Source organism: Allobosea robiniae (assembly GCF_900102525.1).
Lineage (GTDB): Bacteria > Pseudomonadota > Alphaproteobacteria > Rhizobiales > Beijerinckiaceae > Allobosea > Allobosea robiniae.
Window position 1 is genome coordinate 500598 of the sequence record NZ_FNBZ01000004.1, and the last position, 56231, is coordinate 556828.

Here is a 56231-nt window from a genome sequence, read left to right on the forward strand (position 1 = left end):
CAAAGCCCGCCACCTCAGTGTGGCGGGCGCCTTGCCTTTGCGCCTCCCGGGACAACGAGCAAACAGATGCTGAGGCCGATCTCGACATACCGGATAGTTCGGGCCGCTGTTGCCGTGGTGGCCGTCCTCGCGGTGGCTGGCAACGCTCGGGCCCTGACGGCCGACGAGATCAATCGAGCTGATATGCCGACGTCCAGCAATGCCAGGAAAGCAAAGCCAGCCGCCGCCCTCGTCAAGATGCAGACGCTGCTGGCGCGTCAGGGCATTTCCCCCGGCGAGATCGATGGGATGGACGGCGAGAACTATCGCAAGGCCATCGCGCAATACCGCCGCCGCGAGAATCTCGGCTCCGGCGATGTCGTCGACGAAGCGACATGGCGCGCCCTCGGCGGCGACAGAAGCCAGGATATCGTCATCTCCTACTCGGTGGCGAAGGCGGATGCGCGCTACGTCTTCTCGAAACCCATCCCGCGCGATTATGCCCGACAGGCCCGGATGCGGCGCCTTGCCTATAGCAGCGCCCCGGAAATGTTCGCCGAGCGCTTCAGGATGGGAAAGGGCTTGTTTCGCGCTCTCAATCCGCGTGCGCATTACCGCGTTGCGGGTACGGCGCTTCAGGTCATCGCAGCCGAGCGCGCCGTGCCCGGCGCGGAAGCGACATTGATCAAAGCCGACAAGCGAACGGGCATCGTCGCCGCCTATGGATCGCAGGGCGAGATGATCGCGAGCTACCCGGCCACCATCGGGAGCAGCGATACGCCATCGCCCGAAGGCGAGTACCAGGTTGCTCGCATCGTCCGGCAGCCCACCTATCACTACGATCCGGTCAAGAATTTCCAGCAGGGCCGTAATACCCGCAGGCTCGTGCTTCCCCGCGGCCCGAACAATCCTGTTGGCAGCATCTGGATCGGGCTCTCCAAGCCGACATTCGGCATCCATGGGACGCCGGAGCCATCCCGGATTGGGAAAGCTTCGTCGCATGGCTGCGTGCGGCTGACGAACTGGGATGCGGAGGACCTCGCCAGGATGGTGAAGCCCGGCACTGTCGTCCGCTTCACCGAGTAGCGTCCGGCTACCTCGTGGCTGGCCATTGGCTGCACCTTTGGATCCGCCCAGCACGGAGGCTTGTGCTCGGGAGCGCCGCCGTCGTCGCTCCAGATTGATTGCCGCGAAATCCTCGTCGAACGGCTGCCAAATCGCCGCCCTCCACTCGCCAAAGAGCCGCACTCCCGGTCCGCTATTGCCATCCAGCGTGCCGTCGGCGGAGGTGCAGAACCGTATGCTCTGGCTGAGCTTCATAGCCGGACCATACCGCAGTCGGATGGCCGGCGACAGGGTGGTCTGGTGGCCTGTTCAGCCGGGTTATGCTGCAATACGAAAACCGGATCGTGGCTTTTCGGCCCGCAGACAAGGTCCGCTTCCTGGCATCGTCTCAACGCCCGCAAATGTGAAGGGTTTCGGACGCCGGCCCGTGCCGGCAGGTTCGGACCGGGCTGAGGGGCGGCGTCCGAAAGCATCCCGTGGAAACCGCGGCCCGACGCTGTGCGCTATGGAGATTTTGCCGCGCGGCCTGGTCGGCGGAATCGTGCAAGGCGTGGATCGGAGGCGCGATGCGCCAACCGAAATGCCAGGGAGCCGGTGGTCGGATGCTCATGGGACGTATCCGGGCCCGTCACAATCTCCATTTCCGCGATCGGGCCGAACGGGATCGCCCGCTCTCTGGCCGACGACGGCGCTGGCCAATCTGGATATCGCCGTGGCGCCGTCTTCATGATGTATCAATCCTGAAGACGGCGAGGACGGTGCCTGGCGCGAAGCGCTCGACGAGAATCATGCGGCCGCCGCAGCTTGGGCTAGTTGGTCTCCGCTCATCGACCTGATCGGATTGATCGGCTGAGATCTCGGCTTCACGATCTGCCGCCGTGGCAACCGGTAGCGCGTGCAATCCCGCCCTCTTGGGCGGGATCCGTTGATCCGAGATCCCGCAGTGACGCGACGCAATGGCGGAAATGTCCATGTCTTTGTCATACCTGCCGACCGCTCTCGTCAGTAGGCTAAGTGAACGAGACCTCGAGCTGGCGAGCGGCTTTTTTGCGTGCCGATGTCGAATCCGGCGGAGCTCATTCGTCGTCGTTACACGGGGCCTTTGGCGCCTGACCAACGCGGAGAGGCAAGAGCACATGCAACCTCGGGACCGCTACCAACTCCGACAATTCGTCTTCTTCAGCCTTCTCGGGTTGCTAGGCTGCCACGCCCCAGCCTTGGCTGAGGTGCCCGCGGAATGGCAGGGCAAATGGTCGAGCCATTCTGGACGATGCGAGCCGGTCAGTGGCGAGGTCGAAGTGCTGACGATCACAGCGGCCGATCTCGGATTTTACGAGGTCGGTTGCGAGCTGGGCAAGGCGACCCGCTCGGGAAAGAGCCTGAGGTTCGACGCGCGGTGCTACAAGGGCGGTAGCCCCGTCACGCCAGGCAAAGTCGTTCTGCGACGGCATGCCGCCAAAGAGATTGACCTCACGCTGGAGGGTTTCTCCTGGATCGCAGCGAAACCGCAGCGTTTTCAGCGATGCTGACCGGAGCCGCTCTCAGCAACCGGAGGAGGAGATGATGCCGCGCTTCGCAATCGGGATGATCTGGGCGCTTGGGTTGGCTGCCGTGGCTTTGCCGCTGCTGGACTTCGACGATCAGGTCCGCGCAGCGCCCGAAGCCGACCTTACCGCCCTCTGCGCCCGTCTAGGCAATGACGACAGCATTCGGGACTACGATCCCGCACTTCGCGCGCGCACGGCCTCGGCATTCAGGAAGCTGTTTCCCAACGCCAAAAGTGGGCCGGATGGAGATTCCTGGCAAACGCAGGCCCAGTACCGCTGCATGAACGGCAAGGTCATGGTCTGCTTCGTGGGCGCGAACCTGCCCTGCACCAAAATGAACGCGCAGCGCGACAATCCCGGCGCCGACATGTTCTGCCGGGACAATCCCGACGCAGGGAGCGTTCCAGCCTATGCGATCGGCCATGACAGCATCCACGCCTATCGGTGTCGCAACGGGAAGACAGAGGTGACGGGCACCACGCGGCAACTCGACCAGAGGGGCTTCGCCAAGGATCTTTGGACCGAATTGCCGGCTCGGTAGGCCGATAGCCGCCGGCATGTTGATGAGGAGAAGGCGATGACCGAGATCGTTTCCGAGATCATGCTGTCGATCGATGGCGCGGCGCGGGGCGAGAAGTCGCCGGCCTATTACGGATACACGGGGCCGGAATTCATGGCATGGCTGGCGCAGAAGAGCGCGCAGCCGAATCGCACCCTGATCGGCCGCAAGACCCTTGATGCCTTGAGCGGCGTCCCCGAGGCTTATCAGGACGACGATTATCGCAAGATGACCAAAAACCCCGGTTGGGTCGTCTCCTCCACGCTCGGCAGCGCGGGCTGGCCGGGGCTGATCGTGCTGGGTTCCGGCTTTCTCGATACGATCCGCGCAGAGCGCGCCGGCCAAGATGCTGAAATCCGGACGATGGGAAGCCTGTCCATCGTCCGTCAGCTTCTTGCGGCGAACCTGCTGGACCGGTTGCGCCTGATCTATTGCCCGCTGATCCTACCGCAGTCCGGCGTCGAGCCCTTTTTCAAGGGGATGCTGGACCAGAAGTTCAAGCTCGAGGATCACCGGATTCTTGATGGCGAGGTTGTTGTGCTCGACTACCGGCCCGATGGCGCGCCGCATTATGCGTAATGGCGCGGAGTCCGCGGTGATGACTTGATGGCCGTTTGCCCCGGCCGGATCGGACCGTCTGCAGGCCGCTCATGCCGCCGTTATCGCCGCTGCCGCAGCCCCTGAAAGGAGGCAAGACAATGCCCAAGTTCGTCACGATCGGATATGGCGACCGAGCCGGCTACGACCGCACGCCCCAGTCGCTCAGAGACGCCGCGCACGTCCAGGACGCAAAACTGCGGTCCGAAGGCGCCGTGATGGGGATCGCCGGCACGCCGGTTCAGGTCCGCAATCCCGAGGCGCGCAACGTAGAAACTCGTGATGGACCCTTCATGTCGTCAGCGTTGCCGATCGCGGGATTCGCCATCATCGAGGCCACCGACCTGGCCGGCGCCATCGAGAAGGTTTCACTCGTGCCATGCGCAGTTGCGTACGGCGTCGTCGAAGTCTGGCCGTTGAAAGAGACGCCGTGATCCGCACCAGCGGGGGTCGCTGATGCCTGGTTTCGCGGCGTCTCCCGATCGCGGCGACCGCTCATTCTTCGGATGTCCACACAGGAGCGAACGAGACACCGCGAAGGCCGGAGCCGCGGACCTGCTCAACGAAACGACCGGTGACATAGACGGCTGAGGCCCGCCGCGGCAGCTTGAAGATCTCGGCGGTTCCGATGACGTCCCTTTTGAAGACATGCCGCTCGATATCGAGGATGTCTCCGTCATCGAAATAGACGATGCCGGATTTCTCCCTGTCGAGGACATCGAGGACGGTGGTGACGTTGAACAGCCAGACGTTTTCGCCCTTCAGCGGCAGAAGCTGTCCATATTGAGCCAAGACCGGTGCCAGAGCATCCACGGCGGGCTTTTTCAGGATCGGCGCATGCTCGCCCAGCCAGGGGAAATCGGAGTAGCTCGGTTCCTCAGCCCCTTGCTCCGCCTCGACCATCCGCATCACAGGGGAAGCCCAATCCTGGATGGCACGCCCATCCATCGCAAAGAAGGTTTCGAAATCCGCGCCGTCGACGGGAAAAATCCATTCCTGATCTTCCAAGACGGCGAACTTGTAAATCGTCATCGGCATGGCTTGATCCTTCCGGTCAGAACGCCGCATGCATCTCGCGAAACAGTCGCGGCGCGATGCCGAAGCGGCGCTCGAAGGCTTCGGAAAACCGGGCTGCAGGGGACAGGCCGACCTCGGCCGCAACCGACTTCAGAGAAATCCCGCGGCATAGCAGCATGCGGGCGGCATCGAGGCGCGCCGTCTCGACGAAGCGGGCCGGCGTTTCGCCGGTGGCCGCGACAAATCGGCGATGGAACGTCCGCTCGCTGAGACCGGCGCGATCCGCAAGGGCCGGGACTTCCAGGGGGGCGGCGAGGTTTGCCAGGATCCAGGCGATCAGATCGGCGAAGGGACTGTCAGCCTTCACCTGCGCCTGAAGCAGCGGGCTGAACTGCGATTGGTAGCCGGGCCGGCGCGCATAGAGCACGAGCCGCTTGGCGACCTCGCCGGCGATGTCGGCGGAGAGATCCTGCGCGACCATGGCGAGCGCCATGTCGATGCCGGTGGTCACCCCGGCCGAGGTCCAGAGCCGGCCGTCGACCACGTAAAGCGAGTCCGGATCGACGCTGACGGGCGGAAAGGCGGCAGCAAGCGGCGTGCAGGCATCCCAATGGGTGGCGACACGATGCCCATCGAGCAGCCCGAGCCTTGCAAGGATGATCGCGCCGGAACAGACCGAGCCGAACCGACGCGCCTTGCCCGTCAGCTTCGGAAGCCATGCTGCCCAGGCGGGATCGGCAAGGATTGGCAGCAGGTTCTCGCTCTCTGCGCCGGCGACGAGGAGTGTATCGACCGCCTCGTGCGCGCGGTCTTCCAGGCTTTGCGTGTGGACGGCGATGCCACTGCTGCTCGTCACCGGCCCGCCCGACACCGATACGAGGTCGATGGCGTAGAACGCAGGCTTCTCACTCAACCCCAAAGCTCGATTGGCACTGGTGAAGACCGAGACCGGCCCGGACATGTCGAGAAGCTCGAAGCCGGGATAAACGACGAAGGCGACACGATGCATTGGCAGAAAATGCCATGTTTATGTCATTCCCGCCAGAGCCCTCTTTCGCTATCCTAACGGCGGAAACGATGAGGATCGGTATGTTCCTGGCTCTCTCTATCCTTGGTTTGCTGCTGGTAGCGGTGACGATGGGGCTCTCGCTGGCGCATGCACTGGAATTCCCCGGAAAGCTGCGTCTTGACGAGACCACCTACCGCGCAGTTCAGGCGATCTATTTTCCCGGCTTCACCATCGGCGGGCTCGTGGGGGAGGTCGGTGGCATGGTCGTGCTTGCCATCCTCCTGTTCTTCACTCCGACCGGCACGGAGCGCTTCTGGTGGACGACAGGTGCGTTGGGACTGCTGATCGCAGTTCATGCGACCTACTGGCTCGTGACCCACCCGGTGAACAGCGCCTGGCTGAAAGATTCGGAGCTTGGCGGTACGAGCCAACTCTTTTTCGGCCTGTTCTCGTCACCCGATTCTGATTGGCGACACATGCGCAACGTCTGGGAGTGGTCCCACGTACTGCGTGCGTGTTTCGCAACGCTTGGCCTTCTGTCGATGTCAGTTGCGATTGCGCAGTAGGACAACCCTAGTGGCGTGTCGCCATGTAGGTCGATCAGAAGCGGCGCGGTCGTCGCGAGCGTGGGGGCGAGGCCCGGTAGTCACCATCGCTTCGCTTTGGCAGAAAATACACTGCTTCATTTCCGCCAGCGCACGCTCGATACCCTGACGATGGAAGCAACGCTCGATCGGAGCGCTCGATGTCCATACGCTACCTCATTTGGGCTGGACTGGCCCTGATCGCCCTGCCGCTGGCGGGCCTCGGACTGTGGCTGGCCACCTTGCCCGCCACACCCGTCGCCGTCGCGTCGTCAGCCGTCCCGCAAACGGAGGTAGACGCCATGCTGGCGGCGCTGAAGCCGCCGAAACGGGCTCGGCCCCTGGTCGCCGTCGTCGGCCTCAACGATGCGACGGAGACGACCGACTATCTCATGCCAACGGGAATTCTGCGCCGGGCGGATATCGCCGATGTGGTGATGCTGTCGACGGAGCCCGGCCCGGTCAAACTCTATCCGGCGCTGACTGTCGAAGCCGATGCGACGATCGAAGCCTTCGATGCGCGACACCCGAAAGGAGCCGACTATGTGATCGTTCCGGCCATGAGCCGTGACGATAATCCAGCCGTCATGGCCTGGCTGCGCAAGCAGGCGGAACACGGGGCCGTTATCATCGCAATTTGTGCCGGCGCGAAGGTTGCCGCCGCTGCCGGGCTTCTCGACGACCGGCGGGCGACCACCCACTGGTATTATCTCGGGGATTTGCTCAAGCACCACCCGTCGATCCGCTACGTCGCCAACCGGCGCATGGTGGTGGATCGGGGTGTCGCCACCACCACCGGCATCACCGCTTCGATGCCGATGATGCTGGCCTTGGTCGAGGCGATCGCCGGAAGGGACAAGGCGCAAACGGTTGCCCGCGATCTCGGGCTGGAGCGATGGGATGCCCGGCATGACAGCGGTGCCTTCAGACTGACCCGTCCCTTCGCCGCAATCGTGCTGGGCAATCGCCTCGCCGTCTGGCGCCAGGATCGTTTCGTCATAGCGCTCGAACCGGGGATGGATGAAGTGTCGCTTGCGCTCGTCGCCGATGCGTGGTCGCGCACCTATCGCTCCCGGGTGGGGCTGTTCGCGGCATCGTCTGCGGCAGTGACGACACGCGGCGGCGTGCGCCTCCTTCCAGATAGAGTGACCGCGGCCCGCTCCGGCGAGCGATTGCGGTTTGCTGCCAACATGCGGCCAGCAAAAGCCCTGGACGAGGCCTTGCAGGATATCGGGGCCCGGTATGGGCAGGCCACGGCGCATATGGTCGCCATGCAGCTCGAATATCCGCGACCCGGAGCGGGATCATGAAGGCGCTGATCGTGGGCGCCGGCATCGGTGGACTGACGACCGCACTCTTCCTGCACCGGGCGGGAATCGAGGTCGAGATATTCGAACGCGCTGATGCGGTGCGTGAGCTCGGCGTCGGCATCAACATGCTGCCGCATGCCGTCGGTCTGCTGGCCGAGCTCGGGCTGATGGACGCGCTTGATGCTGCCGGAATCCGGACGCGTGAGCTGATCTATGCGAACAGGTTCGGCCAGATCGTCTGGCGGGAGCTGCGCGGTATAGAGGGCGGCCATGCGGTCCCGCAATTCAGCATCCATCGCGGCAGGTTGCTGGGCCTGATCCATCAGGCTGTCATGGACCGGTTGGGGCGGGAAGTCATCCGTACCGGCTGCAGCTTGACGGGCTTCGAACAGGACGGGAGCAAGGTCACCGCTTTTCTGTCCGAAACCGGAAAGGCACTGCGAGCCAGCGGGAATCTGTTGATCGGCGCCGACGGCATCCATTCCACCGTGCGCGCCAAGCTCTATCCGGGCGAAGGGCCGCCGATCTGGAACGGCGTCATGCTCTGGCGCGGCGCCACGCGGTGGCCGACATGGCAGGACGGTCGCACGATGGCGATTGCCGGCGGCAACCACGCCAAGTTCATCTTTTATCCGATCGAGAGCGATCCCAACGATCCGGGCATGCGCCTGACCAACTGGGCCGTGATGGCCCGGCTCCACGAGGCCGAGGACCGGAAGCTCCCCCTTGGCGACTGGAGCCGGCCCGGCAACCTCGACGAGGTCTTGCCGTTCGTGCGCGACCGCTTCCACCTGGACTACGTCGATCCGGCGAAGATCATCCGCGCCACCGGCGCGTTTCACGAATATCCCAACTGCGATCGTGAACCGCTGCTGCGCTGGTCGTTCGGTCGCGTCACCCTGCTCGGCGACGCCGCCCATCCCATGTATCCCGTCGGCTCGAACGGTGCGAGCCAGGCCATCCTCGATGCCCGCTCTCTGGCGGAGCACCTGCAGACTCATGGATCCGTGGAGGCCGCGCTCAGCGCCTATGACGGGGAGCGCCGTCCTGCCACGGCGGAAATCGTCCATGCCAACCGCAAAGGCGGGCCGGAAGGCGTGATCGATCTCGTGGAAAGCCGGGCGCCCGATCGCTTCGACGACGTTGAGGCGGTGGCCTCCTACGAGGAACGCCAGCGGATCGTGCGTGGTTATGCGAGCCTGGCGGGGTTCGCCGCGGACGGGGAAAGCGAACGGCGGCGCCACAACAATCGGAAGCTGGAGCCATGACTGACCACACGAAACTCGCGCTCATTCTGTTGGCGGAGACGCTCCTCTTCGCCGTGGCTTCTCTGGCGCACGCGGGCGTCCTGATATCCGGGTTCGAGCACCGGCACGCCATGATTGCCGAAGGGGTCTTCGGAGCGGTGCTCGGCCTCGGCCTGCTGATGGTTCTGATCTGGCCGGCGCGCGGCCCCATCATAGCGCTTGCCGCGCAGGGGTTCGCGCTTCTCGGCACGCTGGTCGGTGCGTTCACGATCGCGGTCGGGGTCGGACCGCAGACTCGCGGCGACGCGGCATTCCACGTTGTCCTGCTCCTCGTGCTCCTCGTCGGCTCGCTCGCCGCCTGGGCGTCGTGGCGACGGTGACGCCTAACTCGCAAGAATGCGGTGTCCGCCGGAAAAGGCATTTGGCCGGCGTTGGAGAAGAAGGCTCGAGTGACGAATGGACCAACGCATCGGCGGCTGGAATTGGAGGGAGTATCGATCTTCTACCGCGCGGCAGGTCCAGGCGACCCGTATCTCGCTGATCGAAACGAATAGTCGTTCGCCCCCTGAGGCGAAACAAGCAAAACTGGAGAGGAGCCATGGCCAAAGTCATCATCGAAATGAGCATGTCGCTCGACGGTTTCTGTGCCGGGCCAGATGACGGAGAAGCGTTTCCGAAGGGCCGGGACGGCATCAAGCATGTCTTCGGCTGGCTTTCGAGAGCTAAGGAGGAAGGCGGCGCGAACAAGGCCGAGGTTGACCGCATGTATGCCCAGTCCGGCGCCTACATTTTTGGCCGGCGAACCTACGATATCACCAATGGCTGGGGCGGCTCGCATCCGCTGAAGGGCGTTCCGCTCTTCATCCTCACCCACAAGCCGCCAGCAGCTGAAACGGTGCCGAAGGGCGACTCCAAGTTTACCTTCGTCACCGACGGCATCGAGAGCGCCGTCCGTCAGGCGCAGGCGACGGCCGGAGACAAGGACGTTGTCATCAGCGGCGCATCACCCTCCCAGCAGGCATTGGACGCCGGTGTGGTTGACGAAATTGCGATTCATCTCGCACCGAGCCTTATCGGCAGCGGAATTCGGCTGTTCGATAACTTCAAAGGGCCAATTTTGCTCGAGAAGGTCTCCTCGACCGATGGACCGATGGCGACCCACGTCCGCTACCGCGTCTGCCGATAACACACGTCATGAATATCTCATCCATGGGCGGCTTTCGAATACGCGAGCCCGGCGGAATTTGCCGCGGGCAATCCGGAAGCGAGCGGGCGGGCATAAGATGACAGCACAGGCCATCGAGCATCCCCTGCTTCCGCTTGGCGGTGGCGTTCTGCTCGCCCCTCCGATGGCGCGGGCATTCGGCCTGGGGCGCACCGCATCGATCGCTGCGGCAGGAGCCGCGGCAGCCAGCGGCCATCTGGTCTTTGCCTCGTTGCGCGATCCTGAAGGCGAGATGTCTGGCGCATCGTCGGTTTTCGGCGTGGGCGTGACCGCGGTCGTCGTTGAATCCACGCAGTCCCAAGGCGTCGTGCGAATTTTCGTCGAAGCCGTGCGGCGTGTGCATTTGCGAATGTTCACATTGCAGCAGGGCGGCTTTTACCGGGTGTCGGTCGATCCTTGGGACGATCCACCTGCGCGAGAAGCCGAGCTTCGTCCGCTCCATGAGCGCGCTCTGCTCCGATTCGAGGCTTTGCGTCGCCGCGCTGGCCTGCCTGCGGTGACGACCAAGCTTGTTCTGGCCGGCGCCCCCGCCGATCGCATCGAAGGGATCCGATCCTTGCCGTGGGTCGCGCTTTCATATCTGGGGCAGGACTCTCCCCCTCATTGGATACCTATCGCGCAGAGACAGGCTCTGCTCGCAGCACCTTCGTTACCCGATCGACTGCGGCTCCTGGTCGAGCTGCTGGACGGCGCGGTACCGCCGGCCTCGCTTGCAGCCGATACGGCACCATTCATCTTGCGAGCAGCGGATGCTGCGCAGCTGAGTTGATTTTGGGCGAGGTTTTGCTGAGTTGGAGCGACGGCAAAATTAAGCTGCCCAAGATCAAGAGACGAACCTGAAGAGGTTAGACTGAAGGCGCTCTGGAGGTCCGCGTTCGGGCGATGAGCTAGATTCCGCTTATGGCGCACGGAGAGCTTCCGCCGAACTGCATCGGCTCAGCTCTACGAGGCAGCGGAGCGAACTCTGTACGCGCAGCGCCGCGCGCCCGTCGAGATATGTTCGATCCGCTCAACGGAAACGTCGGGCCCCAACACCGCACGGAAGATCGCGAGCTCCGAGCGGCACAGGCCCTGGCAGGCGCTGGCCGCGGCACAGATCGGGCAATGATTTTCGATGAGCAGGAAGCGGCCATGCCCCTCCTCGACTACGCTCCCCATGTAGCCCTCCCGGCTCCGGATATCCGCAAGAGCCTGGAGCCTTCGCTTGAGCGGACCGCCTTCCCCGAGCGCATCCCGATAAGCGGTGAGGCTGGCGCTCTCGCGATGGCCGATGAGTTGTTCCAGGCCGGCCTCACCGAAGACGGAGCAGGCTATCGATCAGGATGACGTCGCCCTGGCGCGCCAACTCGCCGGTTCAAATGAACTGTTTTGATAGCTTCAGGCCCTGGCCCTGGTAGTTGGATTTGATCTGCTGCCCATACAGCTTGTCCGGTGTTTCGATCATGTCTTCAAAAATTAAAGTTCCAACTCTCTGGCCGTGATCGAGCATGAACGGAACGTCATGACTCCTGATTTCGAGAACTACCTTACTGCTGTTACTTGCATTAAACTTGGATTTCCCAAAAAATGGGTCCAGAAAACCCGCATAATGTACGCGCACCTCCCCGACGGCGGTGTCATACGCTATCATTTCGGCAGCCTCGTCTTCGCCGATCTCGATATCCTCAAGCGAGGCCATGATGTAGAACTCGTCCGGCACAAGGACGAGCTCCCGTCTGCCCGGACGGCATTGGATTGCCTCCCAGAAATCGTTCCTGTCATACTTTCCAATTTGCTGAAGATCGATCAGGCCGGTGGTTTTGCGCGCCCGATACGCGACGACGCCGCTAGCTGCCGCTCCTTCCAGATCGATCGAAACAGGAAATGTCCGACTGGGGCGCTTAAGGTCAGAAGTGACCTCACGAAACCGCAGTTGGTTAAGTGAATCGCCGACCCGCGCAATCACGGGAAAGGAGCGTGGCACGACCTCAGCGAAGAGCGAGCCAGAATAGCCAGCGGGAATTTCATCGAAAGCGGTCCCGCAATCTGCGATGAGGCGAACGAAGATATCCAGCCTGCCAGACGAGCTTTTAGGGTTAGCGCGGGCACTGGTGCGTTCATCGAGGCGCAGACTCTCCTGAAGCGGAATAATGTGAACGCAATTCCGTTCGAGGACCTGGGGCTTCGTCAAGTCCACCTCATGCGTTGCGAGATCGCTCAAGCGCTGAGCGACTGAATTTCCTTTACCCGGTAGGAAGCTGGTGGGAACGCGATAAGCCCGATCCCCCAAGCGAAGATCTAGGCTTGCCGGCTGGATCGCGGCCTCGCTGATCGGCGCACTGGAGCTGATGATGCCCGCTTCAATAGCTCGCCGGATCCACTGCGACGGCCAAATTCCAAAATTCATCGTTTCTCACACCGAAAGAGTCTGGCTGATATCTACATACAACGGCAGGCTCAAGTCGCCACCGTCCTCGTCGTCCACAGTGTCTTTCCTATGTCCGCTGCAGCGGCGGGGACGGTCTTGGATTCGATAAGGGCTCGGATCATGAAGGGTGGGAAGGCGATTTGCCTGATTGCAGATGCACCAGCTCATGACCTCGAGCCTCTACAGCTAAATTCGATGGGAGAGCGGCATCGCGTTCCGCTGGGGATAATCGGTCATAGCTAGCGAAGCGCCCCGCAAAGGCCAAGCATGGGGGATGCGCGGCAGATGCGAGGCAGCGGGTTACCCACGCCAGAATCGCTGCGTCACCGCATTGACGCTGGCGCCGGCAGGCCGATAACACATCAACACGATAGAGCCGCGATCGGCCGAGGCGGAGCCTTTCCATGTATCAGGCACAGACGCATGGCGTGCGTGTGAGCGCGGCGCCAAGCTTCATGGATGGAGAATCCTCGCATGCGCAGGGCCGGTATTTCTGGGCCTATGCGATCGAGATCGTGAACCTCTCGACACTAACCGTGCAGTTGATGACCCGGCACTGGTTCATCACCGACGGGCGCGGCGAGGTCCATGAGGTACGCGGCGAAGGCGTGGTCGGCAAGCAGCCGGTGCTGCGGCCGGGCGAAAGCTTCAACTACACCTCGGGCTGCCCGCTGACGACGCCTGACGGTTCGATGCACGGTTTCTACGCCATGCAGGATGAGAACGGCACGATCTTCGATGTCGAGGTGCCGCTCTTCCCGCTCGATTCCCCTTATGTGAAGAAGGTTCTGCATTGACCGCCTCCGCTCAAGCCGGGCAGCGCTACACGCCGCTCGAAATGCTCGCCCGCCTCGTCGCCTTCGACACGGTGAGCGACAAGTCCAACCTGCCGCTGATCGATTTCGTCGAGGATTACCTCGCCGGCTGGGGCGTCTCCAGCGTGCGCTTCCCCAATGAGACCGGCGACAAGACGGCGCTGTTCGCGACCGTGGGCCCGCAGGATCGCGGCGGCGTCGTCCTCTCCGGCCATACCGACGTGGTACCGGTGGCCGGCCAGGCCTGGAGCCGCGACCCGTTCACGCTGCATGTCGAGGATGGCAAGGCCTATGGCCGCGGCGCCGTCGACATGAAGGCCTTCCTGGCGCTGGGGCTGGCGCTGGTGCCGGATTTCCTGGCGGCCAATCTCAAGACGCCGATCCATCTCTTCCTGTCCTATGACGAGGAGGTGACCTGCCTCGGCGTGGTCGACGGCATCGCCGCCATGGGCAAGACCCTGCCGCGGCCGCGCGCCGTCATCGTCGGCGAACCGACCATGCTCGACATCTGCGACGCGCATAAGGGCGTGCGGACCTTCCAGACCGTCGTGAAGGGCTTCGCGGCGCATTCCTCCAAGCCGCAGCTCGGCGCCAGCGCCGTCCATGCCGGCGCCCTGCTCGCCGCCGAGCTCGACCATATGGCCGAGGATGCCAAGCAGCGGCCGGACACGAGCGGCCGCTTCGACCCGCCTTATGACACCATCCATATCGGCACGTTCCATGGCGGCATCGCTCGCAACATCCTGGCCGATCGCAGCGAGCTTCTCTGGGAGATCCGGACGGTTCCGAGCTCCGATCCCGAGGCCGGCCCGGCCCGCTTCGCCAAGACGGCCGAGAAGGTGCTGTCGCGGATGCGCTCGACCGCGCCAAGTTCCGCGATCGAGACGCAGATGACCTCGGACGTGCCGGGGCTGGCGCCTGATCCGGGCTCCGAGGCCGAGCGGCTCGCCATGCGGCTTTCGGGCCGCAACCACACGATCGCGGTCGCCTATGCCACCGAGGCCGGGCATTTCCAGCAGGCGGGGCTCCCGACCGTGGTCTGCGGCCCCGGCTCGATCGACCAGGCGCATCAGCCGGACGAGTACATCACGCTGGAGCAATTGGCCGCCGGCGAGGCCTTCATGCGCAAGCTGATGGCGGAGTGCCAGGCGGGCTGAGGCGCGTCATGCTCGGGCTTGACCCGAGCATCTCGAGACAAGAAGCCTCCCGCACTTTTCCGGCATGAGATTCTCGGGTCGTCGCTTCGCGACGCCCGAGAATGACGGGCGGCTTACTCGCCCGCCGACAGCCCGTCCTCGACCTCGGCCGGATCGAACGAATAGCGCCGCGAGCAGAATTCGCAGGTGACGCCGAGCTTGCCGTCATCGGCGATCATCGCCTTGCGATCCTCGGGCGCAAAGCCGCGCAGCATCGCGAGCACGCGCTCGCGCGAGCAGCGGCAGTCCTCGCGCACGAGGACCGGCTCGAAGACGCGGGCGCCGCGCTCGTGGAAGAGGCGGTAGAGCAGGCGCTCGCTCTCCAGCGTCGGGTCGAGCAGTTCGTGATCCTCGACCGTCTCGACCAGCGAGCGCGCCTCCATCCAGGCATCGTCGGCGATGCCGTCCGGATCGGCCTTGGCGAGGATGTCGTGTCCCTCGGGTGCATCGCCCGGGTGCATGTCCGCAGCGCGCAGGCGATCCGCCGAGTGCGGCATGAACTGGACGAGGATGCCGCCGGCGCGCCATTGCGGCCGCCCGCCCGTGGTGACGGTGCCGACGCCAAGCCGGACATGCGTCGGGATCTGCTCGGACTGGCGGAAATACTGGTGTGCGGCCTCTTCCAGGCTTTGGCCCTTCAGCGCGACGATGCCCTGATAGCGGGTCGTGGCCGAGCCCTGGTCGACGGTCATGGCGAGATGGCCCTCGCCGAGAAGTTCACCGCTCGAGACCTTGCCGAGCGCGATCGCCTCGACGAGCTTGGCCTCGTCGATATGGGCGACGGCCCGGAAATTGTCGGGCGCGTTGAAGTCGACGACCATCATCGGGATGGCGCCGTCGCTCTTGGTCTGAAGCTGGAAGCGGCCCTCGAACTTGAGCGCCGTGCCGAGCAGGACGGTGAGCGCCGCCGCCTCCCCGAGCACGCGCGAGACCGGCTCCGGATAGCCATGGCGATCGAGGATCGCATCGATCGCCGGGCCCAGCCGCACGACGCGGCCGCGCACGTCGAGATCGGGCACGGCGAAGGGGATGACCCGGTCGTCGAGCCCGGCAGCGCTCATGCTGTCGTCGACGGCCATCAGGCCGCCGCTCCGCCGAAGCACCAGGCGAGGATGCCCTTCTGCGCGTGCAGGCGGTTCTCGGCCTCGTCGAAGACGGCCGATTGCGGGCCGTCCATGATCGCGTCCGTGACCTCCTCGCCGCGCGAGGCGGGAAGGCAATGCATGAAGATCGCGTCCTTCTCGGCGCGCTCCATCAGCCTGTCATCGACCTGATAGGGTCGCAGCAGGTTGTGGCGGGTGCCTTCATTGTCATCGCCCATCGAGACCCAGCAATCGGTGATGACGCAATCGGCGCCCTCGACCGCTTCCTCGGGGCGATTGGTCAGCTTGATGCGGGCGCCCTGCTTTTTCGCCCAGGCGATCAGGGCCGGCGGAGGGCTGAGCTCCTCCGGCGTCGCGACGGACAATTCGAAATCGAGCCGGCCGGCAGCGTGGACCCAGGAGGTCAGCACGTTGTTGGTGTCGCCGGTCCAGGCGATGCGCTTGCCCTCGATCGCGCCCTTGCGCTGCTCGAAGGTCATGACGTCGGCCATGACCTGGCAGGGATGCTGGCGCTTGGTCAGGCCGTTGATCACCGGGACGGTGGCGTATTTCGCCATCTCGACCAGCGAATCGTGATCGAGGATGCGGATCATGATCGCATCGACATAGCGCGAGAGCACGCGGGCGGTGTCCGCGATGGTCTCGCGCTCGCCGAGCTCGATCTCATGGCCGGCGACCATCATCGGCGAGCCCCCGAGCTCGCGGATGCCGACATCGAAGGAGACGCGGGTCCGTAAGGACGGCTGCTCGAAGATGGTCGCGATGACCTTGCCCTCGAGCAGGCGGTCGCCGGCGGCTGCGGGCGTACGGCGTCGCGCCTTGATCTCCTCGCCCGTGCGCAGGATGGCGCGCAGCTCGTTGCCGGAGAAATCGGAGAGATCGAGGAAATGGCGCGTCACGGGCGCTTCCTTCGCTTCGCTGGTGGGGGTCTGGGGGTGAACTTATTCGGCGGCCGGGCGCTTCAGCGCGGCTTCGATCGCGCCCGCCGTCTTGTCGAGACGCGACACGGCTTCCGCGACATCAGCCTCGGTGATGATCAGCGGCGGCAGCAGGCGCACGACATTGTCGCCGGCACCGACGACCAGCAGGCCATGGGCGCGGGCTTCGTTGACGAAGTCGGTGTTGAGCGTGTGCAGCTTCAGGCCGAGCATCAGGCCCTCGCCACGGATCTCCTGGATCACATCCGGATGCTTGTCCTTGAGCTCGGCCAGCGACTGCTTCAGCCGGAGCGCGATCTGGCCGACATTCTCGATGAAACCGGGCGCCAGCACCACGTCGAGCACGGCATTGCCGACCGCCATGGCGAGCGGATTGCCGCCGAAGGTGGTGCCATGCGTGCCGAGCGTCATGCCCGAGGCCGCTTCCTCGGTCGCGAGACAGGCGCCCATCGGGAAGCCGCCGCCGATGCCCTTGGCGATCGACATGATGTCCGGCGCGACGCCGTATTTCTCATGCGCGAAGAACTTGCCGGTGCGGCCGACGCCGGTCTGGATCTCGTCGAAGATCAGCATCAGGCCCTGCTCGTCGCAGAGATCGCGCAGCAGCTTGAGGAAGCGGGCCGGCACCGAGCGCAGGCCGCCCTCGCCCTGGATCGGCTCGATCATCAGCGCGGCCGTCTCGGGCGTGATCGCAGCGCGCAGCGCCTTCTCGTCATCGAAGGGCACCTGGTCGAAGCCATCGACCTTGGGGCCGAAGCCGTCGATATATTTCTGCTGGCCGCCGGCGGCGATGGTCGCCAGCGTCCGGCCGTGGAAGGCACCCTCGAAGGTGATGATGCGATAGCGCTCGGGATGACCCTTCGCGGCATGGTATTTCCGCGCCATCTTGATGGCGCACTCGTTCGCTTCGGCGCCTGAATTGGTGAAGAACACCCGCTCGGCGAAAGTCGCCTCGCAAAGCCGCCGCGCCAGACGCTCGCCATCCGGCGCGCCATAGAGGTTCGAGGTGTGCCAGATCTTGCCGGCCTGCTCGGTCAGCGTCTTGACGAGATGCGGATGGGCGTGGCCAAGCGCGTTGACCGCGATGCCGGCGCCGAAATCGAGATAGCGGGTGCCATCGGCCGTGATCGCCCAGGGGCCCTCGCCGCGCTCGAAGGCGACGGGGGCGCGGGCATAGGTCGGGACAAGCACGGACTGGCTGGCGGAAACAGGGGCGGGAGCCATGGGACGAAGATCCTCGCGAAGGGGACGGGGTGAGAAACGGATTGGCGCTGGACGGAAAACGACGATCCGGGGTGGATGCTGCAGGATGCAGCCATGATACGACCCGGCGGCGACGTTATCGTCGCGCCCAGCTCCCGATCTCTCGTCGCGCCGTCATCCGCATCGTCGGAACCTTGATCCGCCAAACATAAGCGCCGCCCGAGCGGGGCGGCGTCACCTTGTGGATAAATATGCTTAAGGAGGCCGCGGCTGTCAATTCAATGCGGTGGGGACAGTGTTGCCGAAAGGATTCGCTTGACCGCGCATTCGCGAATCGCCTGGGGAAAAGCCGAATTCCGATTCGCCGACTCTTGTTCGCGAGTCACCGCAGCTTGTATGGTCGACTTCGTCAGATACGACATTTCGTGCGGCGCCTCCTGTACCGTCTGTTGCGGCAGCAACGGCCTTGTCCTCGTGACAGAGCCGCCGGTCCCGGATTCCGTCACGAAGCGCCCTTAAAGGCCGAACCCGCAAGGGATCGGCCGGACAAGACAGGTGATGCGGATGAACGAAGCCGGAGCATGGACGGAAGAGCGCGTCGAGCTGCTCAAGAAGCTCTGGAGCGATGGGCTGAGCGCCAGCCAGATCGCCGCCGAGCTGGGCAGCGTCACGCGCAACGCGGTGATCGGCAAGGTCCACCGCCTCGGCCTTTCGGGCCGGGCCAAGAGCGCGGCACAGCCGGCCGCGCCGCGCAGCAACGCACCCCGCAAGGCCCCGGCGCGCTCGCCGAGCCACCCGATGGCCGGGGCCGCCTCCGCGCCGACGCGCGGCGCCCATGCACTCGCGCCCGACTTCGCCGTCGAGGTGGAGAGCGCGGTCGAGGCGTCGCCGCTGCCCTCCGAGGACGTGGTGATCCCGTTCTCCGAGCGCGTCACCATCATGGACCTGCGCGAATACATGTGCCGCTGGCCGATGGGCGACCCGACGACCCCGGAGTTCCGTTTCTGCGGCGCGCGTTCGCAGACCGGCCTGCCCTATTGCAGCCACCACGCCCGCATCGCCTACCAGCCTGCCGCCGACCGTCGGCGCGACCGGAGCAAGGCCCGGGCCTGATCGGGTTTGGGGGCTTCGAATAAGGAAAACCGGCCGAAAGGCCGGTTTTTTATTGCCTGATGGAAGGGCGCGTCATGCTCGGGCTCGCCCCTCGCATCTCAAGACGCGAGAGGCTCCGGTATTATTTCCCGGAAGAGATTCTCGGGTCTGCGCTTCGCTTCGCCCGAGAATGACGGCCCATGGCCTGGCTCCTCACAATCTCCGTTTCTTCTCCAGCGAGCGGCTCCAGCGCGAGAGCGCGAAGCAGATCAGCCAGTAGATCGCCCCCGAGAAGACATAAGCCTCCATGTTCATGCCGACCCAGTTGGGATCGGCAAGCGACGCCTGGGCGATGCCGAGCAGGTCGAGGATCGAGACGACCAGCACCAGCGTCGTGTTCTTGATCAGCGCGATGAACTCGTTGGTCATCGCCGGCAGCGAGATGCGTAGAGCCTGCGGCAGCACGATCAGGCCGGTCGCCTTCCAGTAGTTGAGGCCGAGCGCGGTCGCCGCCTCGCGCTGGCCCCTGGGCAGGGCCTGCAGGCCCCCGCGCACCGCTTCCGCCATATAGGCGGCGATGACGAAGCCCAGCCCGATCACGGCGCGCGCCAGCCGGTCGATGCCGATGCCGCCGGGCAGGATCAGCGGCAGCAGCAGCGACGCGAGGAAGATCACGGCGATGATCGGCACGCCGCGCCAGAACTCGATGAAGATGACGCTGATCAGCCGGATGATCCTGAGCTCCGATTGCCGGCCGAGCGCGAAGAGGATGCCGAGCGGGATCGCGATCAGGCTCGCATAGATCGAGATGAACAGGGTCAGCATCAGACCGCCCCATTCGCGCGTCTCGATATCACGCAAGCCGAAACCGCCGGAGAGCAGCCAGATGCCGAGCGGCGGCAGGACGACCAGCATCACCAGGCCGAGCTTCAGCCTGAGACGCTGCGGTGCCAGGACCACCGCCGCGATCCCCAGCACGAAGGCGATCCCGGCGATATCGACGCGCCAGCGCTGGTCGACCGGATAGAGCCCGTACATGAACTGGCCGAAGCGGGCGCGGATGAAGACCCAGCAGGCGCCGCCGGGTGCACAATCCGCCCTAGTCGAGCCGACCCAGGTCGCATCGATCACCGCCCAGCGGATCAGCGGTATCGCGATCCAGGCGATCAGCACGACCAGCACCACGCTGGTGAAGCCCGTGAAGGGCGTGCCGAACAGGCGCTCGCGCCAAAGGGAGAGGGAGGAGGTGCGGGTCATCGCGTCACCAGGGCGATGCGGGCGTTGTACCAGTTCATCAGCGCCGACACCGCGAGCCCGATGACGAGATAGACCGCGAGCGTCATGGCGATGATCTCGATCGCCTGGCCGGTATTGTTGAGCGCCGAGCCCATGAACAGGCTGACCACGTCGGGATAGGCGATCGCCGCGCCGAAGGACGAGTTCTTGAGCACGTTGAGATACTGGTTGGTCAAGGGCGGGGTCATCACGCGCAAGGCCTGCGGGATGACGACGAGGCTCAGAATCCGGCCGGGACGCAGGCCCAGCGCCGAAGCGGCCTCGCTCTGGCCCTTGGCCACGGATTCGATGCCGCCGCGCACGATCTCGGCGATGAAGCCGGCGGTATAGGTGACGAGCGCCGCGAGCAGCGCGACGAATTCAGGGATGACGACGAAGCCGCCGCGATAGTTGAAGCCGCGCAGCACCGGAATGTCCCAGCGCGTGGCGAGGCTGGCCCAGGCGATCGCGAGCGCTGGCACCACCACGATCAGCCCGATGCCGATGGCGAGAAGCGGCGCGTCCTGCCCGGTGCGCTCCTTGCGGCGGCGCGCCCAGGCGCTGGCCAGCCAGTAGCAGAGCCAGGAGACCAGGACCGCCAGCGCCGCCCAGCGGAAATTGCCGGGCGCATCCGGCAGCGGGATGGTGATGCCGCGGTTGTTGAGGAAGGCGACGCCGAACAGGCCGATGCTCTGGCGCGGCTGCGGCAGGGCGGCGATGACACCGAAATACCAGAACAGCACGAAGAACAGCAGCGGGATATTGCGGACGAACTCGACATAGGCGCCGGCGATGGTCGAGAGCAGCCAGTGCGAGGACAGCCTGGCAATGCCGAGCGCGAAGCCGAGCAGCGTCGCCAGCACGATGGCGATCACGGTCACCAGCATGGTGTTGGCGACGCCGACCCAGAACAGGGCGAGGATGTTGTCGGCCTGCGTATAGTTGGTCAGGACGAAGGGCACCTCGATGCCCGAGGTGCGCCAGAGGAAGTCGAAGCCCGAGGCGATGCCGGCCTTGACCATGTTCTCCGAGGCGTTGCGCACGAAGAACACGGCGAGGCCGACGAGCAGCAGGATCAGGGCGATCTGGTAGAACCAGTCCCGGACGCGCTTGTCGTTGATGAAGGATAGGAAGCTGCTCACGACCACCTCGATCGAGGTTCGCGGACGTCATTCCCGGGCTTGACCCGGGAATCTCGTGACGCTTGGGCTGAATTCCGAGATGGCCGGGTCAAGCCCGGCCATGACGAGCCTTCACTATTCTCACTGGAAGGGCGGGGTGAAGAGCAGGCCGCCCTTGGTCCAGAGCTGGTTCTGGCCGCGCTCCATCTTCAGGTTCGAGCCCATGCCGACGGTGCGCTCATAGCTCTCGCCGTAATTACCGACCTGCTTGATGACGTTGTACATCCAGTCGTTCGAGAGCCCCATCATCGCACCGAAGCCACCTTCGGCGCCGAGCAGGCGGCGGACTTCCGAATTCTTGGAGTTCGCCTTCATCTCGTCGACGTTCTTGGAGGTGACGCCGAGCGCCTCCGCCGCGATGGTGCCGTTCAGCACCCAGCGCACGATGAGCTGCCAGCGCTCGTCGCCCCAGCGCGTCACCGGCCCCTGCGGATCGTTCGAGATCGGCTGGGTCAGGATGATGTGCTCCTCGGGGTTCTTGAGCTTGGCGCGCTGGCCGGCGAGCGCGCCGACGCCGGCGGTATAGGCGTCGCAGCGGCCCGCGTCATAGGCGGCGATGGCGTCGTCGTTCTTCTGGAAATTGGTGATGGTGGTCTTGAGGTTGCGCTCGCGGAACCAGTCGGCGGCGTTCTTCTCCTCGGTCGAGCCGGCGGCGACGCAGACCGAGGCACCGTCGAGATCGGCGGCCGTCTTGGCATTGGCCGATTTGCGGACGATGAAGGTCTGGCCCTCGTAGAAATTGATGCCCTGGAAGTTGAGGCCGAGCGTCGCGTTGCGCGAGAAGGTGATGGTCGAGTTGCGCGCGAGCACATCGACCTGGCCCGATTGCAGGATCGGCCAGCGCTGCTGCACCGAGGTCGGGGTGTATTTCACCTTGCTGGCATCGCCGAGCACGGCCGCGGCCAGCGCCTTGCAGTAATCGACATCGAGCCCGCTCCACTCGCCCTTGTCATTGGCGAAGGAGAAGCCGGGCAGGCCGAGATGCACGCCGCATTCGAGATTGCCGCGCGCCTTGACGGCGTCCAGCGTCGGGCTCGGCGCGAGCTGCTGCGCCTGCGCCATCGAAGTTCCCGCGGCCAGCAAAAACGCCGCTCCCAAGATTCTGATCGTCATATCCGTCTCCCCGAGGCCGTCAGCAGCCTTCTGTGTTGCAAAGCGACTATGCAACAGGAGCAAGGAAAGCGGTAGCGGCGGAAATGCCAATCCGCGTCAGTTGCCGAAGATCGTGTTGAGCTGGCTGCCGACCATGATGAAGGTCGTGCGCTTCGACATCTCCTTCAGGCGCACCGCGCCGATATAGGTCATCGCCGAGCGCACGCCGCCCATCAGTTCCTGCATCGTGCCCTCGACCGGGCCGCGATAGGGCACCTCGACGGTCTTGCCCTCGGAGGCCCGGTACTTGGCGACGCCACCGGAATACTTGTTCATCGCCGTGTCCGAGGACATGCCGTAGAAGGTCATCGCGACCGGCACCGTCTCGCCGTCGCGCTCCTCGTAGCGGATCTCGCCCTCGCATTCGTCATGGCCGGCGAGCATGCCGCCCATCATCACGAAATCGGAGCCGCCGCCATAGGCCTTGGCGACATCGCCGGGCACGGTCAGCCCGCCATCGCCGCAGACGAAGCCCTTCAGGCCATGGGCCGCGTCCGCGCATTCGATGATGGCGGAGAGCTGGGGATAGCCGACGCCGGTCATCTTGCGGGTGGTGCAGACCGAGCCCGGCCCGATGCCGACCTTGACGATATCGGCCCCGGCGAGGATCAGCGCCTCGGTCATGTCGCCGGTGACGACATTGCCGGCCATGATCGCCGCATCCGGGAAGTCTGCGCGCGTCGCCTTGACCGTGTCGACGAATTTTTCGGTGTAGCCGTTGGCGACGTCCAGGCAGATCTTGGTGATCGGCGAGCGGGCGTGGACGGCCTTGAGCTTGTCATGGTCGGAATCGGTCGTGCCTAGCGAATAGAAGGCGTTGGCCGAGCCCGGCTCGCGGAAGAAGGCGATCAGCTCCTCGGCGCTGTAATGCTTGTGCAGGGCGACCATGGCGCCGTGCTTCAGGAGCGCACGGGCCATCGCCATGGTGCCGACGACGTCCATGTTGGCGGCGATCAGCGGAAAACCCTTCCACTCCTTGCCGGTATGGGCGAAGCGGAACGAGCGCTCGACATCGACCTCGGCGCGGCTGCCCAGCGTCGAGCGCTTCGGGCGGATCAGCACGTCGCGGAAATCGAGCTTCGGATCGTTTTCGATGCGCATGATCGGGCCTCTGGATCTCGCTGTCGCGGGGCCAGGGCCCGGCGGCCGCACGCGGAGAGGCGTGCGCCGATTCATAGCCCCTGGGGCGGGAGCGGCGCAATCCCGACGCTCAGGCCGCGGCTGGCGGCGGTGCCGTCGTGCGGGCGTTCTTGCGGATCGTATAGAGCGTCGCGCCGATGACGATAGCAGCGCCGAGCCAGGTGGTGAGCGCCGGAATCTCGGCAAAGAAGACGAAGCCGGTGAAGCTCGCCAGCAGCAGACGGCTGAAATCGAGCGGCGCCAGCGCCGCCGCCTCGCCGACCTGATAGGCGCGGGTGATCAGCCATTGCCCGGCGGTGCCGAAGACGCTGAGCGTGATCAGCCAGAACCATTGATTGGGCGTCGGCATCTGCCACCACGCCCAGGTCGGTACCGCCAGCAGCACGATCAGCACGATGCCCTGATAGAGCAGGATCGTATCGGTGCGCTCGCTCGCGGCGAGCTTGCGGACGCTGACCGTGATGGCGGCGCCGCAGATCGCACCGGCGACAGCGAGCATCGCATAGATGTCCAGCCCCTCCGAGCTCGGCCGCAGCATGATCAGCACGCCGACGAACCCGATCGCCGTCGCCGTCCAGCGCCTGATATCGACGACCTCCTTGAGGACGAGGACCGCCGCGATGGTGACGAACAGCACCTGGCTGAAACCGATGGCGGTCGCCTGGGCAAGCGGGATTTTGACGACCGCCGTGAAGCCGCACAGCATGGACAGGAGCGTGACCACGCTGCGGAAGACCTGCAGGCCGAGCCGGTCGGTATGGAGCGCCCGCCGCAGACTGCCGGCGGCGAAGAGCAGCAGGATCGCCGTCATGATCACCTGCCGGATCAGCAGGATCTGCGCGAGCGGGATGGCCTGTCCGACATGCTTGATGCCGGCGACCATCACCGCATAGACAAGCAAGGCGGCGAGCATGAAGACCGAACCGCGCAGATTCGGGCTCGCGCCGCGCCACCAGTAGCGCAGGCGCTGCCTGCGGGTTTCCAGCCAGCCGAACCGGCCTGCCTTCGCGCCACCCGATGGCTCGGTCTCGACGATCGGAACGGAGGCGGAAGACCCGGGCGCCGGAGGCGCGGACGCGGCCGGCTCGTGCCAGGGGGCATCGCCCTCGAACCCCGGCCGACCCTGCCGGCCGGACTGCCGTTCCTCGCTCATCACCCTCAACCAGTGGTCGGCGGCCGATGGCCGGCGCGGCATTTCATCCCTTGCCGCAAATCATTGAGGAAACGCGGCAATTCGGCCAATGACAATGCGACATGGCCGCGTTGTTCCGGCCGCGCGACGCGCAGGGGCGACATACCCGGCGCGGACTGTGCAAGGCGGCGAACAGGCTCTAGGAGGAACCTCAAAGGGACCTGCCGCTTGACGCTTCGAGACCGCCTCTCTTCCCGCCTCCGGGCGGCCCTGGAAACCGACCGGCCGATCCGGCACGGCGGCATCGGCCGATGAAGGCCGTGTTCGACGATTTCCTGGACGGCCTCAAGGCGTTCGCCCCCAACCGCTTCCCCTATCGCCGTTTCGCGCTGGCGCTCGCGCTCGGCGGGCTCGGCGGCTGGCTTTTCGTGCAGGCCAAGCTGCCCCTGCCCTGGATGCTGGGCTCGATGGTGTTCTGCACCGTCACCGCGCTGGTCAACCTGCCGGTCGCCGCGCCAGCGGTGATCCGCCCGCCGATGACGGCGGTGATCGGGGTGATGCTCGGCGCCTCGTTCAAGCCGGAGGTGGTCTCGCAGATGCCGAACTGGCTGCCGACGCTCGCCGGGCTCGTGCTGTTCATGGTCGCCTGCGGGCTCTGCTGCGTCAGTTATTTCCGCCGCGTCGCCGGGTTCGACCCGGTCACCGCCTTCTTCTCGGGCATGCCCGGCGGCCTGATCGAGATGGTCACCGTCGGCGAAGAAAAGGGCGGCGATGCCCGCATCATCGCGCTGATCCATTCGGCCCGCATCCTGCTCGTGGTGATGACGCTGCCCTTCATCGTGCAGTGGATCGGCGGGGTGACGCTGAGCGGCGGGCGCGTCGCCGGCCCTTCCATCACGCAGACGCCGCTCGGTTCCGAACTCTGGCTGATCGGCTGCGGCATCGCCGGCGTCATCGTCGGCCACTGGCTCCGGATGCCGGCGAAATATCTGCTCGGCCCGATGCTGGTCAGCGCGATTGTGCACGTCACCGGCCTGAGCGCCGCGATGCCGCCGTCGGAGATCGTCAATGCGGCGCAGCTCGTTCTGGGCGTGACGATCGGCTGCCGCTTCGTCGGCACGGCACCGCGCATCATCCTGCGCGTGCTGCTGCTCTCGGTCGGCTCGACCATGATCCTGCTGGCGCTGACGCTGGGCTTCGCCTGGCTCGTCGCGCTGATGTCCGTGCACGGCCATGTCCCGCTGATCCTGGCCTATTCGCCCGGTGGCCTCGCCGAGATGAGCCTGATCGCGCTGGCGCTCCATACCGAAGTCGCCTTCGTTGCGGCCCATCACATCATCCGCGTCTTCCTGGTGATGGTCTCGGCCGGGCCGATCTTCGGCCTGATCGGCCGCCGGGACCGCAAGGCCGCAGCGGAATAGCCGCCCCTTAGCATCGGATAGATCATCGTTACCGCGTCCTATCGGACGCGCGATGATCTACGCCACGGCGACGGCAAGCCCGCGCGCGAGCCCGTCCGCCAGCGCCAGACGCTGCCCCTCCATGAAGGCGGCGCCATCGATGCGCTGCCGATCGCCGGCACGGATCGCGGCGACGCGCTCCGTCACCGCCCGGGCAAAATCCGCCGCCGTATCGGCAGAGGTGAAGTTGGCCGGCAGCGTCGTGAAGCCGCGACAGGACAGAGCGGTCGCGACCGCCGGCAGGCCGAACTGCATCGCCTCGATCGTCTTGAGCTGCACGCCGGTCCCGGCTCGGCTCGACAGGGCTATCAGCCGGCAGGAGCGCAGGAAATGCTCGGCCGAGGGCACGCGCCCGACGAGCGTCACGTTCAACGGCGTCCGCAATTCGGGCGGCACCCGGCCGGCGACAGCGATGCGGATGTCGTCCGGCAGGAGCGGGCAGACCTCCTGGAGGAACCATTCCAGGCCGATCAGGTTCGAGCCCCAGGTCCAGGTGCCGATCAGGCCGACATCGAAGGCCGGGGCCTCGCCGAGATCGCCGGGTGCAGCTGCGGCCGGCCCATGGGAGGAGACCAGCGGCAGGGCGCAGGATTTCTCCCGATAGGTGGGGCCGAGCGCCTGCCGGTCCTCCTCGGCCAGCGTCCAGATGAAGCGCGCCTCGTCCCAGAGCCGTCGCTCCAGCCGCTCCAGCAGGCGCGCCTCGCGCCGGTAGAGCCGGCGCAACAGCAGGCTTTCGGCATGATCTGCGTTCTGGCCGGCCGAAACATGCTCGACATTGTGCTCGACGAGGATGCAGGGCGCGAGCCGCAGCAACTCCGGAAAAGCACCCGGCAACATGACGGAATTCAGGATCAGCGCGTCGAAAGGCCCGTGAGCCCGGACGGTCTCGACGAGGCGGCCCTCTCCGGCGAGCCTGAGCTTCGCGCAGGCAACCGGCAAGCCGAGCCGTACGGCGGCCGTCAGCCAGCGCAGCTTCTGGGCGGTGGGCACCGCGGCGTTCTCGATATCGGCCTCGGCGACCACGACCGCCTGCTCCGGCTCGGCCGGAACCTCGCCGGGGCGCAGGAAGCCGATCGCCGTGACCTCGTGCCCGGCCGCGCGCAACGCCGAGAGGATCGCCGCATTGGCGATCTCGAAGCCGGTATCCGGCCGGGCGACGGGAATGAGCGAGGTCAGGAAAGCAAGACGCAAGGCGGAAAGCTCGTCGACAGGTGGTAACTCCACTCGTCTCATTGGCCGGGCAGGTCAAGCTGCGCCGTCGGCTATGATCAATAGGAGTTGGCGGGATCGGCCGCTCTTTCGACGAAGGCGGACACCGAACCTTAAGCTGCCGCAGCCTAGCTTGCGGGCCGATGACCATGGCCAGCCAGACAGCCCAGAGCACGCCGGGAGGCGGGCCGGACCACCCCGCCGGGCCGGTCTTCGGCACGCCCGAAAGCTTCGCGGTTGTGGCCGGTTCGGCGCCAGAAGCGCTGGCGGGCGTGACGAGCGTCGTCTGCGTCCCGACCTTCAAGCGTCCGGACATGCTGGAAGCGACATTGCGCTCGCTCGCCAGCCAAAAGGGCGGACATGATTTCGCGGTGATCGTGGTCGAGAACGAGGGCATCGAGCGCGCCGGAGCGGCCCGCGCCAGTGCCCTGCTCGCGGCGGGGCTGTTCAAGGGCTTCGTTCTCGTCGAGCCGCGCCAGGGTAACTGCAAGGCCTATAACGCCGCCTGGCGCTGCGCCCTGACGCGCTTCCCGGCCCTGGAACAGATCCTCGGCATCGATGACGACGAGGAGGCGGAGCCGGGCTGGCTCGATGCCTTCGTCACGGCGGCCCGGACCGCACCGGCAGAGCTGTTCGGCGGCTCGGTCACGCCGGTCTTCACTGACGCCTCGCGCGCCTGGTTGTCGGCGCATCCGGTGTTCCGGTCGCATTACGGCAGTTCAGGCCCCGTGCCGATGCTCTATTCCAGCGCCAATTACCTGATCCGGCGCAGCGTGCTCGAAAGGCTCGGCTTCCCCTTCCTCGACGAAAGCTTCGATTTCACCGGCGGCGGCGACACCGATTTCTTCACCCGCGCCAAGGCCGCCGGCTTCCGCTTCTGGTGGGTGCAGGAGGCGGCGCAGCGCGAGACCATGCCGGCACGGCGCAGCGAATTCGGCTGGATCCATGCGCGTGGCCTGCGCAATGGCGCGATCTCGGCGGCCATCGAGCGGCGGCAGAATCCTGGAACCGCCGGCAGGCTGCGGGTGCTGGCGAAATCGCTGGCCCTGCTCGCCGCGGCCGTCCCGCGCGGGCTCGCGCTCGGAATCCGCACCGGTTCGGGGCTGATCGGGCTCTACCATGCGCAGGTCGCGATCGGCCGGTTGATGTCGGAATTCGGCGTCGCCAACGAACAGTACCGCAAGCCCGAGAAGAACTGACCCGGCTTTCGCCGCAGCAGACGGTTCAGGCCGCGTTGATCACGAGGCCGCGCAGCTTGTTCGCGTGGGGCCCGAGCGCCTTCTGCCAGCCTTCTGCCACTGCCTTGGCGGAGCCAGCGTCGCGCGCGACCAGCACGATATCGTCGACCGCCTCGGCAAAGCGCCCGATCAGCCCCGCGATCGGCAGGCTGCCGCCATCGACGATCATCGGCCCGAAACGATGCGCCGCCGCGAACGGCCCTGTCCGCAGCGAGCCCTGCCCTGCCGGCGGCGGGTTTCCGGCCAACGGCAGGAAGGTCAGGCCGGTGCCTTCGTCCTTGAGGATCGCGCGCGCCAGGGCCGCACGCCCGGCCAGCACGTCGCCGAGCCCAAGCGGCGCATCGGCGGCAAAAATCGGGGTCAGGCCATGAGCGCCGTCGCCGGCATCGACGAGCAGCGCCGGCAGACCGGACCCGGCCGCATCCAGCGCGAGATTAAGGGCGAGCGTGGTCGCCCCCGCCTGCGGTTCGACGCCGAGAACAAGGACGCGGCGGCGCTGCTCGCCCCCCGCTGCGCCGGCCAGCGCGAGGCGAATGGCCGAGACGGCCTCGGCGAAGCTGCCTTGCGGCTTGTCGATGACATCGACCAGATGCGCCTGTCCCTGGAAGACCGAGCGCGCCTCCGCCACGCCACGCCGCCAGCGGCGGTTGCGCACGGATGGGATGGTGCCCAGCGTCGGCAGGGCAGCGGGCTGGGAGGCAGGTTCGGGAGCTGCCTCGAGCACCCTCGCGGGAACGGAGCGGCGTATCGGCTCGGGAACCGGTTCGGCCGCCGGCGCGGGTTGGCGCGCGGCGTGCTCCGCCTGCCCGCCCTGAATCGCCATGAGACGCCGCCAGCCCGCCGGCCCCAGCCCCGTGGAAGCCGCCGGCGACGGTGGCTCCGGCCGCATTGCCGCGGGCTGGGGCGAGGCAGCGGCTGGTGAGGCAGGCCTGGGTGCTGGCCGCGCGTCCTCGGCCGCTTCGGCGGCGACGGCGCGCGGGGCGCGACGCCAGAACGGCTTGCTTGGCGGCGGAGCGGAGGGAGGAACCGCGGGCGCGGGAGGCGCGGATATCGGCCGCTCCTCCGCAACCGCCTCCGCCGCGACGGGACGCGGCGCACGGCGCCAGAACGGCTTGCGGGGGCGGGTTTCTCGGCTGGCCGGAGGTCGCGGCACGGCGAACAGGGCGAGGCCCAGCGCCAGCATGGCGCCTGCGCCGCCGCCGCCGAAGGCGCCGAGCATGGCGAGCGTCCGCCGGCTCATGCCGCTCTTTTCGAGCGGCGGCATGGCCGGGCTGATGATGCGGGCATTGGTGGTATCGATGCCGCCGAGCTCACCGGTCTCGCGGGCACGCTTGAGGAAGGCGTCATAGATGGCGCGCGAGGATTCGACCTCGCGTTCGAGCTCGCGCAACTGCACGGAGGCGCGGCCGGCAGCGTATTGCCCGGCCGTGAGCTGGTCGACGCGGCGGGCGAGCTGGCGCTCGGCCTCGACCGCGCGGTCATATTCCGCCTTGGCGGCGCGCGCGATGCGGGAGAGTTCGTCGGCGATCTGGCGGCGGGCATCGCGCACCTGCGACTGCGACGCGGCCAGTGCCGGGTGACGTGCGCCGAGCGAGGAGACGAGATCCGCCTCGCGCGCCAGCGCCGCACCGAGCTGGGCACGCAGCGCGGTCATCGTGTTGGAGGCGACGGCTTCGGGAATCGCGCCGGCCTCGATGTTGGTGGCACGCGTCGCCGTGATCTGGTCGTATTTGGCCTTGGCCTCGGTCGCGCGGGTCCGGGCCGCGACGAGCTGCGTGTTGTTGAGCGACAACTGCTCCTCACTCAGCGAGCGGGTGCCGACGCCGACGATGTTGTTGGCTTCCTTGTATTTTTCCGCCTTTTCCTCGGCGATGCGCAGACGGTTGCGCAGTTCCTCCAGCCGCCCGGTCAGGGCCGTGGTCGCGCGCTGCGCCGCCTCGGACCGGACCGCGGCCTGATCGTCCAGATAGGCCTCGGCCAGCGCATTCGCGATCTTCGCCGCCTTGTCCGGGTCCTGTGCCGTCGCGGAGATGTCGATGACGAAGGTGCGCTCGCCGCGCCGGACGCCGACCGTGCGGTCCAGCGCCGCCAGCGCATAGAGCGTCGCTTTCGGCGACGGGCCGGTGTCGGCGCCCATCAGGCGGGAGAGGAAGCCGGCCGAGGCTCCGCCGAAATCGGGATCGCGGTCGAGGCCGAGACGCTCGACAACCCGCGACTTGATGCTGTCAGAGGCGATCACCCGCGCCTGGCTTTCGAGATAGCCGGTGATCGAGGTCGGGTCGCTGCCGACGGTGTTGGGCGAGACGTCGTTCTGGAGCACGCGCAGATCGCGCGGATCGATGAAGAGCTGCGCGGTCGAGACGTATTTCGGCGTCATCAGCAGCCCGGCGAGGATCGCCAGGACAAGACCGAGCACGGCCATCAGCAGGATCAGCCCGCGCCGCGCCCAGAGCGTCCCGATAATCCAGACGGGATCGGCGAGACGGGCAAGCTGGGCAGGCATGGCAGGAGCCGGCCGCTCGCGGCGGTCTTGCCCGTGGCGATCCTGCCTGTCCTGTGCTTCGCTCGCTGCCGGCTCGGTTGTGAACATGACGCTACGCTTCACTGTCCCGCATCACACTGTGCCACGCCGGTAGCGTTCGAGCACGGCCATCATCGGCTTTTGCCGGTAATCGGCATCAAGCGGCAGGGGCCGGGCGCGGGCGCTGTCCTTGCGCGGGAAAGTTTCGTGAACCCATGAATAGCGGTCGGTCAGCCCCCAGGTGACGATCGCCTTCGGCCGCTTGGCCGAGACGACAGCGTCGAGGAAGGTCGAGACCAGGGCGGCGGCGGTCTTGTCGCGCTTCGCCGCGTCGGCCGGCAGCTTCCAGTCGATGACGTCGAGCTCGGTGATCTCGACATCGAGGCCGAGTTCGTCGAGATCGCGCATGAAGCGCTGCAGGCCGTCCACGTCGATGCCCTTGTCGGCATAGAGATGCGCCTGCATGCCGACGCCATGCACCGGGATGCCCTTGTCCTTCAGGCGACGGCAGATATCGAGCGCGACCTTGCGGCGCGCGGCGGCGCCGGGAACCGGCTCCTCGAAATGAAAATCGTTGAGGACGAGCCGGGCTTTCGGGTCGACCCGCGCCGCGGTGCGGAAGGCGATGTCGACATGCTCCGGCCCGAGCAGGCGCTGCCAGATCGTGTCGCGCCAGGGGCCGCCCTCGGTGGGATCGTATTTGATGACCTCGTTGACCACGTCCCAGGTGGCGATCCGCCCCTTGTAGCGATCGACCACGATCTCGATGTGGTTGACGAGCTCGCGCTCGGCCTCGGCCCGCGTCGTCATCTCCCTGGCCCAGTTGGGCAGCGCCTCGCCCCAGAGCAGGGTGTGGCCGCGCAGCACCTTCCTGTTCGCCTCGGCGAAGGCGACGAGTTCGTCGGCACCGGAGAAATCGAAGCGCGGCCGGTCGTGCCGCAGCGCCTCCCATTTCAGGTCGTTCATCGGCACGATGACGTCGCAATAGCGCTTCAGCGCCTCGCGATAGCGCGCGTCCTTGCGGAAGGTGTCGATCTCCGCCGCAGAACCGAACGGGATCGGCCTGGCCGCCGCAAGCGCGGAATCCGTTCCTGCCAGGCTGCCCGCGATCAGGCCGGCCGCGGCTCCGCGCAGCAGGTCGCGGCGCGTCGGCGGCGCCTCATTCCGGTCCGTTTCGGGTTGCTGCTCAGTCAATCGGGACGCTTCCGTATCGTTTAGGGTCGTTCAACGCCTCTGGGCTAAGAGGGATTCGTCACATCGCAACGCTTGAGGCACGCGCCGGGCCAGCCGCCGCGGAAACGGGTCATGCTGCCGGATCGCGCCACCATCTTCGCCTACCTCACCATCCTGAGCGGCTCCGCCGGCCGGCTCGTGATCTCCCTTGTCTACTTCCTCATCGTTGCGAATACGTTGACCCTCGGCGAATTCGGTCTGTTCGCCACGGCGTCCTCGACCGGGCTCATCCTGTCGCGGCTCTTGGCCTTCGGCTTCATCTCGCCGCTCTACCGGGTCGCCACCGTCAAGCCGCGCCTGCTCGGTGCCTATCTGTCCGGCTTCGCGGGCCTGTCCGCATTCTCGCTGCCGCTGATCACGCTGGTCGCCGGCGCCGCCTATCTGCTGCTCTTCGCGGAGCGCCTCGCACTCCTGCCCTTCGCGGCGATCATCGTCGCGGAGGTATTGGGCTGGCGCCTCGTCGAGGTCGTCGCCATCGTCAATAACGGGCTTAGGCGCTTCCGGCAGGCGGCCCTGCTCGTGATCATCGGGTCGGGCTTGCGCACGATCGCGGCGCTGCTCTTCGCCGGTTTCGGCCATGCCAGCCTCGAGATCTGGGCCTTCGCCTATTGCGGGGCGACGATGGCGAGCGCGGCTGTTGCGCTCCTCGCCTTCCTGCCGAAGGCACGCTGGCGCTTCGTGCGCAGCCTCTATCCGCGCCGCATGGCGGACGCCGTCTTCGCCGGCGCGGCCGATATCGTGTTCTACGTCCAGTCAGAACTCGACAAGCTCCTGGTGCTCGGCCTCGCCGGGGAGCGCACCGCCGGGCTCTATGCCATTGCGCTCCGGGTGATCGACCTCACCGCCATGCCGGTGCGCAGCTTCAACCAGATGCTGGTGCAGAAGATCATGCAGGAGCGCGGCGTCGGCGGCTTCAGGCGGCTTGCGGCTTACGAAGCGGGAATCGCGCTCGTCTCGGTCGCCGGGCTCGTTGCCGTCATCATCGCACTCAAGCCCTTCCCGCATTTGCTCGGCCGCAACGTCTCGGAAGCCGCCTATCTGTTCGCGCCGATGCTGCTGGTCCCCGCCTTCCGCAATCTCGTCGAGTACCACGCCGAGCTGCTCTACGCCCGCGAGCGCACCGGCTCGCGCATCGCGCTGCTGTGCCTGCTCACCGCGATCAAGGCCGGGCTGATCTCGGTGGTGATGACGCGGTTCCCGGAGGCCGGAAGCTGGGCCGCCTCGATGAACCTCGTCTTCGGCGTGGTCTATCTCGCCTCGGCTGGCTTCACCTACACGCTGCTGGCGCAGGGTCGCAGGCCGCTACGCTGAGGCCTGCCGCTCGAACAGGGCGCGGATACGGTCGAGCGGCTCGCCGATGAAGGACTGGATGCCGATGGCGACCTGCCAGGGTTCCAGAACCTCCTCGAAGGAGGCGAGCCGATCCATCCCGGCGACATCCTCGCTGAACCAGTAGACCTTGCAGAGCTCGCGCGCGTCCGGCCAGTGGCCGGCGGCCTCGAGCCCGAGCACGCGTTCGACGAAATAGCCGTAGATCACATATTCCGAGAACTGCCGCTCGCGAGCGATGGCGGAGACCCAGTCGCGCCCGCTGACGCTCTCGACATGGTCGAGCAGGGCCAGCACATGGTCGCGGCGCCAGCTCACCAGATTGTTGATGTAGTCCGGGCTCGGGAACGAGGGCGCATCGAGCCCGAGCAGAGCGCTGGCATGATTACACCAGGGGATGTGGCGCGCCATGTCGGCGGTGATCGCATCCGGCTTGCGATAGAGCCGGATCGCGCCGTCATCCGACAAGCTGGTCAGGTCGAAGGGCCGCACGAACAGCATGTCGGAATCGGCAAAGAGGATGACGTCCTCGGCGCAGGTTTTTGCGACCGCGAATTTCCTGAGCTGCTGGGCATGCCAGCCGCGCAGCGGCGGGATGCCGCGCGCCAGCGCCTGAAACCCGGTCCAGAGCCGGCGCGTGCCGAAGCTCAGCGGATCGGGCCGCGATTGCAGCCAGCCCGGCAATAATTGCGATTCCGGCAGGATGCGACGGCGCGGCCCTTCGAGATCCCGAAACAGCGGGACGTCGCGGTCCTCGATCAGAAGATAATGGACCGCATGGCCGGTGACGAAGCGATCGATGCTGGCGCAGAGCAGCCGGCAACGCTCGATATCGCCCCTGTAGCTCGGCGTCGCCAGGGCAAAAGTTTCATTCAATTGGTTGGACTCACCCGCTCCGTCGGCCCCCCACGGCATATTGCCGGGCCATGCGCAGGAGGAAAGCGGGATTTCCGAGAACGTAGCGGCGCCAGAGCCGGCGCGGCTCGAGCCAGAGCCGGTAGATCCATTCGAGCCTGATCCGGCGCATCAGCTCGGGCGCACGTGGCACCTCGTCGGCGAAGAAGTCGAACAGCGCCCCGACGGCGGCCGCGACCGAGCCATGCTGCGGCCCGAGCTTGTCAGCGATGAAGCGCTCCTGCAGCGGATTGCCCATGGCCACCAGCAGCAGGTCCGGACGCTCGACCTTCAGCTTGCCGAGAAGCACGATTTCCTCGTCGGCGGTGAAATAGCCGTGCGAGACGACGCTGAAGCGATGTGCCGGATAGCGCTGCGCCAGATTGGCGACCGCGCGGTCGGCGACGCCCGGCCGGCCGCCGAGCAGGGCGACCCGCATCGGCCGCTCGGAGCGGGCGAAGAGCGTGGGGAAGAAATCCGTGCCGTTGAGATTGGCCGGGAAGGCCTTGCCGTAGAGCATCCAGCTGCCGAGATCGACGCCGATACCGTCTGCCAGCACGAGGAAGGTCGAGAGGCTGCGCTGCAGAGCGGCATTGTCGGCCGCGACATTCACCAGATTGGCGTTGCAGAAGGCGAGCTTCATGTGGCCGCCCGTCAGCACCGCGTCGGTGACCTCGGCGATCGCCGCCTCACGCTCCATCACGGCGATGCCGATCCCGCCGATATCGCGCTTGGCATAGCCCGGCCGCTTCCGGCTTCCGGCTTCGCGAGCGATCGTGATGGAGGCGGTTGCGGACACGGTGCTCTCGATCAGGGGCGCGGCCGCCCATTGCGAACATCACGATGTCTTGGCCGTTCCGGGCCTCGGGTCAAGGCAAAGCCGGCTGAAAGGTGAACGGCTTCTTCCCGCGATCCGCGAAGGCGCGTTAATGGCAATCCTCTTGCAGCAACAAGGCCTTGTACCGAACCGGAACGATAACCGAGGCCACGCCGCCGCACCCCTCCGGGTGCCGTGCCGCCCCGAAACAGAGCCCGGCCCGGCTGCCCCGATCCGGCACGCGGCGAAGACCCTCGGCTCTAATCTTTTTTGCGATCATCCTTAACGAAATGCATGGCGGCCCTGCGCATTTCACCGAAGCGGCGATGCCCTCTGGCTGGTGCCAATCCGGCCGGCTAGGGTGATTCGCATAAGACGTTCGGGAGGGCTGGGCATGAACCAAATCGATTTAAAGAAGCGCGTCGCCATCGTGACCGGCGGGGCGCAGGGCATCGGCCGCGCCGTCGCCGAACGTTTTGCCCAGAGCGGCGCGACCGTCGCGATCTGGGATGTGGATGCCGCGCTCGCAGCCAAGGCCGCCAGCGAGATCGGCCATGGCGCCATCGGCGTCGGCGTGGACGTGACCGATGCGGCTGCCGTCCAGAAGGCGAGCGATGCGCTGGAGGCCCAGCATGGCAGCATCGACATCCTCGTCACCAGCGCCGGCATCGCCGGACCCAACCACAAGACCTGGGAATATCCGCTGGAAGACTGGGCCAAGGTCATGAAGCTCAATGTCGACGGCACGCTGCATTGCTGCCGCTCGGTGATCCCCGGCATGGTCAAGCGCAATTACGGGCGCATCGTCCTGGTCGCCTCGATCGCGGGCAAGGAGGGCAATCCCAATGCCTCCGCCTATTCGGCCTCGAAGGCGGCGGTGATCGCGCTGACGAAGTCGCTCGGCAAGGAGCTCGCCGACAAGGACATCGCCGTGAACTGCATCACGCCGGCGGCAGCGCGCACCCGCATCTTCGACCAGATGAGCGAGGAGCATATCGGCTATATGCTGGCGAAGATTCCGCGCGGACGCTTCCTGCTGCCGGACGAGGTGGCCTCCATGGTCGCCTTCCTGGCCTCGGCCGAGAACAGCTTCACCACGGCCGGCGTGTTCGACCTTTCGGGCGGCCGCGCGACGTACTGACGGGACGAGCGGGGGCGGATCATGCCGCCGGAGAGAAGCTGCTTGGCGAAATTGCCGGTCGCGGTTTTCGAAACCCTGATCTAGCTTGGCGGCATGACGCAGACGCTCCCCTCCGCCGCCGTCCTCGGCGCCCGCGCCTTCGCGGCGCTGGCCGGTCTCAACCGCTTCAGCGACGAGCCCGGCAAGTTGACGCGGCTCTACCTCTCGCCTGCGCACAAGCAGGCGGCGGAGTGGGTCAAGGGCGCGATGGAGGTGGCGGGTCTCAGCGCCTTCATCGATGCCGCGGGCTCGGTGCAGGGACGGCGCGAAGGCACCGTGCCGGGCGCGCCTGCCGTGCTGATCGGCTCGCATATCGACACGGTCAAGGATGGCGGACGTTTCGACGGCAATCTCGGCGTCGTCGCCGGCATCCTCGCTGCGCAGGCTTTGCGCGACGCCGGGATCAGCCTGCCCTTCCCGCTCGAGGTGGTCGGCTTCGGCGACGAGGAGAATGTCAGGTTTCCGACGCATCTCTCGACCTCGGAAGCGCTGGCGGGTGCCTATAATCCGGCCTGGCTGGAAGCGCGCGACAGCGAAGGGGTCAAGCTTGGCGATGCGCTCGTCGCCTTCGGCGGCAATCCGGCAGGGATCGCAGCGCTCGCGCGCAAGCCCGGCTCGATCCAGGCCTATCTCGAAGTCCATATCGAGCAGGGGCCGGTGCTGGAGGCGGAGAACGAGCCGGTCGGCATCGTCACCGCCATCAATGCCCAGAGCCGGGCACAGGTGCGCGTCACCGGCGTGGCGGGCCATGCCGGCACCGTGCCGATGGCGCTGCGCAAGGATGCGCTGACCGCCGCCGCCGAGATGGCGCTGGCACTCGAGCAGATCGCGGCTGCGCACGAGCTCGCTGTCGGCACCGTCGGCGTGTTCAGGCCTGACCCCGGCGCGACCAATGTCGTTCCCGGCTCGGCAGAGTTCACCATCGATTTTCGCGCCCCGAAGGATGCGACCCTTGCGGCGATGGATGCGGAGATCCGCAAACGTTTCGGCGAGATCGCACAGCGGCGCGGTGTCGGGCTGGAGATCATCCCCTATGCCAGGGCTGCGGCCGTGCCGATGGAGCCGAGGCTGCAGGATGCGCTCGCCGCCGGCATCGCCCGGTGCGGCAGCAACCTCGCCGGCCGGCGGCTGCCGTCCGGCGCTGGGCATGACGCGATGGCGATCGCGGCGGTCGCGCCCGTCGCCATGCTCTTCGTGCGCAATGAAAAGGGCATCAGCCATTCGCCCCTGGAGAACATGACCGAGGCCGATGCCGGCATCGCCATCCGTGTCCTCATCGAAACGATTCTGGAGCTGGCCGAACAGGCGAAGTAGAACAATTCCAGCCGCGACACCGCGCACCATTCCGAAGGCCGTCCGAAAGGCCTAGGAAAAGCGCGCCGCAGGAGGCTGGCCATGGATTTCGAGAATTTCTTCCGCCGTGAACTCGACGGATTGCGCGGCGAGGGCCGCTACCGCGTCTTCGCCGACCTGGAACGCCAGGCCGGCCGCTTCCCGATCGCGACCTATCATGGCGAGAGCGGCCCGCGCGAGGTCACCGTCTGGTGCTCGAACGACTATCTCGGCATGGGCCAACATCCCAAGGTGCTCGCCGCGATGCATCAGGCGCTCGACGGCAGTGGCGCCGGCGCCGGTGGCACCCGCAATATCGGCGGCACCAACCATTACCATGTCCTGCTGGAGCGCGAGCTCGCCGACCTGCACGGCAAGGAAGCCGCGCTGATCTTCAATTCCGGCTATGTCTCGAACTGGGCCTCGCTCTCGACGCTGGCCGCGCGCATCCCCGGCTGCATCGTGCTGACCGACGGGCTGAACCATGCCTCGATGATCGAGGGTATCCGTCATTCGCGCGCCGAGAAGCATATCTTCGCCCATAACGACCCGGCCGACCTGCGCCGCAAGCTCGCGGCGCTCGATCCCGCCCGGCCGAAGCTGATCGCCTTCGAGTCGGTCTATTCGATGGATGGCGACATCGCCCCGGTGCGGGAATTCTGCGACATCGCCGAGGAATTCGGCGCGATGACCTATATCGACGAGGTCCATGCCGTCGGCCTCTACGGCGCGCGCGGCGGCGGCATTTCGGAGCGCGAGGGCCTGACCGACCGGCTCACCCTGATCCAGGGCACGCTGGCGAAATCCTATGGCGTGATCGGCGGCTATATCACCGGCTCGGCCGCGCTCTGCGATTTCATCCGCAGCTTCGCTTCCGGTTTCATCTTCTCCAGCTCGCTGCCGCCGGCCGTGGCGGCCGGTGCCATCGCCGCGATCCGGCATCTCAAGGAAAGCTCCGCGGAGCGCGAGCGCCAGCAGGACCGCGTCGCGACGCTGCGCCGCAAGCTCGACCGGGCCGGCATCCCGCATCTCGCCAATCCCAGCCATATCGTGCCGGTGATGGTCGGCGAGGCGAAGGCCTGCAAGGCGATCAGCGACGAATTGCTCGATCGTTTCGACATCTATGTCCAGCCGATCAACTACCCGACCGTGCCGCGCGGCACGGAGCGGCTCAGGATTACGCCCTCGCCGTTCCATTCCGACGCCGATATCGACACGCTGGTGGCGGCGCTCAGTGCAATCTGGGCGCGCGACGGGCTGAAGCGGGCGGCCTGAGGCTTTTCAGCCCCGCTTCGCCACGATCATCAGGACCGCCGAAAGCAGCGCGAAGACCGTCGCCAGTCCACCGAGGATCAGGGTTCCCATCCACAGGGACAGGAAGCCCTCGATCTCGGCCTTTTCCGGGGTCGCAGCGTCATAGAGGACGGTCACCCGGTCGCCCCTGCTATAGGCCGGCGGGCTCGTGCCCCATGAGGTCACGAAGGTGACGGACCGTCCCTGCGCCGTTTGAAAGCTCACGACCGGCCGATAGGTGGAATCCCCGCCGCCGTGCCGCAGTTCGACCACGGTCCCGGCGGCGCGGTCGGCACGCGCCAGCAGCTTCTGGTTGTGGCTGTAGATGAAATAGCAGACCGTCGTGAGAATGACGGCGACAATGCCGAAAACGCAGCCGATCCGCCAGAACAGGAGCCGGCCATCCTGGGCCGGGCCCCCGAATCGCTGCTTCCTGCGGCTTTCGCCCATCCGCCCTCAGAGATTGAAGACGCGGTGGGGGACGAACTCGCCGTTCTGGACCGAGCCCGTCGACACCAGCGTGCCCGCGCAGGTGGCGTAGGCGGCCTCCAGCTCGATCGGGGCGCCAGCGCCCCGCAGCAGGGCGCTCTGGCCGCGCTTGAGGCGAGCGGCGGCGTCGCGGTGGAGCACGATCTCGGGAATCAGCGTCAGCGCCGCCTTGACCGGCTGGAGGGCCGAGAGCGCGCTCTCAGGGCTCTCGCGCAGGGTCTCGACGCTGGCGGCCTCAGCGACCGTAAACGGCCCAACGCGGGTGCGGCGCAGATGCGCGACATGGCCGAGGCAGCCGAGCGCGAGGCCGAGATCGCGGGCGATGGCGCGGACATAGGTGCCCTTGCCGCATTCGGCCTCGAAGGTCGTGGTGGCGCCGTCATGGCTGACGATGGTGAGCGCGTCGATCTCAACAGGCCGTGCCTGCAATTCGACCTCCTCGCCATCGCGAGCGAGATCGTAGGCGCGCTCGCCGGCGATCTTGATCGCCGAGAACTTGGGCGGCGTCTGCAGGATCGTGCCGGTGAAGCGGGGCAGCAGGGCTGTGATCGCGGCTTCGTCGGGGCGCTTGTCCGAGGTCGCGATGACGCTGCCCTCGGTATCGTCGGTATTGGTCTGAGAGCCCCAGGCGACGGTGAACTGGTAGGCCTTGCGGCCGTCCATGACGAAGGGAACGGTCTTGGTCGCCTCGCCCAATGCGATCGGCAGCAGGCCCGAGGCCAGCGGATCGAGCGTGCCGGCATGACCGGCCTTCTTGGCGCCGAAAGCGCGCTTCACGACGCTGACCGCATGGGTCGAGGTCATGCCGATCGGCTTGTCGAGGATGACCCAGCCATGGACGTCGCGCTTCTTCGGGCGCGGTGCCGGGGTGGCTTCTTGGTCCGGGACGGTTTCGGATGGATTCTCAGTGGTCATCGTCACGGCGGTCTTCTTCGGGAGCCTGGTCTTCGTGGTCCTGGTCGATCCTGAGGCGTTCGACCTGCGTATCGCGGCGCACCTCGTCGGTATCGAGCAGCGCGTCGATGCGCTCGGCCTCGGCGAAGCTCTCATCGGCACGGAAGCGGATATCCGGCGCGTATTTCAGGTTCACGCGATGCGCGATCTCACCGCGCATATAGCGCTTGTTGGCTTCGAGCGCCTTGAGCACCGGCTTAATATCCTGCCCGCCAAGCGGCATGATGTAGGCCGTCGCGAGCTTGAGATCCGGCGAGAGGCGCACCTCCGGCACGGTGATGACGTGCTTTGCCAGCACATCGTCATGGATGTCGCCGCGCGCCAGCATCTCGGCGAGAGCGTGGCGGATCAGTTCGCCGACGCGCAACTGCCGCTGGGAAGGACCGGTGGGTTTCGCAGGTTTTGCCATGGTTCTCGTTTCTCCGGGATCGGACCGGATCAAACGTCACGGCGGGACAAAGCCCGCCGTCTCAGGAAGATAAGGCGCTGGACACGCTCTTCTCGTCACGAGATGGCCGGGCTTGCAACCCGGCCATGACGCGCTGTTTCAGGAAGCGCGGCCTTCAGAGGCTGCGCTTGATCTCTTCGACGCGATAGCACTCGATCACGTCGCCGGCACGCATGTCCTGATAGTTCTCGAAGGACATGCCGCATTCCTGGCCGGCCACGACTTCCTTGGCATCGTCCTTGAAGCGCTTGAGCTGGCCGAGCTTGCCCTCGTGAACCACGACGTTGTCGCGGATCAGGCGGACATTGGCGCCGCGCTCGATCGTGCCGTCGGTGACGCGGCAGCCGGCGATCTTGCCGACCTTCGAGACGTTGAAGATCTCGAGGATCGTCGCGTTGCCGAGCATGGTCTCGCGCAGCGTCGGCGCCAGCAGGCCCGACATCGCGTCCTTCACGTCATCCATGAGGTTATAGATGATGTTGTAGTAGCGGATCTCGACGCCGGCCCGGTCGGCCGCCTCGCGCGCTTCCTTGTGGGCGCGCACGTTGAAGCCGACGACCACCGCGCCCGAAGCCTGGGCGAGCGTGACATCCGACTCGGTGATGGCACCGACGCCCGACGAGAGCACGCGGGCGCGAACCTCTTCGTTGCCGACCTTTTCAAGAGCGCCAACAATGGCCTCGACGGAACCCTGCACGTCGCCCTTGACGACGAGCGGGAATTCCTTGCGGCCGGCGCCTTCCTTGAGCTCGCGCATCATCTCGGCGAGCGAGCGGCCGGCGCCCGAGGCCGCGCCGCGGGCGGCGAGGCGGTCGCGACGCTGACGCTCGCGGTAATCCGTGATCTCGCGGGCACGGGCCTCGGACTCGACGACCGCGACGCGGTCACCAGCCTCGGGCGTGCCGTTGAAGCCGAGAACCTCGACCGGCATGGAGGGCGGAGCCTCCTTCACCTGCGCGCCGGTATCGGCGATCAGAGCGCGGACGCGGCCCCATTCGGCGCCGGCCACGATGATGTCGCCGGTGCGCAGCGTGCCGCGCTGGACGAGCACGGTGGCGACCGGGCCGCGGCCACGATCGAGCTTGGCCTCGATAACCGTACCTTCGGCCGCGCGATCGGGATTGGCCTTGAGATCGAGCAGCTCGGCCTGAAGCGAGATCGCTTCCAGCAGCTTGTCGAGGTTGTGGCCGGTCTTGGCGGAGACCTCGACTTCCAGTGTCTCGCCGCCGAGCGTCTCGACCTGGATCTCGTATTGCAGCAGTTCGGCGCGCACGCGATCCGGGTTGGAATCGGCCTTGTCGACCTTGTTGATCGCGACGATCAGCGGCACACCGGCCGCCTTGGCATGATGGATCGCCTCGGCCGTCTGCGGCATGACGCCGTCATCGGCGGCCACGACCAGCACGACGACGTCCGTCACCTTGGCGCCACGGGCGCGCATCGCCGTGAAGGCGGCGTGGCCGGGGGTGTCGATGAAGGTCACCTGGGTGCCGAGCGGGGTCGTCACCTGATAGGCGCCGATATGCTGGGTGATGCCGCCGGCTTCGCCGGTGACGACCTTGGTCTTGCGGATCGCGTCGAGCAGCGAGGTCTTGCCGTGGTCGACATGGCCCATGATCGTCACGACCGCCGGGCGGGAGGCCAGGGTCTCGTCGGTATCCGGCGTGTCGAACAGGCCTTCCTCGACGTCGGATTCGGCGACGCGCTTGACGGTGTGGCCCATTTCCTCGGCGATGAGCTGGGCGGTGTCGGCATCGATCACGTCGGTGATCTTGTGCATCGCGCCCTGCTTCATCAGCAGGCGGATGACATCGACGCCGCGTTCCGTCATGCGGTTCGCGAGTTCCTGGATGGTGATCGTCTCGGGGATGATCACCTCGCGCATCACGCGCTCTTTCTGCACATCGGAAGCCCGATGGCCGGTCATGCGCTGCACGCGCCGGCGGAACGAGGCGACCGAACGTGTCCGCTCGTCCTCGCTCCCGGTTGCGGTCGAGAGCGTCAGACGGCCGCGCGGCTTGTCATTCGTGGTCTTCGGCGTCTTGGGCGCGGCGGGAGCCGGGCCACGGCCGGCGCCGGCGCTCAGGCCGGGGCGGCGGAACGCAGCCTTGACGTCGACATCATCCGAGCGGTTGCGGGTCGTGTTGGCCGAAGGCGCCTGGCGCACCGGCCGGGCGATCGCGGGCTCGGACGGGGCCGTCGTGTCGATGCGGGGCGTGCGCGGCGCATCGGAACGCGGCGGGCGGCTGTCGAGCCGCGGCGGGCGCGCACCGGTATCGCGCATCGGCGGACGCGAGGTGAACTCGCGCGGACCGGAGGGAGCCGGACGGCCGAAATACTGGGTCGGCTGCGGCGCAGGCGCCTGGGACGCAGGCGCATCCTCACGGGCCGGCGGCGGCGGAGCCGGACGGGCGGGCTGGTCGTCGCGCTGACGCGCGGCGGTTTCGACCCGGCGCTTCTGGTCGTCTTCCTGACGGCGACGCTCTTCCTCCTGGCGCTGACGCGCGGCGGCGGCTTCACGCTCCTGGCGCTCGCGTTCGGCGGCGGCGGCACGCTGGCGCGCCTCGTCCTCGGCGATGCGGCGGGCCTCGGCCTCGCTGCTGCGGGCCTCCGAAAGGGCGCGCTGACGGGCGTCCTTCTCCTCATCGGAGAGGGTGCGCAGCAGCATGCTGCTGGCCGGGCGCTGGGGCGGCTGCGGAGCGGCCGGGCGGGGCGGGGCCGCCTGGGGAGCCGGGGCCTGGGGCGCACGCGGCGCAACCGGCTCCTTGACCTCGTGCCCGGCGGCGCGGCGCTTCACCTCGACGACGACCTGCTTCGTACGCCCATGCGAGAAGCTCTGGCGAACAGTGCTCTGCTCGACAGGCCGCTTCAGCGACAGGGTCTTGGGCGGGTTGACGGTCAGCGTCTTGTCGCCCGGGGTCTTGGTATCGGTCATTCCGCGTTCGGTCCTGCCGGTTCGGTCGTGTCTTCGGTATCGTTCTGGTCGGATGCGGCGGCATCGTCCGTCCGGTAGCGGACGAGCCGACGCCAGCGGGAGAGGACGCCCTCGGCCGCTGGTCCCGGAGCAAGGGCGGCATGTATCACATGTGCCCGCCCCAACGCCAATTCCAAATCCGCCGCCGTGAAAATAGCGACGACGGGCAGTTCACGGGCCTTGAGCCCTTCGGCTTCACGGGCCACCCCGATCCGCCTGATCGCCTGGCCGATCTTGCGCTTGCCGTCATCGGCCCCATCGCTGGCCGCGATGACGCCGATACAACGACCCGAGCCGATCAGGGCCTCGACCTTGGCGAAGCCCGCGATCACGAGCCCCGCCTTGTTGGCCATCGACAGCGCCTGGAGCGCATCGCGCAGCATCAGCGCATCGATCATCTCCGCAAGGTCGGCGGGAACCGCGACCTTCGCCTTGAGCGAGCGCTCGAAGGCCTTGCGCTTGATCGCCTCGGTGACCGTCTTGCGGCTGAGGCTGGCCCAGACTCCACGTCCGGGCAATTTCCGCCGCAAATCCGGCACCAAAGTGCCGTCCGGCCCGGCGACGAAGCGGATCAGATCGTCAGGCGCCTTCACCGCACGGGTGACCACGCAACTCCGTTCCGATTCCTTCTGCGCCGCCGCTTTCACTACGCGGGCTCCGCTCAGGCCTCGGCCGCCTCGTCGGCTTCCGCCTCAGGCTCCTCGGCCGGCGCCTCGATCCAGCCGGCGTGGATACGCGCGGCCATGATGATCGCTTCCGCCTCCTGGCGCGACAGGTCGAACCCATCGAGATAGCCGGCGTGGCGGGTGGTCTCGCCATCCTTGCGCTCGGTCCAGCCGACGAGATCGTCGGTGGCGCAGCCCGCGAGATCCTCGACGCTCTTCACGTCGTTCTCGCCGAGCGCGACCATCATGGATGTGGTGACGCCCTCGACCTCGCGCAAGGCGTCCTCGACGCCGAGCGCACGGCGCTTCTCGTCGAACTCGGCCTCGACCGCGGCGAGATGCTCCTGTGCGCGGCTCTGGATCTCGCCGGCGGTGTCCTCGTCGAAGCCCTCGATCGAGGCGAGCTCGGAGAGGTCGACATAGGCGACCTCCTCGACATTGCGGAAGCCTTCCGAGGCCAGGAGCTGGCCGACCGTCTCGTCGACGTTCAGCGCGTTCATGAACAGGTCGGTGCGCTGCACGAATTCCTTCTGGCGGCGCTCCGATTCCTCGGCTTCGGTCAGGATGTCGATGTCCCAGCCGGTGAGCTGCGAAGCGAGGCGGACGTTCTGGCCGCGGCGGCCGATGGCTAGCGAGAGCTGCTCGTCGGGAACCACGACCTCGATCTTGTCGGCTTCCTCGTCGAGCACGACCTTGGCGACTTCCGCCGGCTGCAGGGCGTTCACGACGAAGGTCGCAACATCCGGCGACCACGGGATGATGTCGATCTTCTCGCCCTGCAATTCGCCGACGACGGCCTGCACGCGCGAGCCGCGCATGCCGACGCAGGCGCCGACCGGGTCGATCGAGGAATCGCGGCTGATGACGGCGATCTTGGCGCGCGAGCCAGGGTCGCGGGCGACAGCTTTGACTTCGACAATCCCGTCATAGATCTCGGGCACTTCCTGGCCGAACAGCTTGGCCATGAACTGCGGATGGGTGCGCGACAGGAAGATCTGGGGGCCACGCGGCTCGCGGCGCACGTCGTAGACATAGGCCCGGGCCCGGTCGCCGACCTTGAAGGTCTCGCGCGGGATCATCTCGTCGCGGCGGATGATCGCTTCGCCACGGCCGAGATCGACGAAGACATTGCCGTATTCGACGCGCTTGACCGCGCCGTTGACGATCTCGCCGATGCGATCCTTGTACTCGTCGTACTGGCGATCGCGCTCGGCCTCGCGCACCTTCTGGACGATGACCTGCTTGGCCGACTGGGCGGCGATGCGGCCGAAATCGAAGGGCGGCAGCGGATCGGCGATGACGTCGCCGGCCTGGGCAGCCGGATTATGGCGCTTGGCCTCGTCGACCGTGATCTCGATCGCCGGGTTCTCGACGAGGTCGACAACCTGGAGATGGCGGGCGAGGCGCAGTTCACCGGTCTTGGTGTTGATCTCGGCATGGACGTCGGTCTCGGCGCCGTAGCGCGAGCGGGCGGCCTTGGCGATGGCGTCCTGCATGGCGTCGACGACGATCTGGCGGTCGATCGACTTCTCGCGGGCGACCGCGTCGGCGATCTGCAGCAGTTCGAGCCTGTTGGCGCTGACGACCATGACGCTCACTCCTCTTCGTTATTGTCTTGAGGGACCGTCTCGCCGGCCTTCGTCGGCCGCGGTCCCAGCGATTTCCCTCGGCCCTTCTTCGGGCTGGCGATCTCTTCGGCGGCCGGCATCTCCGGCGGCAGACCGGACTTGCCGCGGCGCAGCGATTCGGTGACGAGCGCGTCGGTCAGGACGAGGCGGGCCTCGGCGATCGCCCGCATCGGAATCGCGACGTCACGCTCTTCCTCGCTCCTGGCGTCGTCGCGCGTCAGCAGCGCGTCCTGGCCCGCGACACCGCGCAGGATACCACGGAAGCGCTTGCGCCCGGCAACCAGCTCGCTCGTATCGATCTTGGCGAGATGGCCGGCCCAGCGCTCGAAATCGCTGGCGCGCACCAGCGGCCGGTCGATGCCCGGCGACGAGACCTCGAGATGATAGGCCGCCTGAATGGGGTCGTCGACATCGAGCGCCGGCGACACCGCCTGGCTGATCGCCTCGCAGCCCTCGACATTCATCGTGCCGTCCGGCCGTTCGGCCATGATCTGCACGGTGCAGCCATTCTGGGCGCTGACGCGCACACGCACCAGCCGGTAGCCGAGATCGACGATCGCCGGTTCGATGATCACGGCGACACGCGCCGCGACGCCACCCTCGACGACGAGGCGGGGTTCCTGATCGGGTGCCGTTGTCGGCTCGTGGGTGGGTTCACTCATGGCCCGGACCGTTCCGTCTGCCTCCGGCGGGTCGCGGCCAATAAAAAAGAGCGGGCCGGTGGGCCCGCTCTTGATCATCGGCGTTAACCGATACCAGAGCTGTTGCCCGCTATTTAGTCCGCATCGCCCCGATATGCAAGCTCGGTTACGGCGGCGCTAACCCGATGGTCATCCTTCGCATGCCAGAGTGCATGACGGGATAGCGGTTGAGGATCAGGTATGAGTGCGGTCGGCTCGCTGCTGCGAGATCTCGAATCCACGATGCTGCGCGGCTCGAACGAAGAGCGCGCCGACATCCTGTCACGGCTGACGGATCTGTTCCTGGCCACGGCCGTCCATATGGACGAGGAGCAGGTCGGCGTCTTCGACGTCGTGATCGGGCGGCTGTCGCGCGCCATCGAACTGCGCGCCCGCGTTGAACTGTCGGAACGGCTCGCGCCGGTGCCGAATGCACCGAGCGGCATCGTGCGCCAGCTCGCCCTCGACGAGATCGCCGTGGCGCGGGCCGTGCTGGTGCAGTCGCCGCGCCTGAACGACCAGGATCTCGTGGCGATCTCCGCCGCCAAGGGGCGCGACCATATGCTCGCGATCACCGAACGGCCCGAACTCGGCGAGCCCGTCACCGATTTCCTGATCCTGCGCGGCGGGCGCGTCGTCACCCATGCGGTCGCGGCCAACCAGACCGCACGCTTCTCCCGCCACGGCATGGGCGTGCTGGTGATGCGGGCGGCGCAGGACGATGCGCTCCAGCACACGCTGGGCTTGAGGCGCGACATTCCGGCGGAACTCGTCGACCAGCTCATGACTGCCGCCAAGAACTCCGCCCGGCGTCGGCTCAGCGAGAGCCTCGAACCCGTCCTGGCGGGCGAGGTCGACGGCGCGGTCGAACGCGGAGCGGACGCGATCGCCGCCGGAGGCCAGATGCCCGGCGAGCTCGGTGCCATCAGCGCCGCCCTCGTCGAAATCCGCGAACTGAACGAAGCCGGCCTGCTCGACGAGGCCAAGGTCCGTGACTACGCCCGCGACGGCGCGGCCGAACATGCGATCTGCGGCGTCGCCGTGCTGGCGCAGCTCGGCCTGCCGGCGAGCGAGCAGATCATTCTCGGCAGCGACCGCGAGGCGGTGCTGCTGGTGGCGCGCGCGCTCGGCTGGTCGTGGGAGACGACAGCGGCGCTGATCTCGCTGCGCAAGGATTTCGGCAAGTCGCAGGCCTCCGTCGACCGCGCCCGCGAAAGCTTCCGCAACCTCGCCCAGGGGACCGCCCAGCGCGTGCTCGGCTTCCTCAGGATGCGCGACGCAAAGCCGTGAGATAGCTGGAGATGCGCCCCTCGCGGACCGCCTTCGCCTCGTAGCGGGTGCGAATCCAGCCGGGATAGGGCGTGCGCCAGTCGCCCGGCCGCTCGTCGGTCCAGTCGAAATCGGGCGAGGCCATCAGGCGCGACAGCGTCCAGCCGATATAGTCATCGATATCACTGGCGAAGCGGAAGCGCCCGCCGGGGCGAAGCGCACGGGCGAACAGGCCGAGCGTATGCTCCGAGACGAAACGGCGCTTGCGCTGGCGGCGCTTCGGCCAGGGATCGGGATAGAGCAGGTCGATCGCATCGAGGCTGCCGGCCGGGAAGCGCGGCAGCAGAAGGGCGGCATCGTCGTCCCAGACGCGGATATTGGTCAGCCCCTCGCGCTCGGCGACGGCCAGGAACTTGGCCATGCCGTTGATGAAGGGCTCGACGCCGATGAAGCCGATCTGCGGGCTCTCGCGCATCCGCATCAGCAGATGCTCACCGCCACCGAAGCCGATCTCCAGCCGGACCGCCTCGACAGCTTGCGGGAACAGCGCCTTGAGGTCGGCGATCCCGCCTTCGGGCAGGCGTAGGCGCGGCAGCGTGTGCTCGATCAGATGGCTCTGGCCGTCGCGCAGGGCCTTGCCCTTGCGGCGGCCATAGAAGGCGCGGTCGTCATGATCGGGGTCGTGGGTCATGATCGTCTTCGTATCGCTTTGTCCGATAGAGCGTCGTCATTCCGGGCGCAGCGCAGTGGAGATCCGGAGCGACGGCGGTGTTTCAGCGACCTGATCCATCAAGTCAAAGAAAAAAGGCCGGGTGAACCCCGGCCTTTCCATTCATGACCCGACGGTCAGTCTCAGGCGACGGCCTTCTTCAGCGCGTCGACGAGATCGGTCTTCTCCCAGGAGAAGGAGCCGTCGCGGCCGGCCTTGCGGCCGAAATGACCATAGGCCGAGGTCTTGGCATAGATCGGCTTGTTGAGGCCGAGATGGTTGCGGATGCCGTTCGGCGAGAGATCGACCAGCTTGCCGAGGACCTCCTCGAGCTTGGCCTCGTCGACCTTGCCGGTGCCGTGCAGGTCGACATAGATCGACAGCGGCTTGGCGACGCCGATGGCGTAGGAGAGCTGGATCGTGGCGCGATCGGCGAGCTTGGCCGCGACGACGTTCTTGGCGAGATAGCGCGCCGCATAGGCCGCCGAGCGATCGACCTTGGTCGGGTCCTTGCCCGAGAAGGCGCCGCCGCCATGGGGAGCAGCACCACCATAGGTGTCGACGATGATCTTGCGGCCGGTCAGGCCGGCGTCGCCGTCAGGGCCGCCGATCACGAACTTCCCGGTCGGATTGATGTGCCAGACCGTGTCCTTGGAGATCCAGCCATCCGGCAGCGCCTGGCGGATATAGGGCTCGACGATCTTGCGGACGTCGGCGGAGGTCAGCGACTCGTCGAGATGCTGGGTCGAGAGCACGATCTGGGTGACGCCGACCGGCTTGCCGTTCTCGTACTTGACCGTGACCTGGCTCTTGGCGTCGGGGCCGAGCTTGGCGGCCGCGCCCTCGCCCTTCTTGCGGGCGAGCGTCAGCGTCTCGAGGATCTTGTGGGCGTAATAGATCGGGGCGGGCAGCAGCTCGGGCGTCTCGCGGCTGGCATAGCCGAACATGATGCCCTGGTCGCCGGCGCCGACATCCTTGTTGCCGGCCTCATCGACGCCCACGGCAATATCCGCGGATTGCGGATGCAGCAGCACGTCGATCTTGCACTTCTTCCAGTGGAAGCCGTCCTGCTCGTAGCCGATCGCCTTGATCGCCTTGCGCGCGGCCGACTTGACCTTGCTCTTCATCGCCTTCTCGTCGAGCGAGGTACGGACCTCGCCGGCGATGACGACGCGGTTGGTGGTCGCCAGCGTCTCGCAGGCGACGCGGACCTTGCTCGCATCCATGCCGGCCTTGGCCGCTTCCTTGAAGAACAGATCGACGATCTCATCGGAGATGCGGTCGCAGACCTTGTCGGGATGCCCCTCCGAGACGGACTCGCTGGTGAACAGGTAATTCTGGCGTGACACGGTCGGCGCTTCCCTGAATCGGCACATGGAAAAGGCCGGCGCAGCGGCGCCAGCCCGACGAGGACCCGTCATTGCAGCGGACGCGTTCGTCGTCAAGCGGAAAAGTCCGCTTATCGGGAGGATCGTTCGTCACATCGAACGAAACGAGGACGATATCACGCCTTTCCGGCGTCTTCCTCCGCGAGCGCCTCGACGAGATCGATGATGCGCCGGCGAACCCGGCCGCTCTTGATCTGCGTGAAGGCCTTGGTGAGCTGCACGCCCTCGCTGGTCGCCAGAAACTCGGAAATATAGGTCGTCGCGGCGGAATCGGCGAAGCCGGGCTCCGGCAGGTCGCCGGTCGGAGCGCCATCGAAGAAGAAGGCCACCGGCACATCCAGCATCTTGGCGATCTGCTGCAGGCGGCTCGCGCTGATGCGGTTGGAGCCTTTCTCGTATTTCTGCACCTGCTGGAAGGTCAGCCCGAGTGCATCGCCCAGCTTCTCCTGGCTGACGCCGGCGAGCATCCGACGCATGCGGACGCGGCTGCCGACATGCTTGTCGATCGGATTGGGGACCTTCTTGATCATGATTCACCCTGCTTAGGCATCAGTGTCATGACCAGGAGCCGCCATCCTGGTCGGCGCGGTAGCCGTCCTTTATTATAGGCGCCGCAGCTAATCCACCCTTTGCCGCGAAAAAGTTCCAATCGGGATTAATTCCGGGCCCGAAACCGGGAAAAAGCGAGAAAAAGCAGCAGCAATCCCGCGAAGGCGATATCCCCCGCCCTGGCGTAAAGCGTGACGGGGCCGCTGCGCGGCAGGCTCGAGTCCAACATGCCCTCGACGCCCAGCGGCAGGCTCGCCACGGTGCGGCCGTAGGGATCGACCACCGCGGAAATCCCGGTATTGGCGACGCGCACCAGCGGCAGGCCTTCCTCGATGCTGCGCAGACGCGCCTGCGCGAAATGCTGGTAAGGGCCGCTGGTCTGGCCGAACCAGCCGTCATTGGTCAGGTTCAGGAAAAAGCCGGCGCGCGGACCGCGCGCGGCGACGTCGCCCGGAAACACCGCCTCGTAGCAGATCAGCGGCGCCGCCGTCGGCAACCCCTTGATCGCGAGCGGCATCCGCGCGCTGCCCGAAGCGAAGCCGCCGGGAATCGAGACGAACTCGGAGAGACCGACCCGGCGGATCAGCGTCTCCAGGAACGGCGGCAGGTATTCGCCGAAGGGGACGAGATGGACCTTGTCGTAGCTGGCGACGATGACGCCCTCGTCATTGACCACCTGGATCGCGTTGTAGATCGGCGGCCGGCTTTCGCCGGGCAGCGTCTCGCCGGCGCGCGCCGCGCCGGTGATCAGCGTCACGTCCGGCGGCAGGACTGCGCCGATGCGCGACAGGGCGCCGGGCGTGCGGCCGAGCAGGAAGGGAAAGGCCGATTCCGGCCAGATCAGGTGCGTGACGCTCTGGAGGCCCGACGTGGTCGGGCTGGTCGCCCGATCGCTCAGCTCCAGATAGCGTTCGAGAATCGCCGCGCCGTTATTGCCGTTGAACTTGGCATCCTGCGGCAGGTTGGGCTGCATCAGCCGGAGCTTCACGCCGGCGACGAGCGGCGAAGGAGCGGACGGCAGGCGCCAGTATCCGAAGGCGAAGAGGCCGGCCAAGGCCACCGCCGCCAGCAGCAGAGGCAGGTTGCGCCCCGCCGGCGTCCGGGCCGTTCCGAGCACGGCCGGGGCCGCGCCGATCGCCACCGCGAACAGGGTCAGGCCGTAGAGCCCCACCAGCGAGGCGGCCTGCGCGAGATGGATCTCGCCTGCCAGCATCATGCCGTAGAGGTTCCAGGGAAAGCCGGTCAGGACATGGCCGCGCAGCCATTCGCTGATGCCGAGCATGGCCGCGAGCACAAGGATGCGCCCGGCGCCCCTGGGCCAGGCCAGCCGCGCCAGGCCGAAGGCGCAGGCCGGGAAGAGCGCGAGGAAAGCGGGCAGGGCAACGACGCCGAGCGGCATCGCCCAGGCAAACTTGTCGGCCTCGACGAGAAAGGCGGCGCCGAGCCACCACAGGCCGGCGAGAAAGAAGCCGAAGCCCCACCACCAGCCGACCGCGAAGGCGGCCCGGAAGCGGCGCCAGGCGCTGGTGCCCACTGCGCCGTCGATCAGCCAGACCGCGATGGTCATCGGCACGACGACGAGTGGCCAGAGGTCGAGCGGCGGCAAGGCAAGCGCGCCGCTCGCCCCGGCGATGAGCGCGACCAGGCGCTTCCGCCAGCCCCAGCCCAGGATGACGGCCTCCGCTGCCCCCGACAGCCCCATCAGCCCGGCTCCATCGCCGGTTCCTCCGTGGCGGGCTCGCCGTGACAGTGGATGGTCAGGCGCTTCACGCGGCGCTGGTCCGAATCGAGGATCTCGAAGCTGAGGCCATCCGGCCCCTTCACCATCTCTCCAAGGGTCGGCACGCGGCCTGCCAGCGTGACGATCAACCCGCCGAGCGTATCGATGTCATCCGCCACTTCGTTGCCGGAGAGGTCCACGCCGGTCGCCTCCTTGAGCTCGGCGAGGGTCGCGCGCGCATCCGCCGTGAAGCGGTTCTCGCCGGCGGGCACGATCGGGGTCTCCTCGAGATCATGCTCGTCCTCGATATCGCCGACGACGATCTCGATCAGGTCCTCGATCGAGACGAGGCCGTCGGTGCCACCATACTCGTCGATGACCAGCGCGATATGGGTGCGGGTCGACTGCATGCGGACGAGAAGGTCGACAGCCGGCATCGAGGGCGGAACATAGAGGACGGGGCGCAGCAGCTTCGTCTCGGACAGGCGCGTCGAGAGGTCGACAGCCGAGAGCGTATGGGGAATGGCGAGCTTGCCGTTCTCTTCCGGCGGCCGGTTCTCCCCGGGCCGTGCCTTCTCGGCGATGTATTCGAGGAAGTCGCGGATATGGACCATGCCGCGGGGATCATCGAGCGTGTCGTCGAAGACCGGCAGGCGCGAATGGCCGGCGGTGCGGAAATGCGCGAGCAGCTCGTCCAGCGTCGCATCCGCCGGGACGGCGACGATATCGGCGCGCGGGATCATCACGTCGTCGACGCGGCGCTCGCGCAGGCTCAGCACATTGGTGAGCATCGCGCGTTCCTGGGCGGAGAGATCGGCGAGCTCGCCATTCTCCTCGGCCAGGGCCTCGACGATTTCCTCGCGGGCGGTGCCGCCGCCGCGCAGGCCGAGCCGGTCGAGGAATTGTCCGAGCCAGTGGCCGAGGCCACGGCCGGTGGTTTCGTTCTGGGATTGTCGACTGTCGTCGCTCATGATCGTGGGGCTTACGGGGAAGAAGGGCTAAGCGCCGTGACGAGTTCGGCACCGGCATAGGGATCGGACACGCCGAGACGGGCAAGCGCCGCGATTTCGAGCGCTTCCATGCGGCGCGCCTCGGCCTCGGTCTCATGATCCTCGCCGAGGAGATGGAGCAGGCCGTGGATGGCTAGGTGGCGCAGATGGTCGCTCACGCTCTTGGATTCGGCCTCGGCCTCGCGCAGCACGGTCTCATAGGCGATGACGATGTCGCCGAGCAGCGGGCTCTGCGCGATGCGCTCCGGCGGGGCGGCCGGGAAGGAGAGCACGTTCGTCGCCTTGTCGAAGCCGCGCCAGTCGCGGTTGACGGTGCGAATGCGCCTGTCGTCGGTGAGCAGCAGGCTGAGTTCGGCGCCGGGCATGGGCTTGCGCGGCGCGACCGCGATCCCGGCTTCCAGCGCCTCATTCAGCAGCGCGCGCAGGCTCGCCAGCTTGCCCAGCTCATGCCAGCGGCGCGACTGCGCCCTGAGGTCGAGATGGATTTCCGGAGACGTCTTCTCGGGTGGCGGCGCCAGGCGCCGCCCGCGAGGTCGATCGTTCATCGCGGCCGCTCCCGCGCCAACATCCGCTTCAGCCCTTCGCTGTCGCCTTCCCGATTGAGATCCGGGGGCACATCGGGATTGCGCAAGCGCTCCTCCCGTTCCTCGCGCTCATGGCGCGCTGCGCTCTCATAGGCCATGACGATGCGTCGCACCAGATCATGCCGGACGACATCGCCTTCCTCGAAGCGGGCATAGCCGACGCCCTCGACATCCTTGAGCAGCTTCACCGCTTCGTTCAGGCCGGAACGCTGGCCCGGCGGCAGGTCGATCTGCGAGGGATCGCCGGTGATGATCATGCGCGAGCCCTCGCCCAGGCGGGTGAGGAACATCTTCATCTGCATCGAGGTGGTGTTCTGCGCCTCGTCGAGCAGCACGACCGCATTGGTCAGGGTGCGGCCGCGCATGAAGGCCAGCGGCGCGATCTCGATCATGCCGGTCTGCAGGCCGCGCTCGACATGGCGCGCCTCCATGAAGTCGTTGAGGGCGTCGTAGATCGGGCGCAGATAGGGATCGACCTTCTCGCGCATGTCGCCGGGCAGGAAGCCGAGCCGCTCGCCGGCCTCCACCGCCGGGCGCGACAGGATCATGCGCTCGACCACGCCCTGCTCGATCAGAGAGACGGCATGGCCAACGGCGAGCCAGGTCTTGCCGGTGCCGGCCGGGCCTTCGGCGAGGACGAGCTCATGGCGCTTGAGCTGGCGCAGATAGGCGTCCTGCGCGGCATTGCGCGCCCTGACAGGTCCGCGCTTGCGCGTCACGACCGCGTCGAAGGAGGTCTTGCCGGCATCGGCCGTCGGGAAGAGCGAGCGCTGGACGTTGCTTTCCTCGATCGCGCCGTCGACCTCGCCGAGGGTGACGGGCGCGCCGGCCTTGGCGCGGGCATAGAGCGTCTTCAGCACGCGCCCGGCCTGCTCGGCCGTCTCGCGGGGGCCCTTGACGGTGACGTGGTTGCCGTTCGGACTGACCACGACACCGAGGCGGCGCTCGAGATGGGCGAGGTTCTGGTCGTATTGACCGAAGACCAGGCTGGCCAGGCCGTTGTCGTCGAAGGAGAGCACGACCTCCGTCGCCGCCAGCCCATCACGGCCCGCGCTTTCGCGCACACCGCCCTCGGGGCGGGCTGGCGCGAGATCGCGCCGCGGGTTCCGGTCGGGTCTTTGCGTCGTCGAATCAGCCTGTGCCAAATGCGTCGCCTCGCTTCAGGCCGGGGTAGCGGAGGATGGTCCGGCCCCGGTACCTATTCCAGACGGGCAGGAGCGCCCGGCCGGGTCGTCTCGCAGCATAACCGGACGCAACAATTTCAGCCTGATGACAGGCCACCGCCCATCCCTGGCAAATGGTGACGAGGCGGGGCGCGCTCAAGCGGCCAGACCCTTCCCACTGGCGTCGCCAGGCTCCACCAGCCGGCCGAACAGGGAATTGGTGCTCGTCCTCTCGATCATCACGCGCACGATATCGCCGATCTGATTCGTTTCGCTCTCGATCTGCACAGCCTGCAGATAGGGCGACTTGCCGGCAAGCTGTCCGGGATACCGCCCCGCTCTTTCCAGGAGCACATCCACAGTCCGTCCGACCATGGCGGCGTTGAAGGCCTGCCGGTGATGCTCGATGCGCGCCTGCAGGCGGTAGAGCCGCTCGTTCATCAGTTCGCGCGGAACCTGCGCCGTGAGCTCGGCCGCCGGCGTGCCGGGGCGCGGCGAATAGTTGAAGGAATAGCTCGACGCGAAGCCGATCTCGTCGACGAGGCGGATCGTCTCCTCGAAATCGGCATCGGTCTCGCCGGGGAAGCCGACGATGAAATCCGAGGACAGGGCGATGTCGGGCCGGGCCTCGCGGATGCGCTCGATCAGGCGGCGATACTCGTCGCCGGTATGCTTGCGGTTCATCGCGGCGAGGATGCGGTCCGAGCCCGCCTGCACCGGCA

At 66.6% G+C, this 56231-nt stretch carries 53 protein-coding genes and 1 pseudogene (1 of these 54 only partly in view); 22 read left to right on the forward strand and 32 right to left on the reverse strand.

Translation table 11 applies throughout. The features are described from left to right. Positions 1-183: 183 nt before the first annotated feature. Positions 184-1065 carry a L,D-transpeptidase family protein gene (locus BLQ70_RS14255; protein ID WP_170843414.1) on the forward strand — a complete coding sequence of 294 codons (882 nt, stop codon included), beginning with the start codon at positions 184-186 and terminating at the stop codon, positions 1063-1065. Positions 1066-1768: 703 nt separating this feature from the next. Here BLQ70_RS14255 and BLQ70_RS26245 read toward each other — a convergent pair. Beyond that, a pseudogene (locus BLQ70_RS26245) lies at positions 1769-1933 on the reverse strand (IS91 family transposase); the annotation flags it as partial. A 247-nt stretch (positions 1934-2180) separates the two neighbouring features. Here BLQ70_RS26245 and BLQ70_RS14260 point away from each other — a divergent pair. The 4 genes from BLQ70_RS14260 (at position 2181) to BLQ70_RS14275 (ending at position 4181) form a co-directional block, all read left to right on the forward strand. After that, positions 2181-2573, forward strand: a complete 393-nt coding sequence (locus BLQ70_RS14260; RefSeq protein ID WP_139163547.1) for a hypothetical protein — start codon at positions 2181-2183, stop codon at positions 2571-2573. A gap of 31 nt (positions 2574-2604) precedes the next feature. Then, complete coding sequence (locus tag BLQ70_RS14265; protein WP_091857596.1) at positions 2605-3132, forward strand: hypothetical protein; 528 nt, start codon at positions 2605-2607, stop codon at positions 3130-3132. A 36-nt stretch (positions 3133-3168) separates the two neighbouring features. Further along, positions 3169-3729 (forward strand): dihydrofolate reductase family protein, encoded by a 561-nt coding sequence (locus BLQ70_RS14270; protein ID WP_091857598.1) that lies wholly within the window; start codon positions 3169-3171, stop codon positions 3727-3729. Positions 3730-3848: 119 nt separating this feature from the next. Then, positions 3849-4181 carry a YciI family protein gene (locus tag BLQ70_RS14275; protein WP_091857600.1) on the forward strand — a complete coding sequence of 111 codons (333 nt, stop codon included), beginning with the start codon at positions 3849-3851 and terminating at the stop codon, positions 4179-4181. A 61-nt stretch (positions 4182-4242) separates the two neighbouring features. Here the strand turns inward: BLQ70_RS14275 and BLQ70_RS14280 are convergent, their stop codons facing one another. Both BLQ70_RS14280 and BLQ70_RS14285 read right to left on the reverse strand, forming a co-directional pair. Continuing rightward, a complete protein-coding gene (locus BLQ70_RS14280; RefSeq protein WP_091857605.1) occupies positions 4243-4785 on the reverse strand; it encodes an imm11 family protein in 543 nt (180 codons plus the stop codon). 16 nt (positions 4786-4801) lie between these two features. Beyond that, entirely contained in the window at positions 4802-5773 is a 972-nt protein-coding gene (locus BLQ70_RS14285) for a GlxA family transcriptional regulator (RefSeq protein ID WP_091857607.1), read from the reverse strand. Between the two features lie 80 nt (positions 5774-5853). Between BLQ70_RS14285 and BLQ70_RS14290 the strand changes: the two genes are divergently transcribed. The 7 genes from BLQ70_RS14290 to BLQ70_RS14320 all read left to right on the forward strand — a co-directional run bounded on the left by BLQ70_RS14290 (position 5854) and on the right by BLQ70_RS14320 (position 11465). Next, the gene (locus tag BLQ70_RS14290; protein WP_091857829.1) at positions 5854-6339 is read left to right on the forward strand and encodes a DUF1772 domain-containing protein; all 486 of its coding nucleotides are present in this window, start codon (positions 5854-5856) and stop codon (positions 6337-6339) included. A 179-nt stretch (positions 6340-6518) separates the two neighbouring features. Further along, on the forward strand, positions 6519-7667 hold the full coding sequence (locus tag BLQ70_RS14295) for a DJ-1/PfpI family protein (RefSeq protein WP_091857611.1): 1149 nt from the start codon (positions 6519-6521) through the stop codon (positions 7665-7667). Next, a complete protein-coding gene (locus BLQ70_RS14300) occupies positions 7664-8935 on the forward strand; it encodes a flavin-dependent oxidoreductase (protein WP_091857614.1) in 1272 nt (423 codons plus the stop codon). Before BLQ70_RS14295 ends, BLQ70_RS14300 begins: the two co-directional genes overlap by 4 nt. Beyond that, on the forward strand, positions 8932-9294 hold the full coding sequence (locus BLQ70_RS14305) for a hypothetical protein (protein WP_091857616.1): 363 nt from the start codon (positions 8932-8934) through the stop codon (positions 9292-9294). Before BLQ70_RS14300 ends, BLQ70_RS14305 begins: the two co-directional genes overlap by 4 nt. A gap of 218 nt (positions 9295-9512) precedes the next feature. Next, positions 9513-10100, forward strand: coding sequence for a dihydrofolate reductase family protein (locus tag BLQ70_RS14310; protein WP_091857618.1), 588 nt, complete (start codon positions 9513-9515; stop codon positions 10098-10100). A 97-nt stretch (positions 10101-10197) separates the two neighbouring features. Then, entirely contained in the window at positions 10198-10908 is a 711-nt protein-coding gene (locus BLQ70_RS14315; RefSeq protein WP_162766192.1) for an LON peptidase substrate-binding domain-containing protein, read from the forward strand. A gap of 227 nt (positions 10909-11135) precedes the next feature. Then, positions 11136-11465: a hypothetical protein gene (locus BLQ70_RS14320; protein ID WP_091857621.1), complete on the forward strand. Its 330-nt coding sequence runs from the start codon at positions 11136-11138 to the stop codon at positions 11463-11465. 28 nt (positions 11466-11493) lie between these two features. Here the strand turns inward: BLQ70_RS14320 and BLQ70_RS14325 are convergent, their stop codons facing one another. Then, positions 11494-12525, reverse strand: coding sequence for a 2'-deoxycytidine 5'-triphosphate deaminase domain-containing protein (locus BLQ70_RS14325; RefSeq protein ID WP_091857622.1), 1032 nt, complete (start codon positions 12523-12525; stop codon positions 11494-11496). A 425-nt stretch (positions 12526-12950) separates the two neighbouring features. Here BLQ70_RS14325 and apaG point away from each other — a divergent pair, with 425 nt between their 5' ends. Together apaG and argE are read left to right on the forward strand one after the other, a co-directional pair. Beyond that, positions 12951-13343, forward strand: a complete 393-nt coding sequence (gene apaG, locus BLQ70_RS14330; protein ID WP_061971076.1) for a Co2+/Mg2+ efflux protein ApaG — start codon at positions 12951-12953, stop codon at positions 13341-13343. Next, positions 13340-14518, forward strand: coding sequence for an acetylornithine deacetylase (gene argE, locus BLQ70_RS14335; RefSeq protein WP_091857623.1), 1179 nt, complete (start codon positions 13340-13342; stop codon positions 14516-14518). The genes apaG and argE overlap by 4 nt, the downstream gene beginning before the upstream one ends. 113 nt (positions 14519-14631) lie before the next feature. Here the strand turns inward: argE and BLQ70_RS14340 are convergent, their stop codons facing one another. The 3 genes from BLQ70_RS14340 to BLQ70_RS14350 are packed head-to-tail and all read right to left on the reverse strand — an operon-like array spanning position 14632 to position 17822. Continuing rightward, entirely contained in the window at positions 14632-15636 is a 1005-nt protein-coding gene (locus BLQ70_RS14340; RefSeq protein WP_091857832.1) for an Hsp33 family molecular chaperone, read from the reverse strand. Then, positions 15636-16559 (reverse strand): ornithine carbamoyltransferase, encoded by a 924-nt coding sequence (argF, locus tag BLQ70_RS14345; protein ID WP_091857624.1) that lies wholly within the window; start codon positions 16557-16559, stop codon positions 15636-15638. The genes BLQ70_RS14340 and argF overlap by 1 nt, the downstream gene beginning before the upstream one ends. A 42-nt stretch (positions 16560-16601) precedes the next feature. Further along, complete coding sequence (locus BLQ70_RS14350) at positions 16602-17822, reverse strand: aspartate aminotransferase family protein (RefSeq protein WP_091857625.1); 1221 nt, start codon at positions 17820-17822, stop codon at positions 16602-16604. A gap of 543 nt (positions 17823-18365) precedes the next feature. On the opposite strand from BLQ70_RS14350, the gene BLQ70_RS14355 reads away from it, so the two are divergent. Continuing rightward, entirely contained in the window at positions 18366-18914 is a 549-nt protein-coding gene (locus BLQ70_RS14355) for a GcrA family cell cycle regulator (protein WP_061971194.1), read from the forward strand. A gap of 192 nt (positions 18915-19106) precedes the next feature. Here the strand turns inward: BLQ70_RS14355 and BLQ70_RS14360 are convergent, their stop codons facing one another. The 5 genes from BLQ70_RS14360 to BLQ70_RS14380 all read right to left on the reverse strand — a co-directional run bounded on the left by BLQ70_RS14360 (position 19107) and on the right by BLQ70_RS14380 (position 24794). Then, positions 19107-20150, reverse strand: a complete 1044-nt coding sequence (locus BLQ70_RS14360; protein WP_091857627.1) for an amino acid ABC transporter permease — start codon at positions 20148-20150, stop codon at positions 19107-19109. After that, positions 20147-21310: an amino acid ABC transporter permease gene (locus tag BLQ70_RS14365; protein ID WP_244512020.1), complete on the reverse strand. Its 1164-nt coding sequence runs from the start codon at positions 21308-21310 to the stop codon at positions 20147-20149. The genes BLQ70_RS14360 and BLQ70_RS14365 overlap by 4 nt, the downstream gene beginning before the upstream one ends. A 120-nt stretch (positions 21311-21430) precedes the next feature. Beyond that, positions 21431-22462 carry an amino acid ABC transporter substrate-binding protein gene (locus tag BLQ70_RS14370; protein WP_162766191.1) on the reverse strand — a complete coding sequence of 344 codons (1032 nt, stop codon included), beginning with the start codon at positions 22460-22462 and terminating at the stop codon, positions 21431-21433. Positions 22463-22558: 96 nt separating this feature from the next. Then, positions 22559-23602 carry a GMP reductase gene (locus BLQ70_RS14375; protein WP_061971090.1) on the reverse strand — a complete coding sequence of 348 codons (1044 nt, stop codon included), beginning with the start codon at positions 23600-23602 and terminating at the stop codon, positions 22559-22561. Positions 23603-23711: 109 nt separating this feature from the next. After that, positions 23712-24794 (reverse strand): DMT family transporter, encoded by a 1083-nt coding sequence (locus BLQ70_RS14380; RefSeq protein ID WP_170843415.1) that lies wholly within the window; start codon positions 24792-24794, stop codon positions 23712-23714. Between the two features lie 290 nt (positions 24795-25084). Here BLQ70_RS14380 and BLQ70_RS14385 point away from each other — a divergent pair, with 290 nt between their 5' ends. After that, entirely contained in the window at positions 25085-26194 is a 1110-nt protein-coding gene (locus BLQ70_RS14385; RefSeq protein WP_091857635.1) for an AbrB family transcriptional regulator, read from the forward strand. A 57-nt stretch (positions 26195-26251) separates the two neighbouring features. On the opposite strand, the gene BLQ70_RS14390 is transcribed toward BLQ70_RS14385, so the two are convergent. After that, positions 26252-27457: a glycosyltransferase gene (locus tag BLQ70_RS14390; RefSeq protein ID WP_170843416.1), complete on the reverse strand. Its 1206-nt coding sequence runs from the start codon at positions 27455-27457 to the stop codon at positions 26252-26254. 134 nt (positions 27458-27591) lie between these two features. On the opposite strand from BLQ70_RS14390, the gene BLQ70_RS14395 reads away from it, so the two are divergent. Beyond that, on the forward strand, positions 27592-28641 hold the full coding sequence (locus tag BLQ70_RS14395; protein WP_091857834.1) for a glycosyltransferase family 2 protein: 1050 nt from the start codon (positions 27592-27594) through the stop codon (positions 28639-28641). 25 nt (positions 28642-28666) lie between these two features. Here BLQ70_RS14395 and BLQ70_RS14400 read toward each other — a convergent pair whose 3' ends face one another. Beyond that, positions 28667-31183 (reverse strand): exopolysaccharide transport family protein, encoded by a 2517-nt coding sequence (locus BLQ70_RS14400; protein ID WP_170843417.1) that lies wholly within the window; start codon positions 31181-31183, stop codon positions 28667-28669. Between the two features lie 111 nt (positions 31184-31294). Beyond that, positions 31295-32395, reverse strand: a complete 1101-nt coding sequence (locus BLQ70_RS14405; RefSeq protein ID WP_091857640.1) for an endo-1,4-beta-xylanase — start codon at positions 32393-32395, stop codon at positions 31295-31297. A gap of 111 nt (positions 32396-32506) precedes the next feature. Here BLQ70_RS14405 and BLQ70_RS14410 point away from each other — a divergent pair, with 111 nt between their 5' ends. Beyond that, entirely contained in the window at positions 32507-33745 is a 1239-nt protein-coding gene (locus BLQ70_RS14410; protein WP_061971100.1) for a lipopolysaccharide biosynthesis protein, read from the forward strand. Here the strand turns inward: BLQ70_RS14410 and BLQ70_RS14415 are convergent. Next, entirely contained in the window at positions 33737-34639 is a 903-nt protein-coding gene (locus tag BLQ70_RS14415; RefSeq protein WP_091857643.1) for a DUF6492 family protein, read from the reverse strand. The two genes, BLQ70_RS14410 and BLQ70_RS14415, sit on opposite strands and share 9 nt — an antisense overlap. A gap of 10 nt (positions 34640-34649) precedes the next feature. Further along, a complete protein-coding gene (locus tag BLQ70_RS14420) occupies positions 34650-35456 on the reverse strand; it encodes a WecB/TagA/CpsF family glycosyltransferase (protein ID WP_082617681.1) in 807 nt (268 codons plus the stop codon). A 412-nt stretch (positions 35457-35868) separates the two neighbouring features. Here BLQ70_RS14420 and BLQ70_RS14425 point away from each other — a divergent pair, with 412 nt between their 5' ends. The 3 genes from BLQ70_RS14425 (at position 35869) to hemA (ending at position 39261) form a co-directional block, all read left to right on the forward strand. Further along, positions 35869-36615 carry an SDR family NAD(P)-dependent oxidoreductase gene (locus BLQ70_RS14425; RefSeq protein ID WP_061971103.1) on the forward strand — a complete coding sequence of 249 codons (747 nt, stop codon included), beginning with the start codon at positions 35869-35871 and terminating at the stop codon, positions 36613-36615. A gap of 93 nt (positions 36616-36708) precedes the next feature. Continuing rightward, a complete protein-coding gene (locus tag BLQ70_RS14430) occupies positions 36709-37968 on the forward strand; it encodes an allantoate amidohydrolase (RefSeq protein ID WP_091857645.1) in 1260 nt (419 codons plus the stop codon). Positions 37969-38049: 81 nt separating this feature from the next. Continuing rightward, the gene (gene hemA / locus BLQ70_RS14435) at positions 38050-39261 is read left to right on the forward strand and encodes a 5-aminolevulinate synthase (RefSeq protein ID WP_091857646.1); all 1212 of its coding nucleotides are present in this window, start codon (positions 38050-38052) and stop codon (positions 39259-39261) included. 6 nt (positions 39262-39267) lie between these two features. Here the strand turns inward: hemA and BLQ70_RS14440 are convergent, their stop codons facing one another. From BLQ70_RS14440 to rimP, 7 genes are all read right to left on the reverse strand, one after another. After that, entirely contained in the window at positions 39268-39729 is a 462-nt protein-coding gene (locus tag BLQ70_RS14440; RefSeq protein ID WP_061971108.1) for a DUF3592 domain-containing protein, read from the reverse strand. 6 nt (positions 39730-39735) lie between these two features. After that, positions 39736-40683 (reverse strand): tRNA pseudouridine(55) synthase TruB, encoded by a 948-nt coding sequence (gene truB / locus BLQ70_RS14445; protein WP_091857648.1) that lies wholly within the window; start codon positions 40681-40683, stop codon positions 39736-39738. Beyond that, positions 40673-41131, reverse strand: a complete 459-nt coding sequence (rbfA, locus tag BLQ70_RS14450; protein WP_091857650.1) for a 30S ribosome-binding factor RbfA — start codon at positions 41129-41131, stop codon at positions 40673-40675. The genes truB and rbfA overlap by 11 nt, the downstream gene beginning before the upstream one ends. Positions 41132-41285: 154 nt before the next feature. Beyond that, on the reverse strand, positions 41286-44105 hold the full coding sequence (gene infB / locus BLQ70_RS14455; protein WP_091857652.1) for a translation initiation factor IF-2: 2820 nt from the start codon (positions 44103-44105) through the stop codon (positions 41286-41288). Continuing rightward, positions 44102-44791 (reverse strand): RNA-binding protein, encoded by a 690-nt coding sequence (locus BLQ70_RS14460; RefSeq protein WP_274532900.1) that lies wholly within the window; start codon positions 44789-44791, stop codon positions 44102-44104. The genes infB and BLQ70_RS14460 overlap by 4 nt, the downstream gene beginning before the upstream one ends. Before the next feature lie 14 nt (positions 44792-44805). Then, entirely contained in the window at positions 44806-46398 is a 1593-nt protein-coding gene (gene nusA / locus BLQ70_RS14465; RefSeq protein ID WP_061971116.1) for a transcription termination factor NusA, read from the reverse strand. Between the two features lie 5 nt (positions 46399-46403). Next, complete coding sequence (gene rimP, locus BLQ70_RS14470; RefSeq protein ID WP_091857837.1) at positions 46404-47099, reverse strand: ribosome maturation factor RimP; 696 nt, start codon at positions 47097-47099, stop codon at positions 46404-46406. Between the two features lie 219 nt (positions 47100-47318). On the opposite strand from rimP, the gene BLQ70_RS14475 reads away from it, so the two are divergent. Beyond that, positions 47319-48407 (forward strand): DUF2336 domain-containing protein, encoded by a 1089-nt coding sequence (locus tag BLQ70_RS14475; protein ID WP_061971118.1) that lies wholly within the window; start codon positions 47319-47321, stop codon positions 48405-48407. On the opposite strand, the gene trmB is transcribed toward BLQ70_RS14475, so the two are convergent. The 8 genes from trmB to miaB form a co-directional block, all read right to left on the reverse strand. Next, a complete protein-coding gene (gene trmB, locus BLQ70_RS14480; protein ID WP_091857654.1) occupies positions 48382-49077 on the reverse strand; it encodes a tRNA (guanine(46)-N(7))-methyltransferase TrmB in 696 nt (231 codons plus the stop codon). The genes BLQ70_RS14475 and trmB overlap by 26 nt on opposite strands. A 161-nt stretch (positions 49078-49238) precedes the next feature. Then, positions 49239-50471, reverse strand: coding sequence for a methionine adenosyltransferase (metK, locus tag BLQ70_RS14485; protein WP_091857656.1), 1233 nt, complete (start codon positions 50469-50471; stop codon positions 49239-49241). A 128-nt stretch (positions 50472-50599) separates the two neighbouring features. Next, entirely contained in the window at positions 50600-51013 is a 414-nt protein-coding gene (locus tag BLQ70_RS14490) for a helix-turn-helix domain-containing protein (RefSeq protein ID WP_061971122.1), read from the reverse strand. 125 nt (positions 51014-51138) lie between these two features. Then, positions 51139-52734, reverse strand: a complete 1596-nt coding sequence (gene lnt, locus BLQ70_RS14495; protein WP_091857658.1) for an apolipoprotein N-acyltransferase — start codon at positions 52732-52734, stop codon at positions 51139-51141. Further along, positions 52734-53723 (reverse strand): hemolysin family protein, encoded by a 990-nt coding sequence (locus BLQ70_RS14500; protein ID WP_091857690.1) that lies wholly within the window; start codon positions 53721-53723, stop codon positions 52734-52736. Before BLQ70_RS14500 ends, lnt begins: the two co-directional genes overlap by 1 nt. An 11-nt stretch (positions 53724-53734) precedes the next feature. After that, positions 53735-54307, reverse strand: a complete 573-nt coding sequence (gene ybeY, locus BLQ70_RS14505) for an rRNA maturation RNase YbeY (protein ID WP_091857692.1) — start codon at positions 54305-54307, stop codon at positions 53735-53737. Continuing rightward, positions 54304-55410, reverse strand: coding sequence for a PhoH family protein (locus BLQ70_RS14510; RefSeq protein WP_091857694.1), 1107 nt, complete (start codon positions 55408-55410; stop codon positions 54304-54306). The genes ybeY and BLQ70_RS14510 overlap by 4 nt, the downstream gene beginning before the upstream one ends. 255 nt (positions 55411-55665) lie before the next feature. After that, a protein-coding gene (miaB, locus tag BLQ70_RS14515; RefSeq protein WP_061971127.1) for a tRNA (N6-isopentenyl adenosine(37)-C2)-methylthiotransferase MiaB crosses the window boundary here: on the reverse strand, positions 55666-56231 show its end. 805 nt of this gene lie beyond the right edge of the window; the window shows 566 of its 1371 coding nt (coding positions 806-1371); its start codon lies off the right edge, out of view — the gene reads right to left on this strand; the stop codon is at positions 55666-55668.

Excerpts from the sequence above, each read along its gene's own strand:
- BLQ70_RS14255 (WP_170843414.1), top strand. The coding sequence starts at position 184 with ATGCCGACGTCCAGCAATGCCAGGAAAGCAAAGCCAGCCGCCGCCCTC.
- BLQ70_RS14260 (WP_139163547.1), top strand. The coding sequence starts at position 2,181 with ATGCAACCTCGGGACCGCTACCAACTCCGACAATTCGTCTTCTTCAGC.
- BLQ70_RS14265 (WP_091857596.1), top strand. The coding sequence starts at position 2,605 with ATGATGCCGCGCTTCGCAATCGGGATGATCTGGGCGCTTGGGTTGGCT.
- BLQ70_RS14270 (WP_091857598.1), top strand. The coding sequence starts at position 3,169 with ATGACCGAGATCGTTTCCGAGATCATGCTGTCGATCGATGGCGCGGCG.
- BLQ70_RS14275 (WP_091857600.1), top strand. The coding sequence starts at position 3,849 with ATGCCCAAGTTCGTCACGATCGGATATGGCGACCGAGCCGGCTACGAC.
- BLQ70_RS14280 (WP_091857605.1), bottom strand. The coding sequence starts at position 4,785 with ATGCCGATGACGATTTACAAGTTCGCCGTCTTGGAAGATCAGGAATGG.
- BLQ70_RS14285 (WP_091857607.1), bottom strand. The coding sequence starts at position 5,773 with ATGCATCGTGTCGCCTTCGTCGTTTATCCCGGCTTCGAGCTTCTCGAC.
- BLQ70_RS14290 (WP_091857829.1), top strand. The coding sequence starts at position 5,854 with ATGTTCCTGGCTCTCTCTATCCTTGGTTTGCTGCTGGTAGCGGTGACG.
- BLQ70_RS14295 (WP_091857611.1), top strand. The coding sequence starts at position 6,519 with ATGTCCATACGCTACCTCATTTGGGCTGGACTGGCCCTGATCGCCCTG.
- BLQ70_RS14300 (WP_091857614.1), top strand. The coding sequence starts at position 7,664 with ATGAAGGCGCTGATCGTGGGCGCCGGCATCGGTGGACTGACGACCGCA.
- BLQ70_RS14305 (WP_091857616.1), top strand. The coding sequence starts at position 8,932 with ATGACTGACCACACGAAACTCGCGCTCATTCTGTTGGCGGAGACGCTC.
- BLQ70_RS14310 (WP_091857618.1), top strand. The coding sequence starts at position 9,513 with ATGGCCAAAGTCATCATCGAAATGAGCATGTCGCTCGACGGTTTCTGT.
- BLQ70_RS14315 (WP_162766192.1), top strand. The coding sequence starts at position 10,198 with ATGACAGCACAGGCCATCGAGCATCCCCTGCTTCCGCTTGGCGGTGGC.
- BLQ70_RS14320 (WP_091857621.1), top strand. The coding sequence starts at position 11,136 with ATGTTCGATCCGCTCAACGGAAACGTCGGGCCCCAACACCGCACGGAA.
- BLQ70_RS14325 (WP_091857622.1), bottom strand. The coding sequence starts at position 12,525 with ATGAATTTTGGAATTTGGCCGTCGCAGTGGATCCGGCGAGCTATTGAA.
- apaG (WP_061971076.1), top strand. The coding sequence starts at position 12,951 with ATGTATCAGGCACAGACGCATGGCGTGCGTGTGAGCGCGGCGCCAAGC.
- BLQ70_RS14340 (WP_091857832.1), bottom strand. The coding sequence starts at position 15,636 with ATGGCCGTCGACGACAGCATGAGCGCTGCCGGGCTCGACGACCGGGTC.
- BLQ70_RS14350 (WP_091857625.1), bottom strand. The coding sequence starts at position 17,822 with ATGGCTCCCGCCCCTGTTTCCGCCAGCCAGTCCGTGCTTGTCCCGACC.
- BLQ70_RS14355 (WP_061971194.1), top strand. The coding sequence starts at position 18,366 with ATGAACGAAGCCGGAGCATGGACGGAAGAGCGCGTCGAGCTGCTCAAG.
- BLQ70_RS14360 (WP_091857627.1), bottom strand. The coding sequence starts at position 20,150 with ATGACCCGCACCTCCTCCCTCTCCCTTTGGCGCGAGCGCCTGTTCGGC.
- BLQ70_RS14370 (WP_162766191.1), bottom strand. The coding sequence starts at position 22,462 with ATGACGATCAGAATCTTGGGAGCGGCGTTTTTGCTGGCCGCGGGAACT.
- BLQ70_RS14375 (WP_061971090.1), bottom strand. The coding sequence starts at position 23,602 with ATGCGCATCGAAAACGATCCGAAGCTCGATTTCCGCGACGTGCTGATC.
- BLQ70_RS14380 (WP_170843415.1), bottom strand. The coding sequence starts at position 24,794 with ATGAGCGAGGAACGGCAGTCCGGCCGGCAGGGTCGGCCGGGGTTCGAG.
- BLQ70_RS14385 (WP_091857635.1), top strand. The coding sequence starts at position 25,085 with ATGAAGGCCGTGTTCGACGATTTCCTGGACGGCCTCAAGGCGTTCGCC.
- BLQ70_RS14395 (WP_091857834.1), top strand. The coding sequence starts at position 27,592 with ATGGCCAGCCAGACAGCCCAGAGCACGCCGGGAGGCGGGCCGGACCAC.
- BLQ70_RS14400 (WP_170843417.1), bottom strand. The coding sequence starts at position 31,183 with ATGCCTGCCCAGCTTGCCCGTCTCGCCGATCCCGTCTGGATTATCGGG.
- BLQ70_RS14410 (WP_061971100.1), top strand. The coding sequence starts at position 32,507 with ATGCTGCCGGATCGCGCCACCATCTTCGCCTACCTCACCATCCTGAGC.
- BLQ70_RS14425 (WP_061971103.1), top strand. The coding sequence starts at position 35,869 with ATGAACCAAATCGATTTAAAGAAGCGCGTCGCCATCGTGACCGGCGGG.
- BLQ70_RS14430 (WP_091857645.1), top strand. The coding sequence starts at position 36,709 with ATGACGCAGACGCTCCCCTCCGCCGCCGTCCTCGGCGCCCGCGCCTTC.
- hemA (WP_091857646.1), top strand. The coding sequence starts at position 38,050 with ATGGATTTCGAGAATTTCTTCCGCCGTGAACTCGACGGATTGCGCGGC.
- BLQ70_RS14440 (WP_061971108.1), bottom strand. The coding sequence starts at position 39,729 with ATGGGCGAAAGCCGCAGGAAGCAGCGATTCGGGGGCCCGGCCCAGGAT.
- truB (WP_091857648.1), bottom strand. The coding sequence starts at position 40,683 with ATGACCACTGAGAATCCATCCGAAACCGTCCCGGACCAAGAAGCCACC.
- rbfA (WP_091857650.1), bottom strand. The coding sequence starts at position 41,131 with ATGGCAAAACCTGCGAAACCCACCGGTCCTTCCCAGCGGCAGTTGCGC.
- infB (WP_091857652.1), bottom strand. The coding sequence starts at position 44,105 with ATGACCGATACCAAGACCCCGGGCGACAAGACGCTGACCGTCAACCCG.
- nusA (WP_061971116.1), bottom strand. The coding sequence starts at position 46,398 with ATGGTCGTCAGCGCCAACAGGCTCGAACTGCTGCAGATCGCCGACGCG.
- rimP (WP_091857837.1), bottom strand. The coding sequence starts at position 47,099 with ATGAGTGAACCCACCCACGAGCCGACAACGGCACCCGATCAGGAACCC.
- BLQ70_RS14475 (WP_061971118.1), top strand. The coding sequence starts at position 47,319 with ATGAGTGCGGTCGGCTCGCTGCTGCGAGATCTCGAATCCACGATGCTG.
- trmB (WP_091857654.1), bottom strand. The coding sequence starts at position 49,077 with ATGACCCACGACCCCGATCATGACGACCGCGCCTTCTATGGCCGCCGC.
- metK (WP_091857656.1), bottom strand. The coding sequence starts at position 50,471 with ATGTGCCGATTCAGGGAAGCGCCGACCGTGTCACGCCAGAATTACCTG.
- BLQ70_RS14490 (WP_061971122.1), bottom strand. The coding sequence starts at position 51,013 with ATGATCAAGAAGGTCCCCAATCCGATCGACAAGCATGTCGGCAGCCGC.
- lnt (WP_091857658.1), bottom strand. The coding sequence starts at position 52,734 with ATGGGGCTGTCGGGGGCAGCGGAGGCCGTCATCCTGGGCTGGGGCTGG.
- BLQ70_RS14500 (WP_091857690.1), bottom strand. The coding sequence starts at position 53,723 with ATGAGCGACGACAGTCGACAATCCCAGAACGAAACCACCGGCCGTGGC.
- ybeY (WP_091857692.1), bottom strand. The coding sequence starts at position 54,307 with ATGAACGATCGACCTCGCGGGCGGCGCCTGGCGCCGCCACCCGAGAAG.